This is a genomic window from Sporosarcina sp. YIM B06819 (assembly GCF_033485175.1).
Classification (GTDB): Bacteria; Bacillota; Bacilli; order Bacillales_A; family Planococcaceae; genus Sporosarcina.
The window spans coordinates 1-55,413 of the sequence record NZ_JAWLIQ010000025.1; the positions used below are offsets into that span (position 1 = coordinate 1).

The 55,413-nt window shown below is 39.8% G+C and carries 71 protein-coding genes and 4 pseudogenes (1 of these 75 only partly in view); 9 read left to right on the top strand and 66 right to left on the bottom strand.

What is annotated here, in order from left to right; all coding sequences use genetic code 11:
- The 6 genes and pseudogenes from R2B72_RS15135 to R2B72_RS15160 form a co-directional block, all read right to left on the bottom strand.
- Positions 1-535 (bottom strand): annotated as a pseudogene (locus R2B72_RS15135) (DNA replication protein DnaD); the annotation flags it as partial.
- Positions 536-762: 227 nt separating this feature from the next.
- Entirely contained in the window at positions 763-1,986 is a 1,224-nt protein-coding gene (locus tag R2B72_RS15140) for a translocation protein TolB (RefSeq protein ID WP_318617525.1), read from the bottom strand.
- Positions 1,987-2,227: 241 nt separating this feature from the next.
- Complete coding sequence (locus R2B72_RS15145; RefSeq protein ID WP_318617526.1) at positions 2,228-2,404, bottom strand: ATP-binding cassette domain-containing protein; 177 nt, start codon at positions 2,402-2,404, stop codon at positions 2,228-2,230.
- Between the two features lie 46 nt (positions 2,405-2,450).
- Positions 2,451-2,801 (bottom strand): DUF2178 domain-containing protein, encoded by a 351-nt coding sequence (locus R2B72_RS15150; protein ID WP_318617528.1) that lies wholly within the window; start codon positions 2,799-2,801, stop codon positions 2,451-2,453.
- On the bottom strand, positions 2,791-3,030 hold the full coding sequence (locus R2B72_RS15155; RefSeq protein WP_318617530.1) for a helix-turn-helix transcriptional regulator: 240 nt from the start codon (positions 3,028-3,030) through the stop codon (positions 2,791-2,793). The genes R2B72_RS15150 and R2B72_RS15155 overlap by 11 nt, the downstream gene beginning before the upstream one ends.
- Before the next feature lie 421 nt (positions 3,031-3,451).
- A complete protein-coding gene (locus tag R2B72_RS15160) occupies positions 3,452-3,817 on the bottom strand; it encodes a hypothetical protein (protein ID WP_318617531.1) in 366 nt (121 codons plus the stop codon).
- A gap of 88 nt (positions 3,818-3,905) precedes the next feature.
- Between R2B72_RS15160 and R2B72_RS15165 the strand changes: the two genes are divergently transcribed.
- Complete coding sequence (locus R2B72_RS15165) at positions 3,906-4,310, top strand: hypothetical protein (RefSeq protein WP_318617533.1); 405 nt, start codon at positions 3,906-3,908, stop codon at positions 4,308-4,310.
- Positions 4,311-4,419: 109 nt separating this feature from the next.
- On the opposite strand, the gene R2B72_RS15170 is transcribed toward R2B72_RS15165, so the two are convergent.
- The 13 genes and pseudogenes from R2B72_RS15170 to R2B72_RS15230 form a co-directional block, all read right to left on the bottom strand.
- On the bottom strand, positions 4,420-5,496 hold the full coding sequence (locus tag R2B72_RS15170; protein WP_318617534.1) for an Rpn family recombination-promoting nuclease/putative transposase: 1,077 nt from the start codon (positions 5,494-5,496) through the stop codon (positions 4,420-4,422).
- A gap of 298 nt (positions 5,497-5,794) precedes the next feature.
- Positions 5,795-6,301: a nucleoside deaminase gene (locus R2B72_RS15175; RefSeq protein WP_318617536.1), complete on the bottom strand. Its 507-nt coding sequence runs from the start codon at positions 6,299-6,301 to the stop codon at positions 5,795-5,797.
- 17 nt (positions 6,302-6,318) lie between these two features.
- Positions 6,319-7,131, bottom strand: coding sequence for an aminoglycoside adenylyltransferase domain-containing protein (locus tag R2B72_RS15180; RefSeq protein ID WP_318617537.1), 813 nt, complete (start codon positions 7,129-7,131; stop codon positions 6,319-6,321).
- Between the two features lie 210 nt (positions 7,132-7,341).
- Positions 7,342-7,629 (bottom strand): hypothetical protein, encoded by a 288-nt coding sequence (locus tag R2B72_RS15185; protein ID WP_318617538.1) that lies wholly within the window; start codon positions 7,627-7,629, stop codon positions 7,342-7,344.
- A gap of 21 nt (positions 7,630-7,650) precedes the next feature.
- Positions 7,651-7,926 (bottom strand): class I SAM-dependent methyltransferase, encoded by a 276-nt coding sequence (locus R2B72_RS15190; RefSeq protein ID WP_318617540.1) that lies wholly within the window; start codon positions 7,924-7,926, stop codon positions 7,651-7,653.
- Positions 7,923-8,087 (bottom strand): hypothetical protein, encoded by a 165-nt coding sequence (locus tag R2B72_RS15195; RefSeq protein ID WP_318617541.1) that lies wholly within the window; start codon positions 8,085-8,087, stop codon positions 7,923-7,925. The genes R2B72_RS15190 and R2B72_RS15195 overlap by 4 nt, the downstream gene beginning before the upstream one ends.
- 108 nt (positions 8,088-8,195) lie before the next feature.
- A pseudogene (locus tag R2B72_RS15200) lies at positions 8,196-8,300 on the bottom strand (nucleoside deaminase); the annotation flags it as partial.
- On the bottom strand, positions 8,284-10,749 hold the full coding sequence (locus R2B72_RS15205) for an ABC transporter permease (RefSeq protein ID WP_318617543.1): 2,466 nt from the start codon (positions 10,747-10,749) through the stop codon (positions 8,284-8,286). The gene R2B72_RS15205 and the pseudogene R2B72_RS15200, both read right to left, overlap by 17 nt.
- Complete coding sequence (locus R2B72_RS15210; protein WP_318617544.1) at positions 10,746-11,633, bottom strand: ABC transporter ATP-binding protein; 888 nt, start codon at positions 11,631-11,633, stop codon at positions 10,746-10,748. The genes R2B72_RS15205 and R2B72_RS15210 overlap by 4 nt, the downstream gene beginning before the upstream one ends.
- A gap of 81 nt (positions 11,634-11,714) precedes the next feature.
- The gene (locus tag R2B72_RS15215) at positions 11,715-12,257 is read right to left on the bottom strand and encodes a GNAT family protein (protein WP_318617546.1); all 543 of its coding nucleotides are present in this window, start codon (positions 12,255-12,257) and stop codon (positions 11,715-11,717) included.
- Positions 12,258-12,356: 99 nt separating this feature from the next.
- On the bottom strand, positions 12,357-13,043 hold the full coding sequence (locus R2B72_RS15220; RefSeq protein WP_318617547.1) for a hypothetical protein: 687 nt from the start codon (positions 13,041-13,043) through the stop codon (positions 12,357-12,359).
- Between the two features lie 47 nt (positions 13,044-13,090).
- Complete coding sequence (locus R2B72_RS15225) at positions 13,091-13,687, bottom strand: hypothetical protein (protein WP_318617548.1); 597 nt, start codon at positions 13,685-13,687, stop codon at positions 13,091-13,093.
- A gap of 20 nt (positions 13,688-13,707) precedes the next feature.
- The gene (locus tag R2B72_RS15230; protein WP_318617549.1) at positions 13,708-14,103 is read right to left on the bottom strand and encodes a hypothetical protein; all 396 of its coding nucleotides are present in this window, start codon (positions 14,101-14,103) and stop codon (positions 13,708-13,710) included.
- Between the two features lie 41 nt (positions 14,104-14,144).
- Between R2B72_RS15230 and R2B72_RS15235 the strand changes: the two genes are divergently transcribed.
- Positions 14,145-14,474, top strand: a complete 330-nt coding sequence (locus R2B72_RS15235; RefSeq protein ID WP_318617550.1) for a YqzG/YhdC family protein — start codon at positions 14,145-14,147, stop codon at positions 14,472-14,474.
- Between the two features lie 38 nt (positions 14,475-14,512).
- Here R2B72_RS15235 and R2B72_RS15240 read toward each other — a convergent pair whose 3' ends face one another.
- The 18 genes from R2B72_RS15240 to R2B72_RS15325 all read right to left on the bottom strand — a co-directional run bounded on the left by R2B72_RS15240 (position 14,513) and on the right by R2B72_RS15325 (position 24,755).
- Entirely contained in the window at positions 14,513-14,782 is a 270-nt protein-coding gene (locus tag R2B72_RS15240) for a hypothetical protein (RefSeq protein ID WP_318617551.1), read from the bottom strand.
- A gap of 96 nt (positions 14,783-14,878) precedes the next feature.
- Positions 14,879-15,355: a DinB family protein gene (locus tag R2B72_RS15245; RefSeq protein ID WP_318617552.1), complete on the bottom strand. Its 477-nt coding sequence runs from the start codon at positions 15,353-15,355 to the stop codon at positions 14,879-14,881.
- A 108-nt stretch (positions 15,356-15,463) separates the two neighbouring features.
- Positions 15,464-15,904, bottom strand: coding sequence for a hypothetical protein (locus R2B72_RS15250; RefSeq protein WP_318617553.1), 441 nt, complete (start codon positions 15,902-15,904; stop codon positions 15,464-15,466).
- 28 nt (positions 15,905-15,932) lie between these two features.
- Positions 15,933-16,457 (bottom strand): NUDIX domain-containing protein, encoded by a 525-nt coding sequence (locus R2B72_RS15255; protein WP_318617554.1) that lies wholly within the window; start codon positions 16,455-16,457, stop codon positions 15,933-15,935.
- A 320-nt stretch (positions 16,458-16,777) separates the two neighbouring features.
- The gene (locus R2B72_RS15260) at positions 16,778-17,332 is read right to left on the bottom strand and encodes a YdcF family protein (protein WP_318617555.1); all 555 of its coding nucleotides are present in this window, start codon (positions 17,330-17,332) and stop codon (positions 16,778-16,780) included.
- 14 nt (positions 17,333-17,346) lie between these two features.
- Positions 17,347-17,643 (bottom strand): antibiotic biosynthesis monooxygenase, encoded by a 297-nt coding sequence (locus tag R2B72_RS15265; protein ID WP_318617556.1) that lies wholly within the window; start codon positions 17,641-17,643, stop codon positions 17,347-17,349.
- Between the two features lie 44 nt (positions 17,644-17,687).
- Positions 17,688-18,461 carry an SDR family oxidoreductase gene (locus tag R2B72_RS15270; RefSeq protein ID WP_318617557.1) on the bottom strand — a complete coding sequence of 258 codons (774 nt, stop codon included), beginning with the start codon at positions 18,459-18,461 and terminating at the stop codon, positions 17,688-17,690.
- 142 nt (positions 18,462-18,603) lie between these two features.
- Positions 18,604-19,038 carry a hypothetical protein gene (locus tag R2B72_RS15275; RefSeq protein ID WP_318617558.1) on the bottom strand — a complete coding sequence of 145 codons (435 nt, stop codon included), beginning with the start codon at positions 19,036-19,038 and terminating at the stop codon, positions 18,604-18,606.
- 32 nt (positions 19,039-19,070) lie between these two features.
- Positions 19,071-19,952: a class I SAM-dependent methyltransferase gene (locus R2B72_RS15280; protein ID WP_318617559.1), complete on the bottom strand. Its 882-nt coding sequence runs from the start codon at positions 19,950-19,952 to the stop codon at positions 19,071-19,073.
- 28 nt (positions 19,953-19,980) lie between these two features.
- Complete coding sequence (locus R2B72_RS15285) at positions 19,981-20,553, bottom strand: hypothetical protein (RefSeq protein WP_318617560.1); 573 nt, start codon at positions 20,551-20,553, stop codon at positions 19,981-19,983.
- A gap of 46 nt (positions 20,554-20,599) precedes the next feature.
- On the bottom strand, positions 20,600-20,863 hold the full coding sequence (locus R2B72_RS15290; protein ID WP_318617562.1) for a hypothetical protein: 264 nt from the start codon (positions 20,861-20,863) through the stop codon (positions 20,600-20,602).
- Positions 20,864-20,913: 50 nt separating this feature from the next.
- Positions 20,914-21,375 carry a hypothetical protein gene (locus tag R2B72_RS15295; protein WP_318617563.1) on the bottom strand — a complete coding sequence of 154 codons (462 nt, stop codon included), beginning with the start codon at positions 21,373-21,375 and terminating at the stop codon, positions 20,914-20,916.
- Positions 21,376-21,415: 40 nt separating this feature from the next.
- Positions 21,416-21,898, bottom strand: coding sequence for an NUDIX hydrolase (locus R2B72_RS15300; protein ID WP_318617565.1), 483 nt, complete (start codon positions 21,896-21,898; stop codon positions 21,416-21,418).
- A 351-nt stretch (positions 21,899-22,249) separates the two neighbouring features.
- The gene (locus R2B72_RS15305) at positions 22,250-22,981 is read right to left on the bottom strand and encodes a hypothetical protein (RefSeq protein ID WP_318617568.1); all 732 of its coding nucleotides are present in this window, start codon (positions 22,979-22,981) and stop codon (positions 22,250-22,252) included.
- 91 nt (positions 22,982-23,072) lie between these two features.
- Entirely contained in the window at positions 23,073-23,510 is a 438-nt protein-coding gene (locus R2B72_RS15310; RefSeq protein WP_318617569.1) for a GNAT family N-acetyltransferase, read from the bottom strand.
- Positions 23,511-23,625: 115 nt separating this feature from the next.
- Positions 23,626-24,135 (bottom strand): GrpB family protein, encoded by a 510-nt coding sequence (locus tag R2B72_RS15315; RefSeq protein ID WP_318617570.1) that lies wholly within the window; start codon positions 24,133-24,135, stop codon positions 23,626-23,628.
- Between the two features lie 19 nt (positions 24,136-24,154).
- On the bottom strand, positions 24,155-24,604 hold the full coding sequence (locus R2B72_RS15320; protein WP_318617571.1) for a hypothetical protein: 450 nt from the start codon (positions 24,602-24,604) through the stop codon (positions 24,155-24,157).
- Between the two features lie 16 nt (positions 24,605-24,620).
- Positions 24,621-24,755: a hypothetical protein gene (locus R2B72_RS15325; protein ID WP_318617572.1), complete on the bottom strand. Its 135-nt coding sequence runs from the start codon at positions 24,753-24,755 to the stop codon at positions 24,621-24,623.
- 403 nt (positions 24,756-25,158) lie between these two features.
- On the opposite strand from R2B72_RS15325, the gene tnpB reads away from it, so the two are divergent.
- Entirely contained in the window at positions 25,159-26,310 is a 1,152-nt protein-coding gene (gene tnpB, locus R2B72_RS15330; RefSeq protein WP_318617573.1) for an IS200/IS605 family element RNA-guided endonuclease TnpB, read from the top strand.
- A 78-nt stretch (positions 26,311-26,388) separates the two neighbouring features.
- Here the strand turns inward: tnpB and R2B72_RS15335 are convergent.
- The 3 genes and pseudogenes from R2B72_RS15335 to R2B72_RS15345 all read right to left on the bottom strand — a co-directional run.
- A pseudogene (locus R2B72_RS15335) lies at positions 26,389-26,775 on the bottom strand (NUDIX hydrolase); the annotation flags it as partial.
- Positions 26,776-26,888: 113 nt separating this feature from the next.
- A complete protein-coding gene (locus R2B72_RS15340) occupies positions 26,889-27,338 on the bottom strand; it encodes a hypothetical protein (protein WP_318617574.1) in 450 nt (149 codons plus the stop codon).
- 103 nt (positions 27,339-27,441) lie between these two features.
- Entirely contained in the window at positions 27,442-27,984 is a 543-nt protein-coding gene (locus R2B72_RS15345) for an isochorismatase family protein (RefSeq protein ID WP_318617576.1), read from the bottom strand.
- A 160-nt stretch (positions 27,985-28,144) separates the two neighbouring features.
- On the opposite strand from R2B72_RS15345, the gene namA reads away from it, so the two are divergent.
- Entirely contained in the window at positions 28,145-29,164 is a 1,020-nt protein-coding gene (gene namA / locus R2B72_RS15350) for an NADPH dehydrogenase NamA (protein WP_318617578.1), read from the top strand.
- 88 nt (positions 29,165-29,252) lie between these two features.
- On the opposite strand, the gene R2B72_RS15355 is transcribed toward namA, so the two are convergent.
- Positions 29,253-29,573 (bottom strand): hypothetical protein, encoded by a 321-nt coding sequence (locus R2B72_RS15355; protein ID WP_318617579.1) that lies wholly within the window; start codon positions 29,571-29,573, stop codon positions 29,253-29,255.
- Positions 29,574-29,737: 164 nt separating this feature from the next.
- Between R2B72_RS15355 and R2B72_RS15360 the strand changes: the two genes are divergently transcribed.
- Entirely contained in the window at positions 29,738-30,214 is a 477-nt protein-coding gene (locus R2B72_RS15360) for a YbaK/EbsC family protein (RefSeq protein ID WP_318617581.1), read from the top strand.
- 314 nt (positions 30,215-30,528) lie between these two features.
- Here the strand turns inward: R2B72_RS15360 and rnz are convergent, their stop codons facing one another.
- The 6 genes from rnz to mce form a co-directional block, all read right to left on the bottom strand.
- A complete protein-coding gene (gene rnz, locus R2B72_RS15365; protein ID WP_318617582.1) occupies positions 30,529-31,467 on the bottom strand; it encodes a ribonuclease Z in 939 nt (312 codons plus the stop codon).
- Positions 31,468-31,483: 16 nt separating this feature from the next.
- The gene (locus R2B72_RS15370) at positions 31,484-32,653 is read right to left on the bottom strand and encodes a DNA polymerase IV (RefSeq protein ID WP_318617583.1); all 1,170 of its coding nucleotides are present in this window, start codon (positions 32,651-32,653) and stop codon (positions 31,484-31,486) included.
- A 254-nt stretch (positions 32,654-32,907) separates the two neighbouring features.
- Positions 32,908-33,384: a chemotaxis protein CheW gene (locus R2B72_RS15375; RefSeq protein WP_318617584.1), complete on the bottom strand. Its 477-nt coding sequence runs from the start codon at positions 33,382-33,384 to the stop codon at positions 32,908-32,910.
- 3 nt (positions 33,385-33,387) lie between these two features.
- Positions 33,388-34,521, bottom strand: coding sequence for a M20/M25/M40 family metallo-hydrolase (locus R2B72_RS15380; RefSeq protein ID WP_318617586.1), 1,134 nt, complete (start codon positions 34,519-34,521; stop codon positions 33,388-33,390).
- 14 nt (positions 34,522-34,535) lie between these two features.
- A complete protein-coding gene (locus R2B72_RS15385; RefSeq protein WP_318617588.1) occupies positions 34,536-36,089 on the bottom strand; it encodes an acyl-CoA carboxylase subunit beta in 1,554 nt (517 codons plus the stop codon).
- Positions 36,090-36,092: 3 nt separating this feature from the next.
- Positions 36,093-36,503 carry a methylmalonyl-CoA epimerase gene (mce, locus tag R2B72_RS15390; RefSeq protein WP_318617589.1) on the bottom strand — a complete coding sequence of 137 codons (411 nt, stop codon included), beginning with the start codon at positions 36,501-36,503 and terminating at the stop codon, positions 36,093-36,095.
- A gap of 109 nt (positions 36,504-36,612) precedes the next feature.
- Between mce and prli42 the strand changes: the two genes are divergently transcribed.
- Positions 36,613-36,711 carry a stressosome-associated protein Prli42 gene (gene prli42, locus R2B72_RS15395; RefSeq protein WP_318617590.1) on the top strand — a complete coding sequence of 33 codons (99 nt, stop codon included), beginning with the start codon at positions 36,613-36,615 and terminating at the stop codon, positions 36,709-36,711.
- 56 nt (positions 36,712-36,767) lie between these two features.
- Here prli42 and R2B72_RS15400 read toward each other — a convergent pair whose 3' ends face one another.
- On the bottom strand, positions 36,768-37,208 hold the full coding sequence (locus R2B72_RS15400; RefSeq protein WP_318617591.1) for a BrxA/BrxB family bacilliredoxin: 441 nt from the start codon (positions 37,206-37,208) through the stop codon (positions 36,768-36,770).
- A gap of 193 nt (positions 37,209-37,401) precedes the next feature.
- On the opposite strand from R2B72_RS15400, the gene R2B72_RS15405 reads away from it, so the two are divergent.
- Together R2B72_RS15405 and R2B72_RS15410 are read left to right on the top strand one after the other, a co-directional pair.
- Positions 37,402-37,713 (top strand): DUF5658 family protein, encoded by a 312-nt coding sequence (locus tag R2B72_RS15405; RefSeq protein ID WP_318617592.1) that lies wholly within the window; start codon positions 37,402-37,404, stop codon positions 37,711-37,713.
- 112 nt (positions 37,714-37,825) lie between these two features.
- Entirely contained in the window at positions 37,826-38,080 is a 255-nt protein-coding gene (locus R2B72_RS15410) for a DUF3949 domain-containing protein (protein ID WP_318617593.1), read from the top strand.
- 52 nt (positions 38,081-38,132) lie between these two features.
- Here the strand turns inward: R2B72_RS15410 and meaB are convergent, their stop codons facing one another.
- From meaB to R2B72_RS15470, 13 genes and pseudogenes are all read right to left on the bottom strand, one after another.
- Positions 38,133-39,167 (bottom strand): methylmalonyl Co-A mutase-associated GTPase MeaB, encoded by a 1,035-nt coding sequence (meaB, locus tag R2B72_RS15415; RefSeq protein ID WP_318617609.1) that lies wholly within the window; start codon positions 39,165-39,167, stop codon positions 38,133-38,135.
- A 44-nt stretch (positions 39,168-39,211) separates the two neighbouring features.
- Positions 39,212-41,371 carry a methylmalonyl-CoA mutase gene (gene scpA, locus R2B72_RS15420; RefSeq protein WP_318617594.1) on the bottom strand — a complete coding sequence of 720 codons (2,160 nt, stop codon included), beginning with the start codon at positions 41,369-41,371 and terminating at the stop codon, positions 39,212-39,214.
- Complete coding sequence (locus R2B72_RS15425) at positions 41,358-43,031, bottom strand: methylmalonyl-CoA mutase family protein (RefSeq protein ID WP_318617595.1); 1,674 nt, start codon at positions 43,029-43,031, stop codon at positions 41,358-41,360. The genes scpA and R2B72_RS15425 overlap by 14 nt, the downstream gene beginning before the upstream one ends.
- A gap of 380 nt (positions 43,032-43,411) precedes the next feature.
- The gene (locus tag R2B72_RS15430) at positions 43,412-44,521 is read right to left on the bottom strand and encodes a serine hydrolase domain-containing protein (protein WP_318617596.1); all 1,110 of its coding nucleotides are present in this window, start codon (positions 44,519-44,521) and stop codon (positions 43,412-43,414) included.
- Positions 44,522-45,120: 599 nt separating this feature from the next.
- Complete coding sequence (locus R2B72_RS15435) at positions 45,121-46,047, bottom strand: hypothetical protein (RefSeq protein ID WP_318617597.1); 927 nt, start codon at positions 46,045-46,047, stop codon at positions 45,121-45,123.
- The gene (locus R2B72_RS15440; protein ID WP_318617610.1) at positions 46,040-47,140 is read right to left on the bottom strand and encodes a hypothetical protein; all 1,101 of its coding nucleotides are present in this window, start codon (positions 47,138-47,140) and stop codon (positions 46,040-46,042) included. The genes R2B72_RS15435 and R2B72_RS15440 overlap by 8 nt, the downstream gene beginning before the upstream one ends.
- Positions 47,133-47,582, bottom strand: coding sequence for a hypothetical protein (locus R2B72_RS15445; RefSeq protein ID WP_318617598.1), 450 nt, complete (start codon positions 47,580-47,582; stop codon positions 47,133-47,135). Before R2B72_RS15445 ends, R2B72_RS15440 begins: the two co-directional genes overlap by 8 nt.
- Entirely contained in the window at positions 47,579-48,109 is a 531-nt protein-coding gene (locus R2B72_RS15450; RefSeq protein ID WP_318617599.1) for a sigma-70 family RNA polymerase sigma factor, read from the bottom strand. Before R2B72_RS15450 ends, R2B72_RS15445 begins: the two co-directional genes overlap by 4 nt.
- A 332-nt stretch (positions 48,110-48,441) precedes the next feature.
- On the bottom strand, positions 48,442-48,651 hold the full coding sequence (locus R2B72_RS15455; protein WP_318617600.1) for an aminopeptidase: 210 nt from the start codon (positions 48,649-48,651) through the stop codon (positions 48,442-48,444).
- A gap of 163 nt (positions 48,652-48,814) precedes the next feature.
- Positions 48,815-49,174: a DUF5412 domain-containing protein gene (locus R2B72_RS15460; RefSeq protein WP_318617611.1), complete on the bottom strand. Its 360-nt coding sequence runs from the start codon at positions 49,172-49,174 to the stop codon at positions 48,815-48,817.
- A 43-nt stretch (positions 49,175-49,217) separates the two neighbouring features.
- A pseudogene (locus tag R2B72_RS18705) lies at positions 49,218-49,355 on the bottom strand (NUDIX hydrolase); the annotation flags it as partial.
- A 222-nt stretch (positions 49,356-49,577) separates the two neighbouring features.
- Positions 49,578-49,925, bottom strand: a complete 348-nt coding sequence (locus tag R2B72_RS15465) for a glyoxalase (protein ID WP_318617612.1) — start codon at positions 49,923-49,925, stop codon at positions 49,578-49,580.
- A 22-nt stretch (positions 49,926-49,947) separates the two neighbouring features.
- A complete protein-coding gene (locus R2B72_RS15470; RefSeq protein ID WP_318617601.1) occupies positions 49,948-50,364 on the bottom strand; it encodes a VOC family protein in 417 nt (138 codons plus the stop codon).
- Positions 50,365-50,578: 214 nt separating this feature from the next.
- Here R2B72_RS15470 and R2B72_RS15475 point away from each other — a divergent pair, with 214 nt between their 5' ends.
- Positions 50,579-50,965 (top strand): OsmC family protein, encoded by a 387-nt coding sequence (locus tag R2B72_RS15475; protein WP_318617602.1) that lies wholly within the window; start codon positions 50,579-50,581, stop codon positions 50,963-50,965.
- 86 nt (positions 50,966-51,051) lie between these two features.
- Here R2B72_RS15475 and R2B72_RS15480 read toward each other — a convergent pair whose 3' ends face one another.
- The 5 genes from R2B72_RS15480 to lpdA all read right to left on the bottom strand — a co-directional run.
- Entirely contained in the window at positions 51,052-51,678 is a 627-nt protein-coding gene (locus tag R2B72_RS15480) for an NUDIX hydrolase (RefSeq protein ID WP_318617603.1), read from the bottom strand.
- 262 nt (positions 51,679-51,940) lie between these two features.
- On the bottom strand, positions 51,941-53,257 hold the full coding sequence (locus R2B72_RS15485) for a dihydrolipoamide acetyltransferase family protein (protein ID WP_318617604.1): 1,317 nt from the start codon (positions 53,255-53,257) through the stop codon (positions 51,941-51,943).
- A 17-nt stretch (positions 53,258-53,274) separates the two neighbouring features.
- Positions 53,275-54,258, bottom strand: coding sequence for an alpha-ketoacid dehydrogenase subunit beta (locus R2B72_RS15490; RefSeq protein ID WP_318617605.1), 984 nt, complete (start codon positions 54,256-54,258; stop codon positions 53,275-53,277).
- Positions 54,258-55,265: a thiamine pyrophosphate-dependent dehydrogenase E1 component subunit alpha gene (locus tag R2B72_RS15495; RefSeq protein WP_318617606.1), complete on the bottom strand. Its 1,008-nt coding sequence runs from the start codon at positions 55,263-55,265 to the stop codon at positions 54,258-54,260. The genes R2B72_RS15490 and R2B72_RS15495 overlap by 1 nt, the downstream gene beginning before the upstream one ends.
- A 27-nt stretch (positions 55,266-55,292) precedes the next feature.
- Positions 55,293-55,413 carry the final stretch of a dihydrolipoyl dehydrogenase gene (lpdA, locus tag R2B72_RS15500; RefSeq protein WP_318617607.1) on the bottom strand. 1,307 nt of this gene lie beyond the right edge of the window, so only the last 121 of its 1,428 coding nucleotides appear in the window; its start codon lies off the right edge, out of view — the gene reads right to left on this strand; its stop codon occupies positions 55,293-55,295.

Consider the following 55,413-nt stretch of genomic DNA (forward strand, 5'->3'; position numbering starts at 1 on the left):
TCGCCTTTGAAGACGCATTAAATTGCTTAGTTGTTTTGTCATTCAAATAATCAATAACAGATACAACGTCGAGTTCATGCTCGACAATCTCTTTCTTGATACTCTTATTCTCTTTGGTTATTGCTAGGGGCATTTCGCCGTCAGTAGCGGGGGCAAATTGCGCTTCCTCTTCAGCTGATTTTGCTGTCGGCACGATTGCAGGTTGCTCTGTTAAAAGTTGAAGCTTTGGATAATTAATGCGGTACCATTTCGTTTTGTCCATTTTCATCCGATTATAAGAAGCGGTCGCAATGATATACCCTTTATTCTCCAGTCTACGAATTGCTCGCTTAATCGTATCGACAGACCAAAATGGGAATTCCTCGTTTTTCCACTCTTCATACGTTTTGTAAACCCACTTATGCCCATCCCGCACATTATTCGAAATGAGCGATCTAAAATGCAGTTGCTGGAGCACCATAGCCTCATTCAATCCCACCTGCATTGCGAGCGACGGAAGCACCTGAAGTGGTGACTCATTTATTAATAAATTCATAAAAACTCCTCCTCTATTTTGAATGCGTCTTATCGAAGAAAGCACGACGTCTTTTGCCTAGACGAACAATGCTTTCACTCTATACATAGACAAACCATTCGAAAAAGTGGACAGCGTGATGAAAGTAATTTCAAAAGGCGGGAACGTTAAGAATTTTGAAAGGTAAAAAAAGCCTAACCCCTCCGAATGTTGAACGAGGAATTAGGCTTATGATTTTCAACATATTGTTAAGGACTTTGCTGCGGAGTAAAAAATATTGGAGGGGAATCTACATTTCTAAGCCATATATACGCTTGACCATCTAACGTATTTTTTACCCATACATCACCTTTAGTTTGCTCTGCCGTAGTTCGAAACCAAGTAAGGGTATTTCCAACTACTTGAGGATCTTCCTCAAGTTCATTCTTCCCTGGAAATGAGATTTGTTGTTGCTCTCCTGTTGTCATATTTATAGCGTAAAGTGATGTGAACATAGTTGGTGGAGGTCCTTCTTTCCACCCCTTGTTCTCTTTCGCACGAGCCACAATGATCAAATCATTAGAGTACCATTCCAAATCAAGGTCTACAAAGCCTTTAGGTGTGTATTGTCGTTGTTTAACGATTGGAATTCCGGCAATCGTCGTTTTCTTGTTTTCAACGAAAAATCTTCCTTCTCCTGAAATATAGGCCAATTGATTGGCCGAAGGAGCCCACTTAAACCAATCTTGATACCCTAACATTTTTCCCACTGCTTGAAAGTTTTTTCCTTTTGATGATAAAACACTTAATGTATTGCTGTCCATGGACCAAGAAAGGGTTGGAATCACTAAAAAGCTCACCCACTTCCCATCAGCACTCCACTTAAAATAATCGGCATCAGTTCCAAACAAGTCAGGTATTGTCGTTTGAATCGTATAAAAAGGCTGCATTTTATCTTTGGCAAGATTTGCATCTACCGGAATTCTATACAATGGGATTGGACTCCAGCCTGTTGGCAGTAAATTGGATTGTGCAGAAACGATAAATTCTTGCCCGTTCGGAAACCATTCAAAACCACTAACGCCTAATGAAACATTCTCAAATCCATGCGGCCGGCCATTCTTTATTTTTGTTACATTTAACAGACCATGATCCGTGTAGGCCAACTGATTTTTATTCGGAGACCATTTATAGTCAGATGTTTCGACCCTTACGTAGGGTTGGTAGCTTTCTTGTAACTGGGTATCATAAATGAATAAATCAGACTTATCCCCCTTTTCATCCCCATCAATATAGCCAATAAAACGACCGTCATAAGACCATTTCGCAGAATCCACATAGCGGTCCTTCGTAAGTTGTATTTCTTGGCCATCCTTTTTGAGCCATAACTGATGATCACGGATAAATACAGCAGTTAGTGGGACTTCTGCACTTGCTGGCGATGAAAAATGAAAACAGATGATCATTAGAATTAATAAAATCCGAATTCTCACGTCAATGCCTCCTACGTAATAGATTTATCAAATCATATTTTGCCCAAGTACCTAACAACTATCCTTATTCAACAATATGGCCCGTTTTCAGAAAACTGATTTTACTGGAAATTAATAAAGTGATGAACAGTTGTCATTCATTGGTAGAAAAATAAAAAAAGCCTAATTCCTCGTTATCTTGAACGAGGAATTAGGCTTATGATTTTCAAAAATCACGCACATTAATTGACTAGCACCCATCTTAATGATTGTCTGCAAATGAACCATCATAGGTTTGCGATATAATCTTTATCAGGGTACTTTTGCCAGCGCCATTTCTTCCAATCAGACCACCGATTTCCCCTTGGATGAAATTCAAAGAAAGATCGTTTAAAACTATTGAATTTCCATATCGATTAGTTAGCATATTTACCAACATCTTTTAATTCCCCACCCTTAGCTGGCCCTCGCTCTACGACCTTTCCTTACGACAAATCCTTTTTATACTGGACAGCCATGTAAATTCCACCAGCTAAAAATGCTAGCCCATACTTGAACAAGAAAAAGATGTTCCACATATAGTCTTTGGGGAAAATCATGTCACATAGAATAATGACCAACAGCATACAGTAACTGCTTTTCAAAAAGATTATATTCGTCCGTTCGTCGACTTGCCCAATCTTCTTATAAAATACATAGGCAAAAATCAAACTACCCATAACCAGTAAAAAACCAACTCCAATGAGAATATTCCAATTTCCCGTAGATTGTTCAGCCCAGGATTTTAAAGGCAAAAAAATTGCGTTATGGAAATGTGAGAAAAAATTAGTTATCAATTTGATCATTTCCTTTCAAATAAGTAAAAATATCGTTTACATCAACATTAAAAAAATCGGCAATTCGAAAAGCCAACAATAGAGTCGGAACATAATTTCCTTTTTCCATTACGAATATAGTTTGTTTGGAAACCCCGACTTTCTCTGCTAAATCTTGCTGAGTCATTCTGGCAAGTACACGATATTCATAAACCTTATTAGATATCGAATCGCCAAAATCTTTCTTCATGACCATCACCTCTTGTTCCATATTATAATCTCAACTTACCCAAAAGTAAAGTATACTTATACTAAATAATGAAATAACTTTATAAAAGGCTCATTTACTTTGATTTAACAAGAGCCAGAATGCAGAAAGAACCTGACGAAATTCATAATTCCGTCAGGTTCATATACCGGTCTGGTGTAATTCTCGATTTTTGCAAGTATTCTCCTATTTTCATTTTCGGGATTTATTTCATTGGCGTTTCATTGTCAATCATACTACTAGTATTTATCGGCGAAGCATAAAAATCTATAACAGTTGAACTGTGTTTATTAGTCCATTCCATTATCGGGTGATTAGTTCTACAAGAACAGGACTTACGTGTATGATTAAATTTCATATATGCAAGTCCTTTTGTTATACTTTCACACACCCGGTAAACAGATTATTCATTGGAAAAATCGTCAATCGCTTGAATAGCTAGTTCCAAAGCTTTAATTCTTCTTTCTAAAAGTGTTCTTTGTGGACTACCTGCCTTTAACTTGGTATAACTGTTCTCAATTGATGGGAATAAACCAGTAAGTACATTGCGAGCTTCTGCTATATCTTCCTCGGTGTACTGATGGGGACTCTGATTCCAAACGTTTTCTAGCATAGCCAAGCCGATACAACTAGCTTTGAGTCGTTTGTTTACGAGGGTAGTATTTGCACCTTTTTGAGTCATCGTAGCCAAAGTTTTTTCAAGTTTTCTGATTGTCGATTGGAAGGATTTTATGGATTTCAATTTATCTTTATTTGATACGTTTTCCATGTTAATACTGCCCTTTCTTCGTCTCTGAATTATTTTTTCACAATAATAATCATACTACGTTAATATATGTTTAAATAGGGGGGAATTTATGTTCAGGAAATGGAGTTTATTGATTGGTGGGGCTGCATTAGTTCTTGCAATGCTTAATTTTTTTGTTAATAGGACTAGTGAAGATACAGTACTTGCTAAGATGATTTTAGAGCAGGCCAAAAGTGGCTCGACTGAAATCGAACTGTCTACATTAACTGATTTTGACTTGGAGAAGGCAGCGGTCTATGGGCCATATACAACTGTAGGTGTCATAGAAGAATCATTGAATGTTAAATTTAAGGGCAGTACCCTGGGAATAGATTATAGAGAGGATATTTTTCTACTCGTATTTGCAAAGGGAAATCATGCTATAAAAACGGTAAAGCTTGCAAGAAAAGTAGGTGATTATTATGAAAAGAATGGTACGCTGACACCAGAGAATGATGTATTGATTGTTAACTAATAGCTGTTTAGTTTGGCAGCGTGCGAAGACCAGGTACCATTTCCATACAAAACAAGAACCAAATAAGGGACATTAGATGCCTTAGTTGGTTCTATTATGCTCTAATACCTTATTGCAGTGTTTCTCGCAATTCTTCAATCTTGTCTTCTTCCAAGTGAGTCAATTCCATAATAAGATCCGTTGTGAATCCTTTTTTCAGCATCTCAAGCACCACTTTTTTCACGCCTTGTTCTAACCCCTGTTCTAATCCTTGTTCTAATCCTTGTTCTAACCCTTGTTCTAATCCTTGTTCTAATCCTTGTTCTAATCCTTGTTCCAATCCCCGCTCTATCCCTTGCTTCAATCCAATTCGCTCCGCATCTTCCCGTAATTTCGCAAAAACTGCATCCATTGTTGGGCCCCATCCCCCACTGTTAAATTGAACCATGTCATTCCCCTCCTCTTGAATAATCGGTGTTAGTGTGTTATATAATTTTTGCGTTAACTCTTCTGGCAAACGTAGCAAATAGTCGATAAAGTAAATGGCAGCTTGTATTTCCGAGTCAGAGTAACGGTTGTTTTTAACCAGTTCCCGAATCAGCTTTTCTTTAAACGTATAACGAATTTCGGCGTCATCTTTCGTATCGTGCCTATATTTTGCCGCTAGCACAATTTTGCTAAATAGCTTGTCAGACTGCTCCAATACGAGATAATCATAATCAACGAGCCTACAATTATTATACGCATAATGCAGTTCTGTGCCAAAGTAATCATAGTGAAACACAGCTGGATTTTCGCTACGATGTGGCGAGGTCATAATGGCCAATGTGACAATTTTTTGGTCAAAGCTATCGTAAATGCGGTAAAAGTATTGAAACATACGCTCTGCAAAATCTTTGTCATTGTCACTTTGTACTTCCACATGAACAAGAATCCACTTTTCCTCGCCGCCTTTTACATGCACTTTCACCAACTGATCCGTCGAACGACGCCCCGACTTGTCCTTCATGACATGCTGAAAAAGCTCTTGTTGCAAAAACTCCGCCTCAATCGAAAAATCAACTTGTGCATGTAACGCTGGCGAGAAGAACAGCAAAAAATCCTCAAACAACTCCCCAATCACCTTTTTCCATAAACCATCCTGATCGACTATACCTGCTTGATATTCCGATGGCTTCTCCCATATTAATGCTGTACCCATACCCATTTTACACCCCCTTCAGAATTGTTTACCTTCTATTCTCAGACTAATATAGTGTAAATAAAAAGTAAATTGCCGCGGATGTGTACACAATCCGATAATGAGGCTAAAACGTCAAAAAAGGGGTCAAAATCAGGATTTAATGGCTAAAAAGGACCTAAATAATAATTTTGACTACTTATGAGATTTATCTAGTCTCCAGCAAAGCCTTACTAGGATAGCCGAAGCGCCAAGCGTTGGTGATAGTGTTCTTTCTATCAGTTTAGAAATCATCACTATTCGTACTCATGTATGTTAAAAAAAGTTATTTCACGGCATTCCGTAAATTGATTACGTTATTCGGATTAGTCGCCCATTCACTCATAAGTTCTTGTTGTCTATTCTTTAGATCTTCATATGGTTCTTCAATCATTTCTACTCCATCAAACTTTGCATCAAAAACTTTGGAATCTTTTATTTTTTTATAACCTCCAAATCCTAAGTCGTCATTTAGAAGCCAAATAACTCTTTTGATATTTGCAAATAAAATTCCACCTGTACACATTGGGCATGGCTCTAATGAACTGTATATCGTGAACTTTTCTCGTTTGATTTTTGCGTTGAATATGGCTTGACCCGCATTTCTTATCGCATCAATCTCCGCGTGGGCCGTTGCATCTTGTGCTGGATGCACCCTATTTCGTCCTCTTGAAATTAAGTTAAAGTTTTCATCCACAATGACTGCCCCTACTGGGTATGTATCTTCCTTTAATGCCTGCTCTGCCTCTTCCAATGCCATTTCTAAAAAAAATCTATCTTGATCCATACTCATAATTTCCCCTGCCTTAGTCAGTTCATTAAGTGAAATATCTCTTGAACATTTTTGTTTATATAAATTCTTAGTGCTAAAAGATCACTTTTCTCCAAATCATAGATTTCTTTCTCGCCTGTGTAACTATTAACCACTTGTTGAATAGTAAAGTTAAACTCTTTTGGTAAAGATGATAACCCCCAGTTCCCCGCTTCTTGCTTCGATGAAATAATTCCTTCTTTCAGGTACCAATACACTCTTATTAAATTTAATACACAATAAACGGGGTCTTCTTCAATATTGTCTAAGCATTCTTGAAAGTCTCCCATTATCGATGCTAGATAATGCGAACGTGGAACCAAAGGGAATACTTCAACAATAGGAGGTCCCTCTAAACTAATTCCCCGATGATTGACTATAGTGATATGTGCAGCTAGATCAGCATCATAGCTTAGCTCGCCATTTAAATGCAGATACATCCCTTTTAACAAATCATCTTGATACCGCGCTCGCCAAAATTCACTATAATGAAAATCGAATGGGCACGGATGCGTCCACTTCTTTAAGTGTTCCATATTTACAAAACTTATTTCCACAGGATAAGGCATGTTGGAGTAATTTAAAAATAACTCTGCCAATTTCCTTTTGGTTTCAACAGTCATTGTTTTATTCGTTATAACCAAAACATCAATATCACTACTTTTAGCATTAAATCCCCCCATTGCCAAAGAACCGTGTAAATAACAACCAAGAAAATCATCTTTCAGTATTTCTTTCGTTTTCTGCAGCAGATGAGTAACAAAATCCTTTATGTCTGTAGAACAGGTTTTCCAACTACTGACCGTGCCCATTCATAATCCCCTCTCTTATCACTACTACAATATCAACCACGTACCTTGTTCAAGCACCCCGCCTCACTACCACTGACTCTGTTAAAAGGATGAAAAACTTAAATTACACACTGAACCGGAAGCCCCCTAATCCAACTGAGGAACTGAGCCAGGAACTAGCCGCTGCACTTCTTTTAGTATTTACACTTCATAGAAATTAAATAATAATATCTATTTCAAAGCCAAAATCGTAAATTCCCAAGGGATATTTTCATTATCCCAACCACGATGTTCGTCAAATTTTGATAATGTAAAACCAGATGTAATCACTGAATTTATGATTTCACTCAGTGTATAAGACCTAATTGATACATCGGGAAAGTCCAGTTGTTCTTGCTCTTCAAAATAATGTTTATAAGTTAAATTTCCACGATGTAATTCTTTATCAAAGTATTTTGGGATAACTTCACAATTTGAACCTATGCATCTTCTTAAAGGATGAAAATCACTTAAAACCATGCTTCCATCACTTTTTAGAATTTAAAAAAGAATAGCCATCAATTTATCAATGTCATTAAAATAGTGTAATATTCCTCCTTCGAGGTAAAGGATGTCAAAGTAACCCGTATATTCTGTTAAATTAATATCATAAATATCTCCGACAATATATTTAATAGATGTATTTGCACAATCAGCCAATTCTATGGCATATCTTTTGTTTTCCTCTGATATATCAAATATGGTTACATCTGCACCTAATAAAGAGAGCGGAACAGCTTTTCTCCCATTTGAACCACAAAGATTAGCAATCTTCATTCCTTTAATTTGAGTAAAATATTGTTGGTGTTTTTTAAACTTGCTTGCGGGTTTTCCAATATCTGCTTAGCCTTTTCCATTGGAGATCCGTCTCTTTTGTTCCAAAATTCGTACGCACGATATTCCCAAGCATTCTTATTGGTGATACTTTGTTCATTCATTCGCAATCCCCCCCCTCTTTAACTTGAATGTTATTTGACTGTTGTGTCCTCTGACTTTACGGCTAGGGTGCATCACAGACTGTCGTATCCATGAAAGTTGAAATTTTTCTATTTAACAGCATTCCGTAAATTTATTACGTTATTCGGATTAAGCGCCCATTTCTTCATAAGTTCTTGTTGTCTATTCATTAAATCTTCATATGGTTGTTCTAGAGCGTAAACCAACATATCCCAAAATGATCAGAATAATAGAAAAGACAAATAGTACCATGCAGCCATTGAAAACGGTCACCCCCGGATTGTTCAGCACCGTTGATATCTCCCCATTAACAACTCTAGCAATATTCAAATATAGGAACGGAGAAAATTGTGCGTACTCTCCTAGTCTTTCACTCAATAGATACCCTATCCCGCTCACCAATGCCAAGCTCGTGTAAACGCCGAATGAACGCGAAATGAATAATGCCAATACATGAGATAGGGCAATCATAAATAACAAGATAAAAAGGAACAATACAATGCCTTTCACTAAATACTCTCCTAGCGGCATAAAATGATAACCACCCTCGAATGCCCTCATCCCGTTATATCCCGGAGACTCTACTATGCTTTTGCTGTTATAATGCAAAATCGGATAATTCCAATCCCCAAAACGATTGAAAATAGTTCCAATGACTAAAATGAATGCGTTAATTCCCACTAGGCCGCTACATCCAACAATCAAAGCATTCAACAGCTTCCCCAAAAATATCGAACGGACGGCAATCGGTTGTGTCTTCAATAGCTGAATGGTAGGCTTCTTTCCCCTCTCGCCCGCAATACCTGCTCCAACTACAACGACTAAAAGCAGCAATGGAATGACATACAGATAGCTATTAAAGTAAAGATATAGTGAAAACAACCCACTATTGTCGACTTTTCGATTGTCTTCATGCCATTTCTTCTTCTGTTCCTTTAAATTCCCCCAATTTCCATAAATAGATGGGAGGAAGTGCCCTGAAAAAACAGGTCGAATATCTTGCTCGAGTAGCCATTTTTTCTCTTCAATACTTGACTCCAAAGTGAAAGAATCAAGTCCAGCCCCAGTATTTATAAAAACCGAACTAAAACTGCCATTTAATAGGCTATTCTCAAATAGTTGATAGTTGTAAAAAGCATTCCAATCTTGGTGCTCATATCCCGCCATACCTGACTTGTAATTGGCTAAAATATCATGATAAAAGGTCAGCTGGGACTCCCACTTTTCGGCTCCATTTGAATCATCAAGAGAGGCAATTTCCTCCTCTGTAAAAGGGATGAGCTCCTCCTCGTAAAACAGAATTTCTTCTTCTAAATTTGCAATATAGCTGATTTCTTTTTCATTTGCGAGTTGTGTAACCATAAAATAACCAAGGAAAATAAAAAGTCCAAGGACGATAGACAATTGCCTCAACAAACCTCTGCGCTTCATTTTTCTCCATTCAAAAATTGCACTTGCCTTTACAGTTACAAAGTGACGGGTTCTTCCTTGATCAAAAGGTCTTTTTTGGTCCGTCATCATGAACATCCCTTGTTCCCTGTCATGCATCCAAATGGACGTCAACAACAGCAATCCACTCCAACAGATAGCTGTAAAAGGATATAGCCAAAATGAACTTTCACCTGACTGGGACACAACCGCAACGACACGAAAGAACTGAAACGGGTTCCACCACATCTGTATTACCGGATTCAAATCGGTTACCCAAAAACCTGCGCCTCCAACCAATGCTGTCCCCACCAACACACTAAACGAGCTTTTTAGTCGGGTACTCAATAAGATAACCAAGCTAAATACAAATAGGGCAGCACAGCTAAATAGTAGGATCATACGTAGCAAATAATCCGTTGTCGAAATATACGTGAACGTATCCCCCGCAGTAATGAGTTGAGGATAGTTGAAATTCCATATAGAGTTCCCGAATAAAAATGGGATAAGCCATCCAAAAGCTATAACGATTCCAAGAAAAAAAGTAGTGACGAGGAGAAGACTGCTGTATTTAACGATGATTCGTTCCCATTTCGGGATTGGCTGTGTTTTCAATGTCAAAAGGGTTTGCTGTTCCTTTTCAACTATTAACGTATTTCCAAATAACAGCACTACTAACAAAATACCTAAGGCACTCCACAAGATCGTAGCACTCTCTTTTAGCACAAGCGCTGGAGATAACGGAAATTCCTCATCCACAAAAGGAAGTCCTTGCGCGAGAAGCCAGTCGTTCTTTTGAATAGCTTGCTCCCTCTTCTCCCCAACTAATGTAGAGAAGTCCCCATCAGCTTGCTCAAGTAGCGCTATCGCACTCAGGAACTCATGCTCAATAGCAGGAATTTTACCCCATTCTTCATTCTGAATAGCACCCCTCCACTTAAAAAATACGGTCCCGATTTCAATGATGTGCTCCATTTGCTGCATTTGCAGCTTATCTAGTCCACTCACTCCCTCTGTTGTCTTATAGTAGTGGTACAAGCCATCCGACTCATCTATATACGGCTGAATCGATTCTAAAGCGCGTTCTTTCATCTTTTCCTGTTGAGAGTAATTTTGCCAATAAATGAGTCCAACACAGAACAATACTGCAAATAACAACCAAAATAGCTTTTTCTGACGCCAAATTTTCTTGATTTCAAACTTCAATAGACTCATAGCACAACACCTGTTTGTTCAGAGAAAATTTTACGATACCGTTCCTCCGATCCAAACACTTTTTTCTCTATATCTTCTATGACAATATCCAGTTGTTCCAACTCATGCAAAATAACGTCGAGTGCAGCGTCTCTTCGGTAGACATGCAATCGTCCATCCACAATCTCAACAGGAATACCTGCCGCAACCAGTGCCTTTTCCGCCTTCTTCCAATCGCTTACCACTAGCTGATAACGGACCTGCTCAAATTCAGACATGTCTTCTTGAATCAAATCCCCATTTTTTAAAAACAGTATCGAAGAAGTCACACGGTCAATTTCTGCCAAGTTATGAGAGGACAGCAAAATGGCCGTTCCATTCCTATGTAACGACACCAACAACTCCCGGAAGCGAATCGCACTTGTCGGATCAAGACCGTTCAACGGTTCATCCAAAATGAGTAGCTTCGGCTTATTCACCACGGCCATCGCTAGCAACAGATGCTGCTTCATCCCAAGGGAATAATTTTTTACTTTCTTATTCAAATAGCTTGTGATGCCAATCTGATCCGCCGTATCCAACAGCTGTCGTTTCGGAAGTCCCTGCACATCCCCAATGAACTGCAAATGATCATAGCCCGTCAAATAATCATACAAAACGGTATGATCCTGCATAAAGGAGATGTCACGAAAAATATTCGAATTCCGATTACTCTTTCCTAAGACCGTGATTTCTCCTTTATCCGAAGGTAACAGATTCGTAATAATATTCAACAAAGTGGACTTCCCTGAACCATTTGGACCCACCAACGCTATGATCTTAGGCTCTTCAATGTCGAACGTAATCCCCTTCAATACTTGCTCCTTGCCGTAAGATTTGTAGATGTCTTTCACTGATAAAATCATAATAGCTCCCCCTTTTATAGACGTTCATCACTCTGACAAACAACGAGGATATTAAATATCTACAAAACATTGGACCTGTCGTTAATTCCCCCTGTCACTTTTCAACAAGCTATAGACAACCAAGTTATGTACATCCCCATTCAAATAGTAATGATCACGCAAAATCCCTTCCTTAACAAATCCCAGCTTTTCAGGTAAGGCTCTACTCCTACCATTATCTTCCGCACAACTAATTTCAATGCGATTGAGGTCTAATGTATCGAAGGCATACTTTATTAATTCATTAACACATCGTATGACAATGCCTTTTCCTTCAAATTCGGGTGAAAGCCAATAGCCAAAGCTTGTCTTCTTGCCTTGCCAATCGATGTCTGGAAAAGCTACCATTCCTACAAGCCGTCCTTTAAAGAAGATTCCAGCATTTATTGCCGTATTGGCTATATATTTATGTCCCCATCTGTCAATTGAATTTTGACAATCTTCAACAGTCTCTTTACTATCAATCCACGGAAGCCACTCTCTCAAAAAATCACGATTTTTGTCTATAATCGTAAATAGTTCAGTAGCATTATGCCGGGTTAATAATTTTAGTGTAAGATCCTCATCAACGTTATAATGAAACATTCATTTCACTCCTTTGTACTTGTTCTCTTCTTGAAAGCTGCTCCACACACTCTGGCGAACATACCGTCAATTTCACTATTGATTTTCCAAGGATGATATTTACAATCCATCACTAAAATAATAGGCACCATCCATTATATACCTGTATGTAGTCATACCATCAAAGGAACTCGGTAGCACTATTTGATCTACGGAAGGATCTTTACCGTTCCTACATATCGCAATGCCACTAATCGTATGGAAAAAAGCACCGAAACTAAAATAGATGACATCTTTATCTACCAGTGTATAATTACCTACGCCGGCAGACCGTTTTAATTTCTCCATTTTCTTCACAATTTCATCACTAGAAAAATGTTTTCCAATCGATATTTCACCTTCATCGTATGCTTGGAAAACTGCATCTGAAACTGCGTAAAAATCTTTTTGATAAAATCTGAATTTACCTTCTGCCTTTAAGGAAGGGACAAAAACAATGATAATTGTCATTGTTAGGGAAAATACAATCGCACGAACGATTTTCTCACTATCTTTTTCCCCATTACTTTTCACCACAATAGCGATTAACCAAATAGTAGGAATTACAACCAAAACCATTGCGAATAAATAAGCAAGAAATATCAAGGAGATGTCACCTTTTACAAATTTTACATATAAAAACAAGAAATCGCCTGCCCCTAACATAAGTAACGGAGTAATCATCCCCTTGAGATTCTCTTTCCCACAAATCAATACCATCGCTATTCCAAGTAATAATGTTAGTGTAATAATAATTGCTAAAGCCATATTTTACACCTCACAATATGTATTTTTAAGTAAAGCGTCCTATCCACTTATTTAAATTGTGCTTTTAAAAGATAAACAACATCATACTCGTCTAACTCACTCATATGACCCTCAATATCCTTATAAAAATCGGTGGATAGGCTACTCATGCCACTTTCATCACTTGAATAACAGATGCTTGCTAGTACTACTTCTCCATCTATCGACTTGCTTTCTTCTTGAAAGTCGCCCCATACACTTGACATTTTATCTACATCAGTTGCATTTTCATCAAAGCCACTTACCGAACCCGTGCTACCATTGCCACTAATTCCTATATTGAATGTTTGTTGCTTCTGCCTGCCATCTGCTTTTGAGGTTGCAAAAATAATCGTGCCATTTTCCTCTACGGGTGTTGATATAGAGCTTACTTTATCATTAACGAATTTCCCGAATTCATATTTTTCAACCCACACAGATACTACTTTGAATTCGCCATTACTATTGAAATCAAAAACAAATGACTTATCCGAAGTAATTGTTAATAGCGCATTCTCCCTCTCTGTTAACTCAACAGTTGAAATCGTATTTGATTGCGAATCGTTATTGACGCAAGCACTTAACACAAATACCGACAAGGCTACTACCCAAAATATTTTCTTCATGTTATTTGCTCCTTCAGCTTTTATTTCTTAGAAAATTTAAATATCCCTGTTAGGAAACATAACATGCCTAAAGCCCAAACAACTCCCGCAATGCCAATCTGAAGCGAAATCTCTTCAGATGCCATTGGGTGCTGATTATCGAAAGAAATCGCCTTTACGGAAAAGTATGCGGAAATTGAAGATAAAATGAAATGTAATATTGTACAGATGTATGGAGTGCTATTATTTCTATTTTTTATCCAAAGTAACAGCGTAGTGAATAGTGCAATTCCCATTACAATTGCGAAACCGCCTATTAACAAATCTATAACTCCTTCTTCTAATGCCATAAAATCCTCTCCTTCAACCAGCTTGTGCAATAAGAAAAAAGCTGTTGCAACGACTTTGTTAGCTGGGGCGTTATAGAATAATTTCAAACAAACTACGCATCCTAATAAAAAAGGAGATGTCATTTATTATGCGAAAAACGTTTCTTGCACTCGGAATTTTCATGATTGTTAACTCTTCAGCAACACCTATCTCAACTATCGCTCATGCGCAACCAGGAATTCCCGCCTACGCAAAGTGGGGAAGTCTCGCTATGCAAGAGACGCAATCCAAATATCCCCATGCAGCCATTATTGACTATCTACACGAAGGCCGCGAAGTAAAGGATGATTCGACAATTGAAAAGTTTAAGCTCTGGCTCAGAGATGGTGACCATGAATTCGGCGTTTTAGTCACAATTGAGTTTGCCACGAATACTGAAAAAGTGATTGCCATTACATTTCAGGAAACCTCCAAATAAGTGAGCACAAGCGGTGGCAATATGATCGTTAACGAAAATCACTTTACTAAAGATTTATCAAAATACTCCATTACCAGTATGACTAGCCCCAAAATCGCAAGCAATAAACCTACAATAAAAGGGAATCCTAAAAATAAACTATCAACAACCTCATTTCCATATCGCTTTGCCCCAAATATGGCATACCACAACTTTGAACCAGACCAACTGTTTATACTAGGAACATATAGTGCTGCCACCAAAATGATAGTTAGTGTAGTCAATAAACCCGCCATCATGATAAAACCACCAATAACTGTCCTTTTCATTGTTGCGCCTCCTTTCAACGTTATAACTATTTGACATGAATCGCCCTATTACTTTTTAGCTTCTTCGATGTACTTCAGATATAGCTAGCTATTTCTTCAATAAGAGTAGACAGACTTTAACTCTCTGCCAATAAAGTTAGCAGATACAGGGCTTAGTTCTAATTCTCTTGCCCATACAGAAAGCTGACCAATATGATGAATTTCATGAGTAATGATATGGTGTACTATTTCATCAACAGTATATGTATCTTCATCCCAAGGAACACTCACAAGCTCATTTTTAAATTCCTCTAAATTTAATTTTAAATATTCAGTTACTTCTTTTCGTAATGTATTTGAGAGTGATTTAACCTTATCAAGTGTATGATAATCAGCAAACTCAACGACGACATCTTCTTTACCTTGAATACTGCGAAGCCAGCTGTTTTCAACATCAATAATGTGAAAAAGCGTATATAAAATACTTCCTACTCCACCAGTTCGATCTTTTATCAACTCCTCTTTTGGTAGTTGATTACACCATTCAAACCATTCATCTCTTACTTGCCAGTTGTATTTAAAAAAATTGATCAATGGAAACACTCCCATCTATAATTGTTTATGACAATAAGAATTAGTTTTTGGCACTAGAATCTCTCTTTTTATCGAAATACCATGTATAGTTTTATAAAATTAACGGTTTTAAAGTGATGAAAAAACATTAAAAGCATTTAATACATCTTCACCTAATGGATGACCAAATTCTTGCGTTTTTAAAGGGAATACTCCTTCCTTTTCAAGTTGCTGCAAATATTTTTGAAATCCTGTATCAATCGCTTTCATATAGTCTTTCAGCTTAAATTGATAGTTAAATATACCTTCTGGATAATGACCTATATGTTTGATCAAAAGGTTTGTACCATCTCTAGAAAATAGATAATAATCAGAGTTTCCGTGACAATCCAATTGTGCCTCACTGATATCTCCCTTATATAAAGAAGAAAGCGTCCAGAAAAAATGAGGGATTGCAACAAAACCTATACCTGATTTAAAACTAAATGACTGCATGCCATCCGAAACGTCAAATTGAATATCTCCGCCATTGAAACGTATATCAATAGAGCACTTATAATTAGCATCCATAAAATCTACTTCCTTTTGGGTTCATCTATTATTTGCAATCCAACAACTTTAATCTATTCTTGATTTCCTTCAAAACCATAATTTCACGTTTTACCCATGGGTTATATTCGAAGCTACTCATACATTTTTCATTCTGCTCAATTGCCTCTTCAAGGACAACCCATTCCGGACTAAATTCCTGAGCGGACTCATAATCATCTAATTGTTGAGCGATTTTTTCATCGTTTATTAATTCACTCAGATAATAGTGCGAAGTCATTTGGAATAAAGCCGCGCTGTCATATTCATCAAATTTCCTTTCAATAACAGACCCTAGCTTTTCTTTAATGATACAGTTAACATATCCAGTTTCTTCTGCCACCTCTCTAATGAGACACTCCGAATGACTTTCCAGACCTTCTACCCCACCGCCTGGAAACTTATAATCTCCCTTATTTGTATGGATTAAAAGGATTTTATTTTTTCGTACTATAACAGCTCTGATAGCTTCTCTATAATTCACCTTACTATCGCCTTCAATTTGTTGTTCTTCCATCACGTTAGTAAAAATCATATTTCCTCCTCAGTGGTACTATTATTTTTATTGGACAACTTTTTATATAAAAATATTATAAATCCCAAAATAACGGCGACTCCTATGATTGACAATAAACTGAAATCAAGAGATATAATCTTACCAAAAACAACTTCATCTTGAAGGATCACCACTGTATCGTCACTATTCGGTTAATAATTCCTCGTTTTTATATAACCAACTACTAGCATACTTACTATGAAAATTACATGAATTGCAAGAGAACCAATAACTGCTTGAAGAATGACCTTCATATGGATTCCCCTCCCAATCCATCTTTTCCGAACACTTCGCATGGTTTACTTCACCCAATTCGGAATCAAATCACCAAAGTACTTACCGATTTTCTCAACCTCGGTCATGATACGACGTATCCCGACTTCGGATAAAAACCAATTTTCCTTGGTTATTCCGTACCTATCTACCACAGGCGAAACCAGAAACTCGGTTCCTCTTGGAAATTCAGATTGATAACATAATAATGCGCGGCGAGCATGCCCTGCTTTACAAACAATGATTACTTTATTCGGTTGTATGCCTGCTTGTTTTAGAACCTCCAACGAAAAACGAGCATTTTCCAACGTATGCTGTGCTTGATTTTCCTTTAAAATGGCGTCTGTTGGCACTCCGTTTTCAATACCAATATTCCGTAAGAAATTCCACTCAGTAGTTCCTACATGCGGTTTATATCCACCAGATGGTAGTATGTATGGTGCAAATCCCTGCTTATGTAAAGAGGCAGCTTTCTCCATTAGTTGAGGATGGTTAGCACCAGGCACTAAAATGACATCTGCTGGAACAATTTCAGTTTCCACAAAAATAAAGTCGGTAATGCAATCAAATGGATACGTCATTTTTTCCTTCCTTTCTAGTACAATTGAACCTGCTCAAAATGTTCAACTATTGGAAACGGATCATAAAAATGATGTAGCTTCTTTTTCCATTGCTGATACTCGTTGGACTGTCTAAATCCTATCGTATGGTCTTCCAACGTCTCCCACTGAACCAATAGTAAATATTTCCCTTCGATTTCCATACAGCGCTGTAATTGGTGAGATATGTAGCCTTTCATTGAAGAAATCATTTCAGAAGCATCACGAAATGCTTCTTCATATTCCGCTTCCATTCCTTCCTTAACTTGCAGCATAACCGCTTCCAATATCATACAATTTCCTCCTAATCAAAAAAATCACCAAAGCACGATTGACGTTAGCGTTTAAATCCGCCTTCTGCATGAATAATCTGACCTGTAATCCAATCCGCGTCATCACTCACTAAAAATTTAATCATTTTTGCTACATCTTTCGGTTCACCTATTCTGCCAAAAGGAAACCTTGGCGTTAATTCAAGTTTAATGTCCTCTGTCATCCATCCCGTATCGGTTGGACCTGGATTAACGGCATTGACCGTTATTCCTAAAGGAGCTAGTTCAGCTGCCAATGTAATGGTTAATGCATCGACTGCACCTTTCGTCGTTGCATAGGCTAATTCGCCAGGCATGGGGCCTTGAAATTGACCCGACGTCATATTGACAATCCTTCCACCAGATTTTTTATCAAAATTTTGAGCAAATTTACTACTTAATAGTGTTGTTGCACGAACATTTACCATGTAATGTTGATCTAATTCTTCGGCAGTTAAGTTTAAAAAATCGTTATTCGTTGAATATGCTGCGTTATTTATCAAGATATCGGGATCACCCAGCTGTTCAGAAACGTTGCTGAAAAGTTGCTCAGGTGCATCATTTCGTGTTAAATCCAGCTCCATACACGATACCATAACCCCTTTATGTACTAATTCCTCTTTTAACTTCATTGGCTCGTCTACATGAATGCTCCAAGGCATTTTCTTATCATATTCCGTCCAATAAGTGAAAAATATATGATACCCCTCTTCAGCTAACTCCTTACAAATAGCCGCCCCAATCCCCTTTTGACGACTGACACCCGTAATAACAGCAATTTTCCCTTTTAGATGATTCATAAAAACATCTCCCCTTTTTATTCATACTGAATATCCTTTATTCAACTATCCTACCGACTTCTTCTGTATATAATGTATTCTTCTTTCACTAAAGCACTCGTTACTTGAAAAAGGACTTTGATGGTAACGAAGAAATTAGTAATTATTTCTCTGAAGAGTCTTTGTACTTCTTCTGTTCTTCTCTCACAAAGTTAATAGCCTTTTCAACAGTTAATATATTTTCCTTGTGCCAATTTCTACCCATTTCTCTTACCAATGCGTGAACCATTCCGATTCTACTAACAATTGCTACATAATCAAGTAATACACTTATTACGCCATCTTTTAATCCTAATAACTGTAAATCCTTAACAAGCTTTATATCATCCTCGGTAACAGTATCGTAGTGTTCTTTAATAAAATCAAAAGGTATTGTAGATTTCGTCTTATTAATATACCAGTCATCGGGTGTAGCTTTGAATTGTTGTTCGCTCCATTCCTTTATTGTTATTCCGTGTATTTCCTTAAAACGTTCTTCTGGTGTCTTACCGTGTACTACTCTATTATTTGTGCTTTTGAAACGTTTTTTGTCTTTCATTATCCTTTCACCCTTAATGTTCGTTTTTATAATTACAATTTTTTTATTTCTCCAAAAGTAATTTTCATGCTGGGGGCGTATAGTAAAGAGGAATCCATATTAAATACTTGTGAAAACAGCAGTTCGGCCTCATATTGTTCCTGTCCATCCTTCGATGTAACCCCACGTTTTATCAAACCTTCAATAAACTGTTCTTTATTTACAGGTTCTCCACCTACCCCTTCTTCTTTAAGCGAATAAAACAATTTTTGCTTATCTTGTTGATTCATATTGGGATGGAGGAAGTTTACCTTATCACTGACTCTGCACTCGATGTTCTTCACGCCCAATTCATATAGATAATTAGGCACTTTCGCTCCAACATTTCCATCTTTTCCAGTTTTATTTGTACTCTCTTCGAATAACTTCTGTAGAATACCAAGTGGAACAATTTGTGATTGTTTATACCCTTCAATTTCGTATGATGACATACCTGAAATCCAGTGTGGTTCAAAACAAATTATTTTTCCATCGTTAACAATAGAATTTACCATCCTTTGAAGCATCTCTTTCGGTTCGGACATGTGTAATAAAAAAGCATGGCAAACAGCAATGTCATACTTATTCTCTAATTCAATCTCATTAGTATCTGCTACAAAGAATTCAGTTTCATACGGAAGATTATGAAAGGACTCTATCGCCTTATTAATAAGTTCTTGCCCTTTATCTATCCCTGTATATTTGGATCCTTGCGGTAAAATAGGTAATAATTTGAGCCCTAAGTATCCATATCCACAACCAAAATCAATGATGTGTACTGGTTTAGAAATCTTCCAAACGAATTTCACTAAAAACTCTAAATAGTCATCGTTATAATATAAATCTCTCGTTCTTTTGAGGTATTCCAGTTGGGTATCCCAATAATACTTCTCCATTTAAGTTTCCCCTTCATTTCGTCTACGCTTAATTCTTATAATACTCATAAAGATTAAAGCCCGAATAGTTAACGTAAAATCCATCCTTAATTAAATCGTAATCCTCTGAATCAATGGCAAACCCAAATGATGAACCAGGTCCTCGGCCAGTTTGATGACCTACTTCAATTATTTCATTATTATTGTTATAAAAATGAAAATCCGTATGAGAGGAGTTAGAGGTAAATGACCCATTCTCGTTAATGATCAAATTGTACATAAAGCTTCCCTTGTGATAATTCATATTGTACGTAGTTTCAAAACTGAAATAAATATCATCCCCTCTATTTAAAACATTATCCAATATAATATTTGTATTATTTTTACTCGTCACTTCTATCGCATACTTTTTTCCGCTAGCGCCATTAGCAGGTATCCATTCAGGCTTAATATAAAATTCAACAGCCTCTTTATCTTTAATTAGATTCAATGTATAGCCATCACGCTCAGTTACATTTTTAAATTTCCCAGCATTCGAATAGTTTTTATAAAAAAATAAATAGCTCCATGAAACACAAAACCCAAGAATTACTATGGACAAATAAATTCTTTTTTTTGTCATTTTGCACCTCTTTCAGAATGCCTCCCTATGAATTTGAAACTATAATTCATAGGGAGGCATTTTTTTGCTGGAAATAAAATAGTATAGAAAAAGTACTAATCGCTAAAAGCAAGAAGCTGATCCCTATAATAATTGGAATAAATATAAATGCATTTATTAAACTCTCCGAAGTTGTCCATGATCCACCGGCATTGATTCCCGAAAAGTTGATCGCATTTTGTTCACCGCTACCGCCTATTATCAAAAACAACAAACCTAACAAGAAAAATCCACTCGGAATCTCAAACGATTTCAATTTCTTTTTCCCCACACCTTTTCACCTCTTTAACCAAATCATACCATTCCTCACAAGCTAACGGTTCAATTATTCAGTGTTTTCTCAATAACACCATACCGATTTTCCTTACCCATCCACGAACTTGCATCACGCCACTTTAGACGTGTAGCTGCGATCCAACTAGTTGAATCAAATGTTTTATCTCCGGGCTTCCAGTCACCCTGATCCAACCAATAAAAAAAGTCATTATGTAAAAGAAGCGATGCATCATAAATGATAGAGTCATAGTTTTCTGGGCTCGGTAAAATGTGAAACTGGGTAACCCCCTCGAATAATAATTCAATAGCAGAAGGGTTACGAAACTGCCTTTGGAAAAGGATTCGCACATTCGTATCCAAACCTGATGGCACAGCCATTGATAGCTCTTCATTCACATAACTCTCTGTCGACATATATAGCTCTTTCAAACAACTATCATGAAACCATCCAAACGTGTCCATCATATTTTTGATATCCTTTTGATCCTTCACTTCAAGCCAGCCCATTGGATAACACCCTCTTTATAATTTTTACGCAATCATTATTTTACACAGTCCTATCCAACTTAAGTTCAAACTGCGGATTAGTGACATACTCCATATAACGTACATGTCCATCAAAGTCCAAATAAGCTTGATAACGAGTACGAGTAGCTGGTGCCGTAATCATATCAAGCACTTTATCCTTTGCAATCCATCCACTTTCTGTTGTTTCTTCCGAAATACCTAGTTCTCCGCCCACCGGCTTGCACACAAAATCGAACATAACTTTGGTAGGAACATCCGTGACACCGTCATACCATTTATACATCCCTGTGTTGGAATAAACGCCAATCAAATGGGCAACAACCACGTCTATTCCACTTTCCTCTTTTATTTCCCTACTAAGTGCATCCATTAGATTTTCTCCAACTTCCACTTGCCCCCCAGGAAATACCCATCCACCATCGATTGTCTTCACTAATAGAATATTTCCATGTGTATCTTCTACGATGCCACCTGCGGCTACAATATGTGTTGGCATGATCATTGTTATCTCTCCTAAACATAAATTTATATAAAACACTTCGAACAGAAATAGGTTCCCAAAATCTTTGGATTCCCAGCGAATTTATCATTGTCCGATTGAAGACACTTACCTCAAGACATGTGAAAGGCGTAGCTCAATAACTAAACGATGGTTTGGTGTCCGCAGGAATCCATCACTTCAAGCGTTAGCTATATGAAGGTAGTTCAATGCTGTTTCATTTGAGTTATTCTCTGTCGCTGAACAGCCCATAAAAATAACAAGTACGAATACTACTATTCCTAGTGTCAGTTTATTCAACTTTTTTTAAATATCGCCCGCGCCCGTATAGTAGATTTCAAAAACCTCCATTTTTTACAATCCACCATTCGATGTTAATACTTCATTGTGGATAATTTCCTTTATTTCATCATTTCCAATGGCTCCATTATGGAATGTATTAGAATCTGACCAATACAGTTGCCTAAATGAAGTACCATTATTCAATTCAATCTCCAAAAACACGCGAGTACCTTCTAACTTATTTCGATCAATTAGTGACTGTACATCTTCTAATTTTAATGCATAAAACGCGGCTAGGAATTTATCCTTAGAAGACTGTGGGAATGTATGCATCCTCTTTCCATCTTCGGTGCTTTCAATATAGATATTCTTCACCAACTTATCCATAGGGTAAAGTTCCCCTGCCGCTTTCGCCTGTTTATTTGTATTCGCTACATATACATCATCATTTGCAGCAACAATCAAGGAAGTGGGATATCCTTTTATTTCATAAATAATTGTTCCTTTTTTTAAAAATGCCGCATCACCATTTTGCATCTTGTGATTACTACATGCACTGTCAGCCATTTCATACGTCACTTTGCCAAGCTCCCTACCTTTGTCAATTATTAGAGGAAGAATTTCATCCACTGGCTCTGGAAAATGATGCTCGTATTTTATATCATCAATCATCAGCATATCCACCCACTCAATTTCTGCATCAGGACACACTTTACCGATTTCTATAAGAGAATTGGGATTACTACAAGCAGATAGCAGCAAAGCGAATACCAAAATAAATATACTTTTCCTGAAAATCGTCATCCTAACACCTCTTGGTTATTAGACCTTTTATCCCGAATACAAGTTACAACATTCAGTTTTATTAATCTCAATGTTGAAAGATGACAAAAACTTATAAAGGTAAATTCATCGCAACTGCTCTTAAATTAAACCCCATTTTTTCGTAAAGTTTAATAGCTGGATTCCCTGCGAATGCACTAAGACGTACTTCAGAGTAACCATCTTGTCTTAGATGATCAATAGCAGTTCTCATTAGCCGTTTAGAAATTCCATTCCCTCTGAATTCTTCTATAACAAACAGTTCAAAAATAAATCCATTCATCTTATCCGTAAATTCGTCTTTACTTGCCCCTATAAAAATCCAGCCCATCAATTCATCGTTCTCTGTTGCTATTAAATAATAGCTCCCCCTCTCTAATAATGGCTCAACAAGCCGTTTAATTTTTTCATTTGTAGGCATTACTTCACCCAATGTGCCATCAAATATAGCTTGTGGAGAAAGTGATAAAACCTTTGCGAATTCAGAATCAGTAGGTCTTCTAATATCCATTAATAAAATCAGTCCTTTCCATATCTGTCAATAAAATTTGGCATAATAGCCTAGTAATCTACTTTTGATTACGTTTTTCTGGCGTTACAGTACAATTCTCACGAAAGCGAAATAATCATCGATACCAAGCAATTGCGTTTCGATCAATCTCCGATGCAAGCAGTTCTTTTCCTTTGATATACAATTCAATATCATCGGGAAAGCGTTGAGCCAACTTCACCTTTAACTCCCCATATTCCTTAGCAACTTCAGGATGTGCTCGTAAATAATCCCGAAATGCAAGATGTCGGTTAATTTCTGAATTCCCCCATGCATACATATGGACATGATGCGTTCGATCATCTCCCCCTTTTTGAAAATATCGACGACCAGATATGCCGTTTTCTCCTTTGGGTTCATAGCCAATGGCGATCATTGCCGAATTATAGTCATTCACTCGATGTATGTCCTTTACAACAGGCATCATGTCAATGATTGGCTTTGCCTGCAGCCCGCTCACGGACGTGCTCCCTATATGATGTATGTCAATTATTTCAGCACCGAAAATCTCATACAAGTTACGAGACTCTTCTTCAAACATTGAACCCCATTGCCCATCATAATGCTTAACCTCAACTTTTCTCATTCGAAACTACACTTCCTTTTCATAGCTTTCCAATCAACGCTTGCACAGTCGTCAAAGAGCTATTGATCGAAATTAAAGGAATGAAAAGTGCGATAATCAGATTACTTTCCCAAATAGCGCGCCACCATTTCATTCCCTCGCGCAATTTGATTATAAGCATACGAATTGATATACTACTTGCCGTAAACAGCATCCATAAAAAACTTTTTTGTCTCTCGATTTGATCGCTTAGATACTCATTCTTCCATACATCATCTTCAGAAAACACTACAGTCGTCTTATCTTTTTCCATCCCAATTAGATTAAATGATTGCACAGTGACACGATCTTTTTGCTGCGAAACAATTTCATAGCCATTCGGTAAAAACGAAGCCTTGTATACCGCAAGATAAGACACAGAAATCACAATTACAATAAATAAGATAAAGGCAGAAACCTTTTTCAACTTATCTATAACGGAAGAATTCATTTTCTACTTGCCTCCTTTATTGAACAAAATAAGCAATCGTAAACAACAACATAATGATGAAGCCTATGCCCGACCACACTAAAAAGAGTCCACTAATCGTGAAAAACGCAATTTCATAAAGCTTATTCCACCCATTTTTATGGACAGTCAAATCTATCGCCCCACTTCAATCAAATAATGTTTGCTTATGAGGGTCCCTTGAAAATTCAAAAAGGGTTTTGATTTGTGACTCCACTACTCTATTAGCCGACAGACTTGGGATATCGCTTTCGGAAAAAAACTGGATAGCACTCGTTTCGCTCCCCGTCATCGGCTGTCCTCCAATAATTTCACATTGGATAAATAGCTTATAATAATGAAAAAGCTCAGGTGGGTGCGGATGTTTGTTTTTATCTATTTTTGGAAAGAAAACTCTCACTTCAATCACGTACAGGGCATGGCCCGGTGATAAGGGGAGGATAAATTTTGGTTGGATGACAGTCCAAAACACTAGCTTTAAAGGAACGTATATTCTATAATCAACTTAAAGTTCCTTTGAAGCGAGGTGAAAGTCCATGATGATTAACAAAGCCTATAAGTTCCGTATCTATCCAAACCAAGGCCAACAGGTCCTCATTGCTAAAACAATAGGATGTAGCCGTTTTGTCTTTAATCACTTTTTGGATAAGTGGAATCACTCCTATAAAGAAACAGGTAAAGGACTAACTTATGGTACTTTTTCAGCCGGCCTCCCTTTGTTGAAAAAGGAGTTATCCTGGTTAAAAGAAGTGGACAGCATCGCCCTTCAATCATCTGTCCGCAACCTTGCAGATTCGTTTGACCGTTTTTTTAAGAAGCAAAACAAGCCACCCCGTTTTAAATCGAAAAGAAATAACGTCCAGTCATACACAACAAAACAGACAAACGGTAATATCGTGGTTATCGGAAACACCATTAAACTTCCTAAATTAGGGTTTGTTAAACTAGCAAAAAGCCGTGAAATTTCAGGGCGTATTATGAATGCGACAATTAGACGGACGCCAAGCGGGAAATATTTTGTGTCCATTCTTGTTGAAACAGTAGTTTGTGAGCTACCTAAAACCAATACTTCCGTCGGAATTGATGTAGGTCTAAAGGATTTCGCCACTCTGTCAGATGAAACCGTCTATAAAAACCCGAAGGTCTTTCGCACATTAGAAAAAAAATTAGCCAAAGCACAGCGGATTCTTTCAAGAAGAAAGGAACAAGCCATCCGGCAAAAAAAACCTTTACATGAGGCGAAGAACTATCAGAAACAACGAAGAATAGTCGCTTGTATTCATGAAGAAATTGCAAATAAAAGAAATGACTACTTGCATAAAATCTCTACCGAAATCATCAAAAACCACGATGTCATCGGAATTGAAGATTTGCAGGTATCAAACATGATGAAAAACCATAACTTAGCCAAAGCAATCAGTGAAGTAAGTTGGTCACAGTTCCGCATAATGCTTGAATACAAAGCGAAGTGGTACGGGAAGACAGTCATCGCTGTGGCTAAAAACTTCCCATCGAGTCAGCTCTGTTCAAGCTGCGGCTATCGTAATAAAGACGTTAAGGATCTCGGTTTGCGTGATTGGGTGTGTCCCAAATGTACTACGCGTCATGACCGAGATAGTAACGCAAGTATCAATCTTGAAAAAGAAGCTATCAGACTTCTAACCGCAGGGACTGCGGGGCTAGCCTAATCAAAACTTTCGGTTACGAAGGTGTTCTTAGGAATCTCCCACCTCTAAATGGAGTGAAGGGCGGAGTAGTTCAACCCACACTGCAAGCAATTTCGTCGGAACCGCGTCATAGCCTGATTCTTCTTTGATTTCCTTGATAATATTTTCAGCCGCAGACAGGCCAATATCGCAAAAGCCGCCTGGCAATGACCATCGATCATCGATTTTTTCTTTGATCATTAGGATCTTATCATCTTGAAAAATGACGCCCCGTACATCCACTTTAGGCGTTTGATAGCCTGTGTCATTTAGAAATAAATCCTTAATTTTTTGCATCTCTAATCCTGTGTGTTCAGCCATGATTTCTGCGCTAATCATGCGCAATTCTTCATAGCGTTCAATATCGTAAATATCCTTTGAAAAGGCTAAGCCCGATTGTGATAAGGCTTGAATACGTTGTGCCCATTCCAACCATTGATAACTCATGACGTACACCTGCTTTCATTGTTTGATCTATTATGTAGACGATTCACCTAACGCCAAAGTTACAAACTTTTCTTTTTATTGAGATAATAAAAAAGGGCTGAATTTTATCGATTTCAGCCCTTTAAGCTACTCGTATAATTCGATAATCTATGAAGATCTTCAAAAAGATTTTGATAAGCATTTATCTCCCAACCAATCAAAAGGGCGAAAATTAGCATATACACGGTCACATACCACTTAAAGTTTTTCTCTTGTCTCAATGATGAATAAAACAAACCGAAAATCCCTGCTATAAAAAAGGAGATGATGAGAATGTCATGTACCCACAAACTTTGGGCTTGAATAATTGGCAACATCACATCTCGTAATGGCTGTAGTATTTGTGTTGAATCGTCTTCTCTAATCTCCACATCATAGGTTTTCTTGTTCAAAAAACCTTCTTGAATGGTCAAGACCGTTATTTCTTCATCTAAATTGTACGAATAGCCAGTTAAATTAAAGTTGGTTATTTCTGTGAAAATAAAGAGTGTGGTGAACGATAAATAAAAAATAAGAAGAGACAACGACACTGATTTACTAATAAGCTTTTCTATAGTAAAATCCCTCCCATTAAAAACACTTTTAAATCTATCCTATGCCACAAAGTTATTTTCTGCGAAACATACCTTACAAGGTTTTATTGCCTACATATTGTTCAACATATTCCTCGTAATCCAGTACCTCAATGACATCCGACCAGTTCAAAACAGTCCCAACGAAATCTCGGATGTCCAACCCTTCCATCTCATACGTTTCATCCGTACTAACAGTTCCTGTTGCATTTTCGATAAAGGTCACTTCATAGCCTCTGTCAAATGCAGAAATGGCGGTGAACATACAGCAAAATTCGGTATTAAAGCCTGTTATGAATAGATGCTTCACGCCTAATTCTTCTAATATAGTAGCCAAATTTGTATTAAAGAAGGAGCTAGGCGTTTGTTTTTCAACGATACAATCAGCGTATTCTTTAAGTGAAGGATGTAGCTCAGAGCCAACAGAACCTTTGTGCAACGGACTTTCCTCAGCATCATCAAAATGTCTAACGAAAATAACAGGTTTATCCTGGCTTTTAAAATCTTTAATGATCGTCTCCATGTATGCTAATTCCTCTTGAAAATCTCCGAGATTCACAATACCATTTTGAACATCAATGACTAATAACGCTTGCACTTCCAATCACTCCTTTTTTTCATATAGACGAACTTCTACATAAGATGCTACTTCTCCTGCCGATTAACTGAAAAGAGTGAATTTCGCAAGCAAGATACACCTCTATCCCCTTGTCCCTTTGCTATACTGATAGTGAAAAGGACTTGGGAGGTTGAAAAACATGACTAAATTATTTGAACCATTTACAATACGTAACACGACGTTCAAAAATCGCATCGTTATGGCACCGATGTGTATGTATTCGAGTCTGAATGAGGATGGTCAAGTTGAAGATTGGCATAAGATTCATTATGCTACACGTGCGGTTGGGCAAGTTAGTTTGATTATTGTTGAAGCGACGGCTGTACAGCCTGCTGGACGAATTTCAGCGCAGGATCTCGGCATTTGGAGTGATGATCATGTGGAAGGATTAGCAGAAGTAGTTCGTTTGATGCAGCAGCACGGGGCCAAGACGGGCATTCAGTTAGCACATGCTGGACGAAAGGCAACAGTAGAAGGCGATATTTACGCCCCATCGGCTATTGCGTTCAGCGACAGCTATCGAACACCTGTTGAGATGACGATAGAGGATATTAAGGAAACCGTGCAGGCGTTTAAAGAAGGAACCATCCGTGCGAAAAAAGCAGGATTCGATGTCATTGAACTCCATGCAGCACACGGCTATCTACTTAACGAGTTTCTTTCGCCTTTAACCAATAAACGAACGGATGCGTATGGTGGCTCAGCAGAAAATCGCTATCGTCTATTGCGCGAAGTGATTGATGAAGTGAGGGCAGTTTGGGAGGGTCCCCTGTTTTTACGGATTTCCGCGCATGATTACGCAGACGGTGGCATGACAGCAGACAGCTATGTGGCCATGGCACAGTGGATGAAAGCTCAAGGTGTCGACCTGATTGATGTTAGCTCAGGCGCAGTTGTCCCGGCTGCCATCGATGTATTCCCTGGCTATCAAGTTCCATTTTCAGAAACGATCAGGGCAGGTGCTCACATCGCAACTGGCGCGGTAGGTTTGATTACAACTGGTATCCAAGCGGAGGAAATCTTGAAAAATGGACGTGCGGATGTCGTGTTATTGGCGCGCGAATTACTGCGGGATCCGTACTGGGCTTATACGGCTGCGAAAGAGTTAGGTGTGGAGATTGAAGCACCGAAGCAGTATGCGCGGGGTTGGGTGTATTAATATAGTAGGAATAGAAAACCCATGAAGAGATTTTTCGTGGGTTTTCTCGCATTAAATAAAATAGTGAAACTACTCAAATCCTCCTATCTCACGGAGAAAATGGTACAAAATACCTAAACATCAAACCAATAAATGCAAAAAATGAAACTGTACATATGCAGATTAAATGAAGTAAAATCATAACAATTTTCATTTTACCTTTCATGTAAAATGAATAAATGAAGCCAACTACCGGATTTAACATCAAAATAATTAACATAATAGGAATAAGGATTTTACCAATCACATGGATAATCCTTGCATCAGAACTGGCGAAATTTAGAAAGCCTACAAATGCTAAAAAGATAATAATTGTCGCCAATAAAGAAGTGAATGACACCTTAGGGGCATTTTTGAAAAAAGTTTTCATAGAAGCCTCCTCTCTCTTTGCTTAATTTATTATAACTTATATTTCTCTACATGGTAATTAGAGATAACAGCGAAATATGAAGGAAGAAGTTGCAATCATATCGAATATTGTTATGACGAATAAAAACTATCTATTCAAATTACGTATGAAAAGGAATGAAATCCATGCAAAAGTTAACGGAAAGTACGCAGCAAGTACAAGACAAGCTACAAGAATTAGGTCACGCGAATGAAGTTGTCTTGTTGACAGATAGTGCACGAACGGCGCAAGAGGCGGCAGATGCCTTGGGGTGCGAGGTAGCGCAGATTGCCAAGTCAATTATTTTTCGATTAAAGAGCACCAACGAACCACTGTTAGTTGTGGCCAGCGGCGTTAATCGGATCAATGAGCAATTAATTGCCAAGCAATTAGAGGATAAATTGGGGAAAGCGGATGCTGATTTTGTTCGTGAGACGACGGGATTTGTCATTGGTGGAGTGCCACCATTAGCGCATAAGAACCCTGTACGTACCCTGATTGATGAAGATTTGTTTCAATATGACAACATTTGGGCTGCTGCTGGACATCCGAAAGCGGTGTTTCAATTGACGCCTGATGAGCTGGAGAGTATGACTAAGGGACAAGTTATGGCAGTGAAATAAAAGGAATTGAAAGAGGGACCCTTATCGTTGTGGAATGTCAATTCAACGAGGCAAAGGTCCCGAGATGACAATAACTCTGCCCAATTGATCGATAACTTTACGGAATTGATCGATAACTTTTTTGCAAATGATCGTTAACTACTGCGAATTGATTGATATCCTCCGCCAATTGATCGATAAGTTTCCAATGGTGTTTGTCGAGGGATGGAAAGCGTTTTTTTCGAAATGAAACTGGGGCTATCCACGAAAACTTACTTTCTGGACAGCCCGTACTTCTATTGGTTTATAAACGCATTATCACCGCCAAACCATTCCTACTCCCGAATCACTGCCCCATCTTTCCATTCAAATCGCGCAAAGTCTTCCGCGATGTACAACGAAGGGAAGATAGCTTCCCCTTGTTCCTTGAGCTTCGCCACATCACTCGGCATGAAACGTGCACTAATATGGTTGGCAATTAGCGTTGTCACACCTGCTTCTTGCGCCGTTCGGGCCGCATCGCCAATCGTCGAATGTCCGTACTCTTTCGCTAAGTTGCCTGTATCCATATCGAACGTTGCCTCATGGATAAGAATGTCTGCGTCTTGCGCTAGCTCAACTGCCGCTGCGCAGTAACTTGTGTCGCCTAGAATGGCAACCGTAAAGCCATCCTGCGGTTCGCCGGTAACATCGTGACTGCGCACAATCCGTCCGTCGTCCAACGTCACATCTTCCCCGTCTTTTAGCTTTTTCAACAGCGGTCCATTGGGCACTCCAGTTTCTTTTACCTTGTCGATGAGCAATTTTCCAGGTAGCGGCTTTTGTTCAATCCGATAACCTAGACATGGAATGACATGCTGTAAGCTGTTTGCAACAACCAAGAATTCATCATCCTCAACAACAATGCCTGCCTCAATTTCATGAATTTGCAGCGCATAGTTCAAATGGGTGTTGGTAATACGTAGCGTCGTTTCCAACCATTCTTCAAGACCCGCTGGCCCATAAATATCGAGCGGTTCATTGCCTCCAAGAAATGACCGCGAGCCGATTAACCCAGGCAAACCAAAGATATGATCACCGTGCAAATGTGTTATAAATATTTTGCCGATTTTCCGCGGCTTTAATGAGGTATGTAAAATTTGATGCTGTGTTGCTTCTCCGCAATCAAACAGCCAGTAGCCTCGCCCTTCGGCAGACAAATTCAAAACAACGGCTGATGTATTGCGCATTTTTGACGGCATACCTGCACCCGTTCCTAAAAATTGCAGTTCCATAACGAAGTCCCTCCTTTCATATGTTGCCCCGCCTAACCGAACCAGGACCAAATTTCTGTTCTAACTGTGACAACAAATTATCCATTTTTTCTTCTTTGGCATGTTTTTCAAAATTATAAAATGATAGCTGCTCATGCAGTTCTTGCATTGGAATGACATTCGATACCGTAATGCCGAGCAAACGAATCGGCTCACCATCCCAATACTTGTTAAATAAATTCGCAGCTTCTTTATAAATATCTTGCTCTTTATATAGCGGATTTAACACAGTTCGACTACGTGTCTGATTGCGCCAGTCTGCGGTGCGCAGTTGAATCATGACGACTGTTCCTGCAAGCTGTCTGTTATCGAGCCGCCTCGCCACACTTGCTGCAAGTTTGCTGAAAATTTCGAGACAGGCATCTTGATCCGTTTCATCAATCGCTAATGTCGTTGAACTACCAACACTTTTCCGCTCTTCTGCCGCTTCTGGGTCAACCACTCGTTCATCTATGCCATTTGCGCGTTGCCGAAGGCGCAAGCCGTTTTTGCCAAGTGTAGCTTTGATGTTGATTTCATCTGAAACAGCAAGGTCACCAATGGTCTCAATACCGATTGCCTGCAATTTCTTCTCTGTACTTTTGCCAATGCCATGCATATCAATCACGGGAAGCGGCCATAGAATAGCTTCGACTTGCCGCTTGCGTAAAATCGTAATTCCCATCGGTTTTTTCATGTCCGATGCGGTTTTAGCTAGAAACTTATTCGGTGCAATGCCAATGGAGCATGGTAAATCAAGTTCTTGCAACAGGCGTCGTTGCATGTCGGATGCGATGTTGACGGCATCGGTTAATCCCCCAATGGTGGTTATATCAATATAAGCCTCGTCAATCGACACTGGCTCCACAAGATCTGTATAGGTGCGTAGCAAGTCGAAAACAGCGGTTGAGGCCGTTCGATATTTTTCGAAATCGGGCGGAACGATGACTAAATCTGGACAAAGGCGTTTCGCTTCTCCGACAGTCATAGTTGTATAAATGCCCAGTGCCCGCGCTTCGTACGAGCAAGTGACCAAAATACCTCGACGCTCTTTTGGGTTGCCTGCAACGGCCATCGGAATACCTTTTAAAGATGGGTCATGCGCTTGTTCGACAGAAGCGAAAAAACTATTCATATCCAGATGTAAAATCACTCTTGCAGTCGACATCACGTCACTTCCCTTCCTTATAGGACCCTCATTATTTTTCAAACCCGCCTCGGCGTGTTTGTGTCCAGATTTTGAATTGAGCTTGTGCCCGCAGGATGCGGTGAACTTAGGTTGCCTTCCTAAACTCTCTTTAAAATCTGTGACATCCTCCGGAGACTTATCAGGGAGGAATTGTACTTCATTCCTCCTAATTCAGCAGGGATTTGCTGAGTAAAGGTAAAAACCGGACAGATGACACTGCCCGGTTGTAAAAATTATTGTTCTTGCGCTAATTGCCCTTGAACATATTCACTGATTTCTTCCATCCCAGCAAGTGTTCTGGATAAAATTTCAGGATCGACAACTGTAATCATACGGTCTTCCAAATTGGCAACCGTTGTGAAATACTGTGTTCTTGAATAAGCCATCAGCCCTGCGGATGTCATAAGGTTTTCTGGAATATCCAAAATTTCTTTGGCATCCAAAACAAGCATTCCGATAAATAAATTCTCGGTTTGAACGACAACGACACGCGCATCCTCGTGTCCTTTTGCGCTATTGCCATATAAAATTTGTTCAAAGTCTATAATGGGAACAAGTTCTCCACGGATACGCATCAGCCCTAGCATGTACTCAGGTAGATGAGGAATTTGATTTACTTGTTCTAACCGTTCGATAGATACAACCGATTCGACGGCAATTGCATATTCCTCATTGCCACACTGGATAACAACTGCTTTTAAATCAGCCATTCCTTACGCCTCCATTTGACCATTCGCTGTGACACGAACGATCTCCAGTAATAATTCAGTGAGCTTATTCAATTCTTCAACGGGCATACGCTCGTTTTTCGTATGGATTTCTTCGTAGCCGACCGATAATGTCACTGTTGGAATGCCTGCGCCGTTGAAAATATTGCCGTCGCTTCCCCCACCGCTTGTCATCAGTTCTGGTGTGCGTCCTATGTTATGGATCGCTTGCATCGCAATTTGAACCACTTCTGCATCTTCTGTGAAACTAAATCCAGGATACATGATTTGGACGTCTGTTTCAGCTTTTCCGCCCATTAGCTCAGCTGTGCGTTCATATGTACGTACCATATGCTCCGTTTGTTCCTTCAATTTATCAGGGTTAATAGAGCGTGCTTCCGCCAAAATATGCACTTCATCACAAACGATGTTTGTTGCTCGTCCACCTTCAAAGCGTCCGATATTCGCTGTTGTTTCCGCATCAATGCGTCCAAGTGACATCGCCGCAATCGATTTTGCCGCGATGTTAATAGCAGAAACGCCTTTTTCAGGTGCTACACCCGCGTGTGCTGTTTTGCCATAAATTGTTGTTAGCAATTTTGCCTGATAAGGGGCCGCAGTCACGATACCGCCGACTTTTCCATCACTATCTACTGCATAGCCATATTTTGCGGTAATTAACGACGCGTCCATCTCTTTAGCACCCGCAAGTCCGCTTTCTTCTCCTGCGGTAATAATGAACTGGATATCACCATGCGGCTGCTTGCTTTCTTTCAGCGTGCGTGCCATTTCAAACAGAGCAGCAATGCCCGCTTTATCATCCGCACCAAGAATAGTTGTGCCGTCTGAGTATATATAGCCGTCTTCGCGCAGTTCAGGTTTAATGCCTAGTCCCGGTGTGACCGTGTCCATATGACATGTGAAATAAATTGCGTCGACGCCTTCAGCATTCCCTTTCATTGTCGCAATCAAGTTCCCTGCACCATGTCCACTGCGATCGTCTGAATCGTCTTCTTCCACGTCGAAGCCAAGTGCTTCCATTTTCGCTGTCAAAATATCTGCAATTTGTCTTTCATCTTTTGTTTCCGAATCAATTTGTACCAGTTCTAAAAATTCTTCCAATAGTCTTTGCTTATTCACGCTCGTACATCTCCTTATAATGGGATATTGCCATGTTTCTTTTTCGGTCTTGTTTCTTGTTTATTGCGCATCATATCGAGTGCTTGCAATAATTTAATGCGTGTTTCACGTGGATCAATGACGTCATCTACCATACCATGAGAAGCCGCAACATAGGGATTGGCAAATTTCTCTCGGTAGTCTTCGATTTTTTCGGCGCGTGTTTGCTCTGGGGTATCGCTATTCGCAATCTCTCGAGCAAAAATAATATTAGCAGCGCCTTCTGCACCCATCACTGCGATTTCCGCATTAGGCCACGCGTAGACAATATCTGCTCCAATGGATTTTGAATTCAATGCCACATAAGCACCGCCAAATGCCTTGCGTAAAATGACCGTCATTTTTGGCACAGTCGCTTCTGAATACGCATACAAAATCTTGGCTCCGTGACGAATGATACCCCCATGCTCCTGTTTAATACCCGGGAAAAAGCCCGTGACATCTTCAAAGGTAATCAATGGAATATTAAAAGAATCACAGCATCGAATGAATCGGGCAATTTTATCGGAAGAATTAATATCCAACCCACCTGCCATGACTTTTGGCTGATTACAAATGAGTCCAACCGTTTCCCCTTTCATTCGCGCAAAGCCTACGACGGCATTTTTAGCAAACTCCGGCTGCACTTCCATAAATGAATTTGTATCGACAACCTGCTCAATCACTTTTCGTACATCATAGGGACGAGTGGTTTCGAATGGTACAACATCCGCCAAATCTGCACGATAGTCTTCCATTTCCTCTTCATTATACGGTGTAACAGGCGTTTTTTCAGTATTATTTTGTGGCAAATAGGACAATAATTTTCGCACATTCTGTAAGACAGTCGCTTCGTCTTTTCCGCGGAAATGGGCATTCCCACTAATCGTATTATGTACTTTTGAACCGCCAAGATCCTCAGACGAAATTTTTTCCCCCGTCACAGTTTCAATGACTTTCGGTCCTGTGATGAACATCTGACTTGTTTCATCCGTCATAAAGACAAAATCCGTAATCGCCGGTGAATACACGGCCCCACCTGCACAAGGTCCAAGAATGACAGAAATCTGTGGAATAACACCCGAGTAAATCGCATTGCGATAGAAAATCTCTCCGTAGCCATCCAGTGACACAACGCCTTCTTGAATACGTGCCCCACCCGAATCATTCAATCCGATAAAAGGCGCACCATTTTTCGCCGCTAAATCCATGACATTGGCAATTTTCATGGCATGCATTTCTCCCAACGCACCACCAAAAACGGTAAAATCTTGAGAAAATAAATAAATCGGCCGTCCGTCAATTTTACCATAGCCTGTCACGACACCGTCTCCAGGACCTTCTAGCTTGTCCATGCCAAAATCACGCGTCCGGTGTGTCACAAATGGATTCAATTCAACAAATGTATTTGGATCCAATAGCAGGTCAATTCGTTCTCGTGCAGTAAGCTTGCCTTTTTCATGCTGCTTGGCAATACGCTCATCGCCGCCGCCGAGTTCAATGGTGCGTTTTTTATCATATAATTCATTAATTTTATCATAAATGTCCATTGTTTAATCCCCTTTGCCCGTTTTATCGCAGAGCTCATACAACACACCAAATGATGACTTCGGATGAAGGAACGCGACTTGCGCCCCGCCCGCGCCTGCTTTCGGCTCTTCTTGCAGTAACTGGACACCTTTTTCACGCAGCTCAGCCATTCGTGTACAAATATCCGTCACACCAAATGCAATATGGTGGACACCTTCCCCGCGCTTGTCAATAAACTTCGCAATCGGACCGTCTTCCCCAAGTGGTTCCAGCAATTCTAGTTTAACATTTCCGGCGTCAATGAATGCAACACGCACACCTTGACTGACCACTTCTTCAATGGCTAACAATTTCAGCCCAAGTGTATGTATATAATAGTGAATAGACGCATCCATACTTTTCACAGCAATGCCAATATGATCGACTTTTTGCATGCTACTTCCCCTCCCCCTACTGTCCATTTTACCTCATAATCTCGCTAGATGTTGTGAAATCTGCAATTTCTGTTAAAATAGAAGTATCACACGTAAGGGGTTTTGACTAATGAGCAATAAAAAAGTTCAGAAAATCGTTGTTCTTGTAATGGTTGGTGCAATGTTTGCGTCAAGCATCTTGTTCGGCCTTAGTGCTATTCTATCGTAAACACAATTTAAAAATAGTCCGCATGTGCAAATTAACTGCACATGCGGACTGTTTTTTTATACTTCTTCACAAAATTCTTCAAATTGACTTTGCAAGTTAACGACAACAGACATTGGATCATGTCCTTCGATTTCATAGCGACCGACTTCTGCTACTAGCTTACCGTCTTTTAGCAGTGCAAATGACGGTGAAGATGGCAAATGATCTTCCCCAAACAGCATACGCGCCTGTGCTGTCGCTTCTTTATCTTGTCCAGCAAACACTGTCACCAAGTGATCCGGACGTTTATCATAATGAACCGCATGCGCTGCTGCTGGTCGTGCGATACCGCCTGCACAGCCACAAACAGAATTGACCATGACAAGTGTCGTACCAGGACGTTTGAACGCTTCTTCAACACCTTCAGCCGTCGTTAGTTGCTCATAACCACTTGCTTCCATCTCGGAACGGGCTTGTCTAAGAAGGTCATTCATATAAAGATTAAAATCCATACTCATTGTATATGTATCCCCCTTTCTATTTACTCCTTTATCATAGCAGGACTAGAGATTTCCTGCAAAAAATCGATTCCAAAATCCGCCGAAGGTGCTCACTTTATTCAACAAGGCTAAATAAAGTGAGCAGTGAATAAATCATTCCCATTATCCAAACCCTACGCTTATACAGTCAAATGGCGAAGGAGGCCAGGCAATGCCCCACAATGGACGATTCAAAGCAGGGATTCTACTTGTATTATTAGCTATTCTAGATTCCATATTCACCGATTTCGGTCTGCGAAATGACTATATTACAGAAGCAAATCCACTTATGCGCGTTGTCTACGAAGCTAGTGTCATTGGTTTTTATGGAATAAAGATCTGTTTACCCCTTCTATTACTCTATCTACTCACCAGGATTGAAGGCAAAAGATACTTACGGTTTCTACTCGGTTTTGCTCTTACCCTGTACAGCTTCGTCCTCTGCCAGCATATGATCTGGCTATCGTTAGTGCAGTTGGGCTAACATTACAGACCTTATTTTCAGAATAAATCAAACAGAAAAATGAATCCTTTTCCAATACACTTACGTATATACGACTAACAGCACATTATCGAAGTGGGAGGGGATGAAAATTATGGAATTCTTGATTTTGGGTTCGATAATAGCACTTTACATTATTGTGATGGTCCCGATACAATATGGTAACATTACAGAGACAAAAAAAGAGTTAAAAAAGTCCGGTAAAACGCATAATGAGATGTATGACGACATGAGTTTTGAGCAGCAGCAAATGCAATTTAATCTACAAGGTAGTCTAATAAATTTGCCGGCATCATTAGTTGCAGAGTTAATTTATTTTTTACGTCATCGCAAAGGAAAAGTAGCTTAACTAAAAAAAGGTGACTTCCGTTGTTAAACAGATAGTCACCTTTTTTCATGTCTTATTCAAACAACCGATCCACCGCGCCCGTCACTGTGAGATTGCCCTCAAGTAAGGACTTCTCCAGCTCCGCGACTTGTTCTTTCTTCCCAGGCTCTGCAAAAAACGTATCAATCAGCCTATCGTTAATCATCGAACGGAACCAGTCTTTTGTTTGGGATTGGCGTCTGCCCCCCCATACATGACTATCTTCCATCTTTTGTTTAAAGGTCAATATTGTCTGCCAAACGTCCTCAAGCCCGGTATTTTTGATAGATGAAACTGGAAGCGTTGTTGTTGTCCAGCCTGGCGAAGCAGGCTGAAGAAAATGAAGCAATTGGCGATATTCCCTTACCGTTTTTTTCGCAAGCCGTAGATTATCACCATCAGCTTTATGAACGACAATGCCATCCGCCAGCTCCATAATTCCTTTTTTCATTCCTTGAAGCTCGTCCCCTGCACCTGTTAAAACAAGTAGCATGAAATAATCGACCATGCCACGAACGACAGTTTCGCTTTGCCCAACACCGACCGTTTCGATTAACACGACATCATAGCCAGCCGCTTCACACAGCAGCATTGTCTCTCGGGATTTTTTGTGTACCCCACCTAGCGTGCCTGCCGATGGTGACGGTCGAATGAAGGCATTTGGATGTCTGGCTAGTTCTTCCATACGGGTCTTATCGCCAAGAATGCTGCCGCCTGTCACTGTTGAGCTCGGGTCAATGGCTAGCACAGCTACCTTATGACCTGCACCCGCAAGCATTAAGCCAAACGCTTCAATGAACGTACTTTTCCCAGCACCTGGTACACCTGTAATACCAATACGAATACTGTTACCCGTTTTCGGCAAGACATTCATCAGCAGTTGTTGACCTGCTGCTTTGTCTGTTGCGGTAATACTTTCAAGTAACGTAATTCCTTTTGCTAAATGCAGGCGAGACCCCTCGACAATTTTGTCCGATAACTCATCAATGAGAATGTCACGGTCCTTTTTCACAAATCGCTTGCGCTTCGCAGAAGTCATGCCATCATGCGAGGAGGCAATGCCAGCCATCACATGAAGTGCACTGTCGTCGGGTAACAAACGGTTATCCTCTGTCACTCCGCCACTTCCTCGTAGCCCAGTCTGCGGTAAATTTCTTCAATGACTTTTTGCGCCGCAACCGGAATAACAGTCCCTGGACCGAAGATTGCTGCCGCACCATTGTCACGTAGAAATGCGTAATCTTGAGCTGGAATAACGCCACCCACGACAATAAGAATATCTTCACGTCCAATTTTCGCTAGCTCTCCAAGAAGCGCTGGCACAAGTGTTTTATGTCCCGCAGCAAGCGAACTAACCCCAATGACATGGACATCGTTTTCCGCCGCTTGTAAGGCCGTTTCTTCTGGTGTTTGGAACAACGGCCCGATATCGACATCAAAGCCCAAATCTGCAAATGAAGAAGCAATCACTTTCGCACCACGGTCATGACCGTCCTGACCCATTTTGGCAATGAGAATACGCGGACGGCGGCCTTCATTTTCTAAAAAGTCATCCGCCATCGCTTTCACTTCGTTAATCTCTTCCGCGTTCGAGAAATTCGAACTGTATACGCCACTCACGGAACGAATCACCGCCTTATGTCTACCAGATACACGTTCAATGGCATCTGAAATTTCCCCAATCGTCGCGCGCGCACGTGCCGCGTCAACAGCACAAGCAAGTAGATTACCTTTACCACTGCGTGCAATTTCCGTTAACTTCGCTAAAATGCGCACCACTTCCGCATCATCACGTTCTGCTTTCATCTGATGGATACGGTCAATTTGTTTCTGACGGACGAGCGTGTTGTCAATGTCCAAAATATCGATGGGATCTTCCTTGTCCAAGCGATATTTATTGACCCCAATGATAGATTCCGCACGTGAATCAATTTGTGCTTGGCGTTTAGCCGCTGCTTCTTCAATTTTCATCTTTGGAAGACCGGTTTCAATCGCTTTCGCCATACCGCCCAAATCCTCGATTTCTTCAATCAATTCCCAAGCCTTGTCCATCAATTCATCCGTCAATGTTTCCACATAGTACGAGCCGCCCCATGGATCGATAACTTTCGTCATCATCGTTTCTTCTTGCAGGAATAATTGCGTATTACGCGCAATTCGTGCCGAGAAATCTGTCGGTAACGCAATCGCTTCGTCGAGTGCATTCGTATGGAGTGACTGTGTATGCCCCATTGCCGCCGCATTCGCTTCGATTAGCGTGCGCGTGACATTATTGAATGGGTCCTGCTCCGTTAAGCTCCACCCCGATGTTTGTGAATGTGTACGAAGTGCTAATGTTTTCGGATTTTGCGGTTCAAACGTCGTCATCATTTGCGCCCAAATTTTACGCGCCGCCCGCATTTTGGCAACTTCCATGTAATAATTCATGCCAATTGCCCAGAAAAACGACAATCTTGGCGCAAAGGAATCGATGTCGATACCTGCTTTCAAACCCGTCCGAACATATTCGAGTCCATCCGCCAGCGTGTAGGCAAGCTCAATATCTGCGGTCGCTCCGGCTTCTTGCATATGGTAGCCAGAAATGGAAATCGAGTTGAATTTCGGCATGTTTTTAGACGTATATTCAAAAATATCGGCAATGATTGTCATCGACATATCAGGTGGGAAAATATACGTGTTGCGCACCATATATTCTTTCAAAATATCATTCTGAATCGTTCCCGCAAGCTTGTCTAGTGTAACCCCTTGCTCTTCAGCAGCAACAATATAAAACGCCATAATCGGCAATACTGCCCCGTTCATCGTCATCGATACGGACATTTGATCAAGAGGGATACCGTCGAACAGAATTTTCATATCTTCAACAGAATCGATGGCAACGCCCGCTTTTCCGACATCGCCTGTGACGCGGGGATGGTCGGAATCATAGCCCCTGTGAGTCGCAAGGTCAAACGCCACGGATAAGCCTTTTTGCCCCATCGCTAAATTACGTCTGTAAAATGCGTTACTTTCTTCGGCTGTCGAAAATCCAGCGTATTGGCGCACTGTCCAAGGTCTAGCCACATACATCGTTGGATAAGGGCCTCTCGTATTCGGTGCAATGCCAGGATAATCGGTGACGTGCTCAACATGTGCAATGTCTCGATCTGTATAGATTGTTTTCACGTCAATTCCTTCATTCGTTCGAAACAGTTTCCTAGCAGAAGGTGTTTGAGTTTTGTAAGCTTGTAAAATCTGCTGCACATTCACTTGACTGAAATCAGGCTTTTTCACCGCCACCGCCCCCTTTCCATGTAGTGTGGATCGCTACTAATTTGTCCACTCTGTTTTGTCCCGCGAATAGGAAACCATTCAAACCAGCATCGAGCCATTGTTGCTCAATTTTAGGTTCATATTTCCCTGCGACATCTACCAGTAGATTTTCTGGACATCCTTTAAGCAGCGTTTCCATAACCATTTCAGTCATGTCAGGTGTGGCACAAACGATGGCGTAATCCACTTGTTCATTCGCAAGCCAATCATGAGCCGCTTGCGCATCCTCAAATGCTGGACTCCATTGACACTGAATCCCGCCCGTCGCTAAAAATCCAGCGACAAAATCAGCACGTGGTTTGAAATCTTTCAACACGCCAAACGTCAGCAACACCGTTCGTGGTTGTTCTTTACTGAATAAAGATCTTAGGTTTTCAAACGGCTCCGCCAAGCGTCCTTCAACAGCAATGCCACTCCAGTCAGCAAATTCGGTAACAGCCACATCTGCATAGACATTCGTGCCGATCAATGACTTTTTCCCTTTTGCTACTTCATTTCTTCGTTGTTCCAGAAGTGTAGCAAGGCGACCACTAGCCATAAACGCTTCGTAACCACCTACCGCTTCTATCTCTATAAATAGTGCCCAAGCTTTGTCTACTAGTTCAGCTGTCAATGTTTCGATAAAATAAGAACCGCCCGCCGGATCAATGACTTTATCGACATGCGTTTCTTCCTTAATAACAAGTTGGATATTGCGTGCAAATCGAACCGAGCTGTCCGATGGCCCTGTCAACACATCATGCGGATGAACGGTCATCACATCTGCTCCCCCAAGTACCGCGGCGAATGTCTCATTGCCAGCTCGCAACAAGTTGACATACGGATCGAGCTTCGAATAAGAACGCAACGATGTCGTTGCCAGCAGTGGAATAGCCGGAGCATCTGTTACACCGTAAGCAGCACTAAAGGCTTGCCACAGCACACGGAATGCGCGGAACTTGGCAATTTCCATGAAGAAATGCGTATCAACAGCAAAACGGACAAAGAAATCCTCTGCAAAATGATTGAACGTTGCATGCTTCTCCATATATTGTGCAGCTTGTGCCAGCGCAAGCGCCAATTCAGTAACCGCGTCAGCACCGTTATGATGCGCTGTCCATGTATCTGCACCGCTTGTCCGCACATGCCGAAACCCTTCAGGCAGTGTCCATCCTGAAACAGCAATAGCCCCTTTCACTGCTGCACGATTCGCTTCATCAACATATGTAAAGGCTTTCAAAAACGAGTCATGTTGTTTCGTATTTGTGATAAAAACCGGATAATCTGTTATCAGCTGTGCAATTTCCTGAAGTGAAGAATCGTCCCATTCCACTGGCTGCGTACCATCATAAACAATCGCGTCATTGCCACGTTCCAACGAGTTTTTCAGTTCCATCACAAACTGTTGACCAGTCGTTGCGTGTGTTTGCTGTGCAATAATCCAGCCCGTCTGTTGTTTCGTTACACGCACCCCTTCTACAAAACTTTCACGCGTATACAATGGTTGAAGGTCAATCCCTTCCAACGTTTTCGTCATCAGCGATTCTAACGGCTTCCCCTTCAAAGACCGAACAGCTTCCTCTTTCCATTGTTCGAAGTCAACTTGTTCAAATGTCGTCGATTTCATCGTATGTATACTCATTGTGCACGCTCCCCCCTTAAATAATGCATCTATTTCTAGTTTACCTGACTATGCTCGGTGATGAAAGAGAAATAAGACCGTCGATAGACGATCTTGGCTTGTTTAAGTAATGGAACCTATTACTGAAGATAGGTAAGTTCATTAGCCCTCTACAATCGCATAATATCTCAAGATTTCGCCTTCTGATTCTACAAGTAAAATAGGACCTTCTTTTTCGATAGTCGAAAAAATCTTTACACCAACAGGTAGCTTATTCGACATTTCGTCTTCATTTGCTTGAATAGTTTATTGCAGACAAACCCCTTTTATATTTTACAATCTAGCCCTATTCTTGCACAATCATGTTCGGTTATTTCGCAAGACTGCGGAAGATCAAAAACCTAAATCAAATTTTTCACAAAATGTTCCACTACTCTTTCTGATATTTTTTGTACAGGCATTTTATCACTGTTAGAAAAAATGACCATCCCAAATCCTTCACTTGGAATCATTGTTACATATGCTGCCACTCCAGGATAACCTCCTCCATGTTCTATAACTTTATAACCGTTAAATTTTCTAACTTTCCATCCTAAGCCATAACTTAAATTTTCCCCTCTATTTGCAATCATATCTTGCATTGCAGTTAAACTATCTGTATTTAATAAAGGACTTTGATCAAAGTTCATATGGGAAATTATATATTTTGATAAGTCACTTACGTTAGAATATATAAATCCTGCTGGTGCACAAAGCTGATTAATGGGGGTTGGACGATTTATTACTGATGAATTATTTGATGTATAATAATGCGTTACATCCTTTTCATTATTTATTCGATTCGGATCAGTAAAGGTCCTTTTTAGTCCTAATCTATTGAAAATATTGTCTTGAATATAATCCTCCCAAGATACCCCTGTTACTTTCTCCAAAATATCACTTACGATTACATAAGCATCCGTACAATAATGCCATCCCTGACCTGGTTCAAATAATAAATTAACATTAGAAAAATAACGGGTCACATCTTCACGATTCCTTATCTTATTTAATACGATTTCGGGAAATTGTTGTAAAATACTCTGATATTCTGGCACTTCTTTCATTAAAGGAATCAAATTGGGATCCTTCAAAGATGCAATCCAAAAGTCCCCCGGAAAACCAGCAGTATGGCTCAATAATTGTCTAATTGTTATTTGGTGGGTCAAAGTTTCATCGTGTACTTGAAAATATGGTAGATACCGCGATACAGGATCATCTAAACTAAGTAGCCCTTGTTCAACTAATTGCATAATTGAAGTAGCAGTAAAGCTTTTTGTGATACTCATAATCGAAAAAGTAGTTTTCGCTGTTATTGGTTTATCTACGTTATCCACTTGTGAAAACCCAAAACCTTTTGAATAAGCTATTTCTCCATTAGTAATCAGATTAACAACTATACCGGGAGCAAGATATTGTTCTTTAGCTTCTTGAATAAGTTCTCCAACAAATTTAAAATATTTCGTGCTCATCAAATTGCCCCCTATTTTACAAAGTTTGTTACCTTTGGATTTTAGCGTACTTTTTTCGTAAGTCTTCTCTTTAGTGGTTGATGCCACTCTTTGTCTAAGCTTCATCAATTTTTTTCACTTGTTCAAGAAAATGGCCCGTTTGCGGAAGATTGATCTTATTGAAAATCAGTCGAATATGTATAAAATTATTGACTCTTAAACTTCGTTTCTTATCTTTAATCATCCAAAAGGTATGAAGTGGTAGACAGTCATCATTCAGTGGTTAAACCTTTGTCAAGGTTGGTGAACTAACCTAGTTTCGGTTACTATATATAAAGTTTTTAATGACTGAAAAGCCCCATTAATCAAAACAATATGTTGAGCTTATGATTTGGATCTAATCTCTAGCGAAGGCGCCTACTGGGGTAGCCGAAGGGATAAGACTAATAGTGGTCTTCTATTAGGCTTATCCCGGGAGGCATCCCCAATCGCCAAGCGTTGTTAGTAGGATTCTCCATATCAACAAATATAACACCATTCAATAATTAAATAATCAGTTGCTCAATAAAAAACTCTACCCTACGAGAATACCACCACTTTGGAGATGTCTTAAACCAACATTACATCCCTTCCACCAAATTCACAGAAATTCGCTCACTATTCAATATATCAAGATAGAACGTTCCATTGCCTATCTTCAAAGTACCTTTGTAAAGCTTACCGTCTCCGCCTTGGTCTGGTGTTTCAATTGAATCCCATTTCACATTACCATTTTGCAGATTATTCCTAGAAGTAGCTGAAAGCAGTACATCATTATTTTTGCCAACATGCATCGTAGCATAGCTTGGTCCATCAACGGTCCAATGGTTTTTAAGAGAACCTGGATACAGCGCAATTGTATTACGCTCTCCTCTTACCTCTAAGCGAACACTATCTGGCACAATAATTGTAGGCTCGATTGTCAAATAGGTCGAGAAAGGACCCGAATGACGAGAAGTAGCTTTAATCGTCACATACATAGTGTAGCCTACTATTTTTGTCAACGTATAATCATCCTTGTCTGCAAGCACAGGATCACTTTTCGGATTAACTCTCGCTCTGTAAGTACCAAATATAGTGAGTTGATTGACGTCAGAACCCTCTATGTTAACTTCATGCTCACCCGTCTCCAAGACAACTCTCTTAATGTTGTCTGGTAGCTCTTCCTCAATTGCAGGTAGATTAAATGATTTATCCTCAGCCACCATCAAGGTTTGAAGCTCTGTTAATAGACCCGATGAGGTTAAAATCGTAAAGCCAATGCCAATCGTGCCTAGTAGTCCTACAAAAAATATGCTGATAAAATCGTACTTTACAATCGGATTTTCCTGCTTTGATAACAAGAGGTAAACGATAATTTCAATCCCTAATACAACAAGGATAATCGGCCACCACACAAGAAATGGTTCAAACATTTTTGTGCCTATAATTTGAGCTAGAAATAAGAAAACCCCTAGCAATACAAGAGATAATCCCATCGACACAGTACCCACACGCCATTTACGCATCATGACCCACCTTTCGGCTTTTGCTTCCCAACATGAGCTTCAAGCCCCCGCCAATTAATAAAATACACATCACAGTGACTTGGAAATAGTTGTAATACCAGTTTTCAATATCAATGCCGAGATTCATCTTTACTATCGGCGCTAACAGAGGGATGATCACATTGACAACCAAATAATAAAGTCCTAGCCCCAACAAACCAATGCCTATCCATTTCTGGTGATTCACAAAATACGTGATTACCGGAGTATCTTCTAGCTCCTCCTCCCCATGCATCGAAACCTTTTGCAACGCATCAAAAAAGCTGTAAAACCAGATGATTGGGATTAAAAATAGGAACAGGGAAAGTCTTAAAATATCCAAAATATAAATGCTTAACAAAAACGCTGCCATGAGTTGTAAGCCACGTTTTTGCAAGCCTAAGTACATATGGCCAGCACCTGGGAAAATCGATAATACCGTAGCTAACGTCTTACTTTTCCTCCCTTGTTCACGGCGTGTTTCTTCGAAATCCTCTAATATCGTCTTATCTATTAATTCTTCTCCTCGTGCCTTTTTGCTAACTTGTTGAATCGCATCAAACATGTTGTACACCCAAAGCACAGGAAGAATACCTAAAAACACCATAAATTCATCTTGGTTCGTGAAAGCTGAAATAAACAAAATCATCGTTCCAAGTCCAAAAAATCCGATAAGGAATGTGAATCCCCTATTCATTAACCCTAGTTGAAAATGACCTAACCCCGGGATGAAAGAAAGCAAAATTGTATAAAAGCGTTCATTTTCGCCCGTTTTAGTTTGGGTTGGTATCTGTAATATTTGTTGCGTTTGGTCAATGGGGATCTGTACCCTCTGATTTTTTAACAAATAAAGTAACATATCTATTAAGCTAATTGCAGTGACGATTATTGCAGTGACAAATCCAAGAATAAGCGGTTCATCTTCATAAAAGGCAATAAACAGGAAGAAACCTAACGTGAAAGGTAATACGGCCCCTGCCCCATAGATAAACCCTCTCACTTTTCGATTTAAGTAGAAATGGCCCACCCCTGGAATAAAGGTAAGGAAAAACGCAAGTAATGGATTTTTAGTCATCATGATTGACCTCCTTTTGTTTTATATCAAACACTTCAAATAGCGCCAAAGTCTTTTCCATTAGGCTATTCGATACACTTTTCTCTGGTTTTGATAGTGATGCTGCTTCAACTGAAGTCACAACGCCCGTAATACTTTGGAAGAAGCCCGCTGACATCAGTGTTAATGTAATAACTGCTGCAACCGCGTAATGGAATAACGTTCGTTGGTAAAGTACTTTTTTTCGCACCTTCCTTTGAGGAAGTTCCGCAATAATTGCATCTGCAAAGCCACTAGTATTGATTACGGGTAACTCCTCTGCCTGTCTATCTATCATTTCCATATAGACTGCTAAACATTGGTCACAGGACAATAGGTGATCTTCTAGCTCTTCGCACGTTGTTTTTGATACCCGATCGTTTATATAACTCATCCACTCTTCGTTGCTGAAATGCCTCATCAAAAATCATCCTCCTTCCAATGTTTCTTCATCCAATTTCTTGCACGGTACAACTTCATTTCAATTGCCTTAACCCCAACCTTCTGCTCATCTGCGATTTGTTGATAACTTTTTTCGATTATGTAATGCGCATAAATAACATCTCTATAACTTGCGGGCATTTCATCTAATCGATTGCGCACCACCTCTCTCTGTTCTTTTCGCAGAAGAACGGCAATGGTCGTACAATCCGGTTGAGGTATTGCCGAAAACACTTCTGGTTCGACAACAGTTTCATGCTGCCGTTGCTTCTTGCGCTTCAAATCAATTGCATGATTAATCGCAATCCGCGTCATCCATGTCTTCAGGCCTTGCGAGTTGTACTGTGGGAGAGCATAATAGATTTTTAAAAACACTTCTTGCGTTACATCTTCTGCATCCATGTCATTCCTGAGGATCGGATATATCGCCTTGAACAAATCATTTTTATATCTCTCAATCAATAAACGAAACGCCTGCTCATCGCCTGCCTTCACTTTTTCTACTAACATCTCATCCTGAATAGCGCTCTCCCCCTTTCCCACTATCTACCTTATTAGACGAATCTACTCCTACTATACCCTACACTTTTTCAAAAAAAATATAAAAATATTAAAAAAAGCCAGACTAGAAAGTCTGACCCAGTTACATAAATACTTGTTAATCTATTACTTTTCCATTCGGCTAAGTTTTGCGGCATCTTTTCGTTACATTTTAAATATCTTCCCCTAATTGCTTCCGAAGGGAGTTCAACTGAATCTGAATCCCAATCATCCATTATTAATGCATCAATAAATTTTCACACTTCATTTTCAATCACTGATTTCGGAAAAACTTCTAAAAATTAGTCTTCTAAATATCGTACCCGATCCTTATCAATTTCAGAATCCCGTATATTAAGGGAGACAAATTGTGCCCCACTCTTGTAAGCTTCTTTTGAGATTTCACGTACAAAAGGCAAATGTTCAGGAGAAAAGTTAATCTTAATTAAATCCCCATTTTCAACTGTCACCCCAATATTCACAATTACCTTTGCATAATTATTTATATACATAAACTGTGCGCTCCTGTATTTAAAATTTATAGTAGTTATCCACTGTCGAAACGCCCTTGTTAGTTCAATAATTTATGAATTGAACTGCCTCGCTGCCCAATTAAGAAATCTTTCTACTATATTTTGTGAAATTAATACGTTAAGCGAAGTTAAAAAAGAATTATCATTGATTTCTAAAATCAAATTTATCATTTGGCACATCTAAGCTATTTCCGTTTATTACCACCGTATTATTGTCTGTCCAAATAATATTCGCAGTATCTTCACGATAATTCCAATAGATATTTTTAGTTTTATTTCTTTTTTCATTAAATATCAACTCACCACGAACAGCATACGCAGTTGTAGCCCCACCATTCGTGACATATGCTTTTAACGTGTATTTTCCATTAGGAGATGTCTCTTCTGTGAGATAATCTCCTGTTGGTAACCTATTCATATCGAAAAAAGCCCAATAAATTCCATATCCAACTAATGCAACAAGTAACAAACTCACTAGTATAAATCCTTTTAAAATTTTCATGAAAACTCTCTTGCCCTCATTCACTTCTTCATGTTTCAAAGTCATAATCTCCCCTTTCCTTGCTAATAAACCAACAGTGAAAAGTTTCATGCCAATATCCAAGTCTATGTACCTCTTCACGAGCAGCACCGCCTATTTGATTGCGATCTTCATCAAAAGTTTTTAAGAGTTCATTTTCCAACAGACTTCCCTCTAAATTATTACTACCTTGCAAATTGGTAAAGTTACTCGAACAAGGAATTGTTCTACAATTAGAACGCCTAATAGGCCGAAAAGTTTCACTATTCGAATACACAAAAGGAGATAAACAAGATTCAATGAAGTAGCCAATTTAAAAAAGTCGAATTCCTTAACATACAGGAAATCGACTTTCTTATCCATTCTAATTCCAATCAAGCCTCCATTATTTCTCCCACAACTCAACCAGTCTACCTTCAGGATCTTTAATCCAAATAAACTGTCCAAATTCACTAACCTCTTTTTCCTTGACAAGAGGTACGCCCATTTGTTCAAGATGCTCAATCATCTCGTTTAGATTATACACTTGGAAATTTAGCATCACTTGTTGTTCTGTTGGAAAGTAAGCGTCATCTTCAGTAAAGAAAGAAAAGATCGTTTCATTTGCTGCATCAGATTTAATAATAGTCCCATTCCAATTGTCTATTTCAATCTTCAGCACTTCACTGTACCATTTTTTTATAACTTCTATATTTTTAGTCCTCCAAAATATTCCACCGAAACCTTTTATCATCATCATAAATTCGCTCCTTCTTTCAGCCTTGCGGTATTTTGCCCATATCCATGTACAACGCGTTCCACCGATGACCGTCTGGATCGGCAAAACCGCAGCCGTACATCCAGCCATCCTTTTCACCCGGCTTGCTGAAGACAGTGCCGCCAGCACGTTCGGCTTTCAAGGCGAACTCATCCACTTCTTCCCTGGAGTTCGCCCCTAGAGAGAGTAATACTTCAGTGCTCTGCCACGAATCCGCAACCGCATTACCAGCAAAACCGCGGAACGTGGATTCCGGGAAGAGCATCAAAACAACCTGATTATCGCCGACAATCAAGCTGAATGAGCCGTCTTGACTCGCATACTGCTCATTCAACCGAAAACCGAGTTCGGTATAAAACGCCTTCGCCCGCTCTGGTTCTCGCACTGGCAGGTTCAACCATAATTCTCTCGACATACCTAACAACCTCCTGATATAGAGATGCAGAAATAACTCACCCTTATATAAATTCAATGCTCGATCTAATCTTTCCTTCTTATTTGTAAATTAATCCTAATTCAACTATCGTGCATCGTTACTGGAAGATGCATGTTAAAACGAGTGACAAGCACCATCTACTCACACTTTCACTCTACATTCCTATATAATTCAGTTAGAGGAGGAGATAACTTTGAAATTTGAAATGAAAGAACATGGATTTGAAACAGAAACGGAGTTTGGAAAGCTGACGATTTCAGGCAATGAGGAATACGGATTCAGGCCCTATCAACTGTTAGTTTCATCATTAGCTGTTTGTAGTGGTGGTGTGATGCGCAATATTCTCGAAAAAATGCGGATGCCAGCAGAAAATATCACCATCGAGGTGAAAGAAGTGCTTCGTAACGCGGAAATCGCTAATCGAGTTGAGAAAGTACACTTGCATTTTATAATAGAAGGTCATGCGATTGATGAATCGAAAATGGATAAAATTTTCGAATTGACAAAGAAGAATTGCTCCATGGCACAGTCCGTCATTCAATCAATTGAACTTGTAGAAACGTATGAAGTAAGAAAATAATTGGCGGCTGTAGACTAACCATTACCGAAAAAAGTGTGTAGGGATGCGAAAAAGTCACATCCCTACACACTAAAAAACGAAGAACATTAGGTCAAATAAATTTTTTCTTTAATTTTTTCAATAACCGCCTTGTAAAATGTAATTTGATGAGGTACAAATCTATCCCTTCCTAATTCCTCATCCATTAAAATTTTATACCCATTTTTTATTCCAATGCCCTTTACCCTAATTTTATCTCTTTCACCTAACCAAAGTTCAGTAAAATCGTTAAATTCAACTTTTACGATTCCTGCAACCTCTTCTTCTTGAAAAGTAAAATCATCAAAGGATTTGTCGTATTTATATAAAAATACGTGTGCTAGTTCCTTATCGATAAAATCTTCTTTTATGACACAATAATCAATTATTCCTAATGACACTAATTCATGAAAGGGAACATCAATCCCAATTTCCTCCTTAATCTCTCTTACACCGTCTTGAACTGTTTCAGTAGCCAGAATATGTCCCGCGGCAGTAATATCAAACAAATTTGGATAGTCCTTTTTTGTAGCACTACGGAGTTGCAAATAGATATAATCTGTACCCATTTCCTTGCTAATGAACCAACAGTGAAACGTTTCATGCCAATAGCCAAGTCTATGTACCTCTTCACGACTAGCAACGCCTAGTTGATTGCGATCCTCATCAAACGTTTTTAATTGTTCATTTTCCAACAGACTTCCCCCTAAATATGATATTTCAGCGCCAATATACTTAATTCCATTAATATCAAATAACCTAAAAACGTTGTATAGTTTTGATAAAACGTTGTTAAGTTTTGCGAAAGCGTTGTCTAGTTTGCCGGGAACGTTGCGAGCTTAGTGTAAATAAAGATATCCACCGCAAGTATTTTCTCGCTTAATCCCATTACCACTTTCTTTCCGGCAAATAAAAACCTCAGTCCCATTCAAAGCAGACCGAGGCATATCATTTTATTTAATAAACAGATGTATTATCCGCCGAAACATGCTCAAGAATCTCTTTCACACGTGCTAGGAATTGACCACAAACTAAGCCGTCCAGCACACGATGATCAAGTGATAAACATAAGTTCACCATATCACGTGCTGCAATCATGCCGCCGTCCATAATCATAGGACGTTTAACAATCGATTCTACTTGTAAAATCGCCGCTTGTGGGTAGTTAATGATGCCCATTGACTGAACAGAACCAAATGAGCCGGTATTATTCACCGTAAACGTACCGCCTAGCATTTCAGCGGATTTTAATTTACCAGAACGCACTTTACCAGCAAGTTCCTGGATTTCACGGCCGATGCCTTTAATTGTTTTTTCATCAGCATGATTAATGACTGGAACGAACAACGCGTCATCCGATGCAACGGCGATAGAGATATTGATGTCTTTTTTCAGGACAATCTTGTCGCCTGCCCACATGGAATTCATCATTGGGAATTCCTTCAATGCCTGTGCTACTGCCTTCACGAAAAACGCGAAGTATGTCAGATTGAAGCCTTCCTTTTGTTTGAAGTCATTTTTCAATGAATCACGATACTGAACAAGATTGGTCACGTCGACTTCAATCATCATCCAAGCATGTGGCGCTTCGTGTTTCGAACGTAGCATATTGCTAGCAATCGCACGACGCACGCCCGTAACCGGAATTTCAATATCACCTGCAGTAACAGGTACATTGACAGGTTCAGCTGCTTTCATTGCAGGTGCAGTAGGTGCAGTCGCTGTTGTCACCGGAGTTACTGGTGCTACAACTTCCACACCAGGCGCCGAAGCGGCCGTTGGAATGTTGCCACTTTCGATAATCGCCAGCAAGTCTTTACGCGTAATACGCCCTTCTTTGCCAGAACCTTCGACGAGTGTCAAATCGATGCCGTTGTCTTGTGACAGACGAAGCACGGCTGGTGAATAACGGCCTGCAGCTTTGCCTTTTTCACGATTCAGTGATGCAGCTGGCGTCTGTGGTGCAACTGCTGGCACTTCATGTGCAGGTGCCACTTGGGCTGGTGCCGCAGGTGCTTCTACTGTTGCGCCACCTTCAATCTCAATCGTACAAATAATTGCTCCAACAGCTAACGTTTCCCCTTCTTGTGCAATCAATTCCTTGATTACTCCCGCAAATGATGAAGGAACCTCTGCTGTTACTTTATCCGTATTCACTTCTGCAAGTGGGTCGTATTTATTTACCGTATCGCCCGGTTTAACAAGCCATTTCTCGATCGTGCCTTCTGTCACACTTTCCCCGAGCTGTGGCATTAATATATTTTCAATCGCCAATTTGTTTACCTCCGTCCTTAAAATTCAGCCAGTTCACGTGCTGCTTTTTCGACTTTGTCTGGATTGACCATGAAAAACTTCTCCATTGTCGGTGCGTACGGCATTGCGGGTACATCCGGTCCTGCAAGACGTTTGATAGGTGCATCGAGTTCAAACAGGCAGTTTTCAGCGATAATGGCTGCTACTTCTCCCATGATGCTTCCTTCTTTATTGTCTTCTGTCACAAGAAGGACTTTCCCCGTTTTTGAAGCCGCTTCAATAATGGCTTCTTGATCGAGCGGATAAACTGTACGTAAATCAAGGATATGTGTAGAAATACCATCTTCCGCAAGACGTTCAGCCGCTTGCAATGCAAAGTGAACACACAAACCGTATGTGATAATTGTAATATCATCGCCTTCACGTTTAACGTCCGCTTTGCCGATTGGTAGCACATAATCATCGGTTGGCACTTCACCCTTAATCAAACGATAAGCCCGTTTATGTTCAAAGAATAGAACTGGATCTTCATCACGAATTGCAGCTTTTAGCAATCCTTTGGCATCGTATGGTGTAGAAGGAATGACGATTTTTAGTCCAGGCGTGCTGGCGAACATCGATTCCACAGATTGCGAGTGATACAATGCACCGTGAACGCCGCCTCCGAAAGGTGCACGGATGACAATCGGACATGTCCAGTCATTATTCGAACGGTAACGAATTTTTGCCGCTTCAGAAACAATTTGGTTGACGGCTGGCATGATGAAATCGGCAAATTGCATTTCAGCGATCGGACGCAAGCCATACATCGCAGCCCCAATGCCGACACCTGCAATAGCAGATTCTGCGAGTGGTGCATCCAGTGCACGGTATTCTCCGAATTGATCGTAAAGGCCGGTCGTTGCTTTAAAAACGCCACCTTTACGTCCAACATCTTCACCTATTACAAAAACGCGATCATCTCGTTCCATTTCTTCTTTCATGGCCAGTGTGATTGCATCGATATAAGACATGACAGCCATTATTCGTTCCCCCCTTGTTCAGCGTAAACATGGAGAAGCGCAGATTCAGGCTCGGCGTACGGAGCGTTTTCCGCATAATCGGTCGCTTCGTTCACTTCTATCATGATGCGTTCTTCCATTTCTTTTTCTAGTTCGTCCGTCAGTACTCCAACTTCTTTCAAATAAGCCGCGAATTTTGGAATCGGATCCATTTTCTTTTCATTCTCTAGCTCTTCTGCATCACGGTACTGACGATGATCATCATCTGAGGAGTGTGCTGTCAAACGGTAGCAAATGGTTTCTACCAAACTAGGTCCTTCACCACTCCGCGCACGATCTGCTGCTTCTTTTACCACTTTATAGACGTCAAGTGGATCTGTACCGTCCACAGTGACGCCTGGCATTCCATAACCAATCGCGCGGTCTGAAACGTTGGCACAACCTAACTGTTTTTCAACCGGAACAGAAATCGCATATTTATTGTTTTCAACCATAATGACAGTTGGCAATTTATGAACACCTGCGAAGTTCATACCTTCGTGGAAATCTCCTTGGTTGGATGAGCCTTCACCAAGTGTGACGAACGTAATGAAATCTTCTTTTTTCATCTTCGCTGCAAGCGCCACACCAACAGCATGCGGAAGTTGTGTCGTGACCGGTGATGAACCTGTTAAAATACGATTTTTCCGCTGACCAAAGTGACCTGGCATTTGACGGCCGCCCGAGTTTGGGTCCTCTGCTTTAGCGAATGCTGATAACATTAAATCTTTTGGTGTCATGCCGAAATGAAGGACAACGCCCATATCACGGTAATAAGGTGCAATCCAGTCCTTGTCTTTATCCAGTGCGTAAGCCGCCCCTGCTTGTGCTGCTTCTTGCCCTTGACATGAGATAACGAATGGAATTTTTCCTGCACGGTTCAAAAGCCACATACGCTCATCAATGCGGCGAGCCATTAACATCGTTTCAAAAATTTGCAAGACATCTTCATTAGTCAATCCAAGTGCTTCATGACGATTAATTGCCATTTCTATTTTCCCCCTTTTACGAGTAGATCACATATGAATTGCTTTACCGTCCACCGCTAGTGCTGCCTCGCCTATTACTTCAGACAAAGAAGGATGCGGATGAATGGTACTTGCTACTTCCCACGGTGTTGCATCGAGTACCATTGCC

Excerpts from the sequence above, each read along its gene's own strand:
- mce (WP_318617589.1), bottom strand. The coding sequence starts at position 36,503 with ATGCAAAAAGTCGATCATATTGGCATTGCTGTGAAAAGTATGGATGCG.
- R2B72_RS15300 (WP_318617565.1), bottom strand. The coding sequence starts at position 21,898 with ATGATCATGCCAACACATATTGTAGCCGCAGGTGGCATCGTAGAAGAT.
- R2B72_RS15455 (WP_318617600.1), bottom strand. The coding sequence starts at position 48,651 with ATGTATATAAATAATTATGCAAAGGTAATTGTGAATATTGGGGTGACA.
- R2B72_RS15375 (WP_318617584.1), bottom strand. The coding sequence starts at position 33,384 with ATGGCTGATTTAAAAGCAGTTGTTATCCAGTGTGGCAATGAGGAATAT.
- R2B72_RS15490 (WP_318617605.1), bottom strand. The coding sequence starts at position 54,258 with ATGGCTGTCATGTCTTATATCGATGCAATCACACTGGCCATGAAAGAA.
- namA (WP_318617578.1), top strand. The coding sequence starts at position 28,145 with ATGACTAAATTATTTGAACCATTTACAATACGTAACACGACGTTCAAA.
- R2B72_RS15250 (WP_318617553.1), bottom strand. The coding sequence starts at position 15,904 with ATGGATGCTAATTATAAGTGCTCTATTGATATACGTTTCAATGGCGGA.
- R2B72_RS15160 (WP_318617531.1), bottom strand. The coding sequence starts at position 3,817 with ATGGAAAACGTATCAAATAAAGATAAATTGAAATCCATAAAATCCTTC.
- R2B72_RS15495 (WP_318617606.1), bottom strand. The coding sequence starts at position 55,265 with ATGGCAATTAATCGTCATGAAGCACTTGGATTGACTAATGAAGATGTC.
- R2B72_RS15440 (WP_318617610.1), bottom strand. The coding sequence starts at position 47,140 with ATGACTAAAAATCCATTACTTGCGTTTTTCCTTACCTTTATTCCAGGG.
- R2B72_RS15190 (WP_318617540.1), bottom strand. The coding sequence starts at position 7,926 with ATGAAGATTGCTAATCTTTGTGGTTCAAATGGGAGAAAAGCTGTTCCG.
- R2B72_RS15145 (WP_318617526.1), bottom strand. The coding sequence starts at position 2,404 with ATGTTGGTAAATATGCTAACTAATCGATATGGAAATTCAATAGTTTTA.
- R2B72_RS15405 (WP_318617592.1), top strand. The coding sequence starts at position 37,402 with ATGCCCCACAATGGACGATTCAAAGCAGGGATTCTACTTGTATTATTA.
- R2B72_RS15310 (WP_318617569.1), bottom strand. The coding sequence starts at position 23,510 with ATGGATATTAGAAGACCTACTGATTCTGAATTCGCAAAGGTTTTATCA.
- R2B72_RS15155 (WP_318617530.1), bottom strand. The coding sequence starts at position 3,030 with ATGAAGAAAGATTTTGGCGATTCGATATCTAATAAGGTTTATGAATAT.
- R2B72_RS15265 (WP_318617556.1), bottom strand. The coding sequence starts at position 17,643 with ATGATATTGGAAGCGGTTATGCTGCAAGTTAAGGAAGGAATGGAAGCG.
- R2B72_RS15385 (WP_318617588.1), bottom strand. The coding sequence starts at position 36,089 with ATGGACATTTATGATAAAATTAATGAATTATATGATAAAAAACGCACC.
- R2B72_RS15370 (WP_318617583.1), bottom strand. The coding sequence starts at position 32,653 with ATGTCGACTGCAAGAGTGATTTTACATCTGGATATGAATAGTTTTTTC.
- R2B72_RS15360 (WP_318617581.1), top strand. The coding sequence starts at position 29,738 with ATGCAAAAGTTAACGGAAAGTACGCAGCAAGTACAAGACAAGCTACAA.
- R2B72_RS15315 (WP_318617570.1), bottom strand. The coding sequence starts at position 24,135 with ATGAGAAAAGTTGAGGTTAAGCATTATGATGGGCAATGGGGTTCAATG.
- R2B72_RS15470 (WP_318617601.1), bottom strand. The coding sequence starts at position 50,364 with ATGTCGAGAGAATTATGGTTGAACCTGCCAGTGCGAGAACCAGAGCGG.
- R2B72_RS15235 (WP_318617550.1), top strand. The coding sequence starts at position 14,145 with ATGCGAAAAACGTTTCTTGCACTCGGAATTTTCATGATTGTTAACTCT.
- R2B72_RS15355 (WP_318617579.1), bottom strand. The coding sequence starts at position 29,573 with ATGAAAACTTTTTTCAAAAATGCCCCTAAGGTGTCATTCACTTCTTTA.
- meaB (WP_318617609.1), bottom strand. The coding sequence starts at position 39,167 with ATGGCTGGCATTGCCTCCTCGCATGATGGCATGACTTCTGCGAAGCGC.
- R2B72_RS15435 (WP_318617597.1), bottom strand. The coding sequence starts at position 46,047 with ATGCGTAAATGGCGTGTGGGTACTGTGTCGATGGGATTATCTCTTGTA.
- R2B72_RS15305 (WP_318617568.1), bottom strand. The coding sequence starts at position 22,981 with ATGACGATTTTCAGGAAAAGTATATTTATTTTGGTATTCGCTTTGCTG.
- R2B72_RS15175 (WP_318617536.1), bottom strand. The coding sequence starts at position 6,301 with ATGAGTATGGATCAAGATAGATTTTTTTTAGAAATGGCATTGGAAGAG.
- R2B72_RS15275 (WP_318617558.1), bottom strand. The coding sequence starts at position 19,038 with ATGAAAGACAAAAAACGTTTCAAAAGCACAAATAATAGAGTAGTACAC.
- R2B72_RS15425 (WP_318617595.1), bottom strand. The coding sequence starts at position 43,031 with ATGAGTATACATACGATGAAATCGACGACATTTGAACAAGTTGACTTC.
- R2B72_RS15195 (WP_318617541.1), bottom strand. The coding sequence starts at position 8,087 with ATGAATGAACAAAGTATCACCAATAAGAATGCTTGGGAATATCGTGCG.
- R2B72_RS15170 (WP_318617534.1), bottom strand. The coding sequence starts at position 5,496 with ATGGGTATGGGTACAGCATTAATATGGGAGAAGCCATCGGAATATCAA.
- tnpB (WP_318617573.1), top strand. The coding sequence starts at position 25,159 with ATGATGATTAACAAAGCCTATAAGTTCCGTATCTATCCAAACCAAGGC.
- R2B72_RS15185 (WP_318617538.1), bottom strand. The coding sequence starts at position 7,629 with ATGGTTTTAAGTGATTTTCATCCTTTAAGAAGATGCATAGGTTCAAAT.
- R2B72_RS15320 (WP_318617571.1), bottom strand. The coding sequence starts at position 24,604 with ATGAATTCTTCCGTTATAGATAAGTTGAAAAAGGTTTCTGCCTTTATC.
- prli42 (WP_318617590.1), top strand. The coding sequence starts at position 36,613 with ATGAGCAATAAAAAAGTTCAGAAAATCGTTGTTCTTGTAATGGTTGGT.
- R2B72_RS15205 (WP_318617543.1), bottom strand. The coding sequence starts at position 10,749 with ATGAGTCTATTGAAGTTTGAAATCAAGAAAATTTGGCGTCAGAAAAAG.
- R2B72_RS15400 (WP_318617591.1), bottom strand. The coding sequence starts at position 37,208 with ATGAGTATGGATTTTAATCTTTATATGAATGACCTTCTTAGACAAGCC.
- R2B72_RS15255 (WP_318617554.1), bottom strand. The coding sequence starts at position 16,457 with ATGATTTTTACTAACGTGATGGAAGAACAACAAATTGAAGGCGATAGT.
- R2B72_RS15165 (WP_318617533.1), top strand. The coding sequence starts at position 3,906 with ATGTTCAGGAAATGGAGTTTATTGATTGGTGGGGCTGCATTAGTTCTT.
- R2B72_RS15225 (WP_318617548.1), bottom strand. The coding sequence starts at position 13,687 with ATGAAGAAAATATTTTGGGTAGTAGCCTTGTCGGTATTTGTGTTAAGT.
- R2B72_RS15210 (WP_318617544.1), bottom strand. The coding sequence starts at position 11,633 with ATGATTTTATCAGTGAAAGACATCTACAAATCTTACGGCAAGGAGCAA.
- rnz (WP_318617582.1), bottom strand. The coding sequence starts at position 31,467 with ATGGAACTGCAATTTTTAGGAACGGGTGCAGGTATGCCGTCAAAAATG.
- R2B72_RS15240 (WP_318617551.1), bottom strand. The coding sequence starts at position 14,782 with ATGAAAAGGACAGTTATTGGTGGTTTTATCATGATGGCGGGTTTATTG.
- R2B72_RS15270 (WP_318617557.1), bottom strand. The coding sequence starts at position 18,461 with ATGAATCATCTAAAAGGGAAAATTGCTGTTATTACGGGTGTCAGTCGT.
- R2B72_RS15180 (WP_318617537.1), bottom strand. The coding sequence starts at position 7,131 with ATGGGCACGGTCAGTAGTTGGAAAACCTGTTCTACAGACATAAAGGAT.
- R2B72_RS15450 (WP_318617599.1), bottom strand. The coding sequence starts at position 48,109 with ATGTTAGTAGAAAAAGTGAAGGCAGGCGATGAGCAGGCGTTTCGTTTA.
- R2B72_RS15215 (WP_318617546.1), bottom strand. The coding sequence starts at position 12,257 with ATGTTTCATTATAACGTTGATGAGGATCTTACACTAAAATTATTAACC.
- R2B72_RS15285 (WP_318617560.1), bottom strand. The coding sequence starts at position 20,553 with ATGACAAAAAAAAGAATTTATTTGTCCATAGTAATTCTTGGGTTTTGT.
- R2B72_RS15260 (WP_318617555.1), bottom strand. The coding sequence starts at position 17,332 with ATGACGTATCCATTTGATTGCATTACCGACTTTATTTTTGTGGAAACT.
- R2B72_RS15430 (WP_318617596.1), bottom strand. The coding sequence starts at position 44,521 with ATGAGCACGAAATATTTTAAATTTGTTGGAGAACTTATTCAAGAAGCT.
- R2B72_RS15465 (WP_318617612.1), bottom strand. The coding sequence starts at position 49,925 with ATGATAAAAGGTTTCGGTGGAATATTTTGGAGGACTAAAAATATAGAA.
- R2B72_RS15410 (WP_318617593.1), top strand. The coding sequence starts at position 37,826 with ATGGAATTCTTGATTTTGGGTTCGATAATAGCACTTTACATTATTGTG.
- R2B72_RS15220 (WP_318617547.1), bottom strand. The coding sequence starts at position 13,043 with ATGGCTTTAGCAATTATTATTACACTAACATTATTACTTGGAATAGCG.
- R2B72_RS15280 (WP_318617559.1), bottom strand. The coding sequence starts at position 19,952 with ATGGAGAAGTATTATTGGGATACCCAACTGGAATACCTCAAAAGAACG.
- R2B72_RS15460 (WP_318617611.1), bottom strand. The coding sequence starts at position 49,174 with ATGAAAATTTTAAAAGGATTTATACTAGTGAGTTTGTTACTTGTTGCA.
- R2B72_RS15295 (WP_318617563.1), bottom strand. The coding sequence starts at position 21,375 with ATGGGCTGGCTTGAAGTGAAGGATCAAAAGGATATCAAAAATATGATG.